The organism is Brucella cytisi (genome assembly GCF_038433355.1).
GTDB classification, from domain to species: domain Bacteria; phylum Pseudomonadota; class Alphaproteobacteria; order Rhizobiales; family Rhizobiaceae; genus Brucella; species Brucella cytisi.
The window spans coordinates 396207-452314 of record NZ_JBCAUP010000002.1 but is presented as its reverse complement, the minus strand read 5'-3'; the positions used below and the strand labels follow the sequence as shown (position 1 = coordinate 452314).

Here is a 56108-nt window from a genome sequence, read left to right as displayed (position 1 = left end):
CCTTGTCCTTGGATTTGAACCAGCAGTTATTTGCTGCCAGCGCGATGCGCTCCATGGTTGGCAGTGCCGCCTTGCTGGCGTCGACGGCGATGGGCCCCGTGGGTTTGCTGGAAGTGCAGGCTGCAAGCAATGCAATGGCCGGGAGGGCCAGAAGAGCGAAAGTCTTGGTCTTCAAGGAGGGGCTCCGATAGTGCGTGCCTTCAAAAGGCACGCATGAGAGGTGGGGGTAAACAGTGTCAGGCTAGTTGCGGCATGAAAGCTTTCAGTCCGTCATCCATCTCGTTCCAGATGCGCTCAAAAACCGGATGCTGTTTTGCCTTGGCGGCATATGCATCAAACTTCGGGAACTCGTCCAGCAAATCCGCTTTGCCCGAGAGCTTCTTCAACGGTTCCATCAGAAAACGCACCGGCAACAGCCAGCAATCTGCAAGGGTCGGTTCGTCTCCAGTGGCATAGGCTTTGTCCGAGAGACGGCTTTCGACCACTTTCAGGCCGGTATGCATCTTTTCGAACAGGCGTTCGATGCTTGCATTGTCGCGCTCGGGCTTGCTCAAAAGGATGAAAAGCTTCATCGTGGGTCCAAGCACGTCCAGTTCCGTCACTCGGGCAAGGAGGCGAATAAGTGCGCGCTCGCGCGGCGTTCCGGGCAGCACGGATATTTCGGGAAAATGATCTTCGAGATATTCGGCGATCACCGTCCCTTCGTACAGCGTTTCTCCGGAACTGGTAATCAGCACAGGAACTCGGCGGAGCGGTGTGATATTGCCGAAATCGGCTGGGAACGGGTAGGGCATGTTCATCGGCTTGAACGACAGGTCCTTCAGGTAAAGAACCCCGCGGACAAAGGCCGAGTAAGGGGAAAGAGGTCTGGAATAAAGCTGCATGAATGAAGTTCCCCTGATTCGTTATCGCTAAAATGTGCGAGGCATTTCCAGCAAAAGTGTGAACGCTCCTGCCTGGATAGCGCATGAAACAAATATGGGGCGATCCTGACGATTCCTCCTTGATCAGGACCCTCCCGAAGTCAAGCTGCCACGAAAATAGATGCTTTGCCAGTGCAGTTTTGCAGCTGAGGCGTCAGAGCAGGCGCAATAAAAAAGGCGGCTTCAATCGAGCCGCCTTTTCCGTTTATCTGTGTACCAGCTTATGCAGCGAGGCCCAGCGCGCCAGCGAAGAGCGCCCGACCGTCATCACCGCCATGCGCGGATTCGATCAGGTTTTCCGGATGCGGCATCATGCCGAGCACATTGCCGCGTGCGTTGACGATACCGGCAATGTCATTGACCGATCCGTTCGGATTGGTGCCTTCGGCATAGCGGAACACAACCTGGCCTTCGCCTTCGAGATGCTTCAGCGTTTCGGCATCGGCGAAATAATTGCCGTCATGATGCGCGACCGGGCAGCGGATGATCTGCCCCGGCTTGTAGCCGCGCGTGAACAACGTGTTGGCGTTGGTCACTTCGAGCTTTACTTCGCGGCAGACGAACTTGAGCGAAGCATTGCGCATCAATGCACCCGGCAGAAGTCCGGCTTCGACGAGAATCTGGAAACCGTTGCAGACACCCATGACCATGACGCCCTTATCGGCCTTCTCGCGAACGGCCTGCATCACCGGCATACGGGCTGCAATCGCACCGCATCGCAGATAGTCACCATAGGAAAAGCCGCCCGGAATCAGGATCAGGTCCACATCGTCGGGAATGCTCGTATCGGTCTGCCAGACGGTCACCGGTGCCTGTCCGGTGATCTTGGTGAGTGCTGCGATCATGTCGCGATCGCGATTGAGGCCGGGAAGGAGAATGACTGCGGATTTCATGAGCGTCTCTGTCCTTTGCCTGATCAGCCGATGGCGATGGAATAGTCTTCGATCACCGTGTTGGCGAGCAGCTTTTCGCACATGGCCTTCAGGTCGGCTTCGGCCTTGCTCTTGTCGGAGCCATTCAGTTCGAGGTCGAAAACCTTGCCCTGACGGGCCGAGTTGACGCCGTCAAAACCGAGGCTGCCGAGCGCGCCGACGATTGCCTTGCCCTGCGGGTCGAGAACGCCGTTTTTCAGTGTAACGGTGACGCGTGCCTTGATCACTCTGTAGTTCCTGCAATTTTAGAACGAATGAAACAGCCCGGAAGGCTTGATTTGGCATGATCCCGAAAACCGTGTCGACTTTTCGGGATCGTGCCCTTCTGGGCTGGGCGGATCATTTTACTTCACAAGTGTAGGGCCAGCCGGGCGCGGCGTGTCGTTCTCGTTCATGATGCCGAGACGGCGAGCCACTTCCTGATAGGCCTCAACCAGTCCGCCCATGTCGCGGCGGAAACGGTCCTTGTCGAGCTTGTCATTGGTGGTGATGTCCCAAAGACGCGCTGAGTCCGGAGAAATTTCGTCTGCGACGACGATGCGCATCATGTCGCCTTCCCACAAGCGACCGCATTCCATCTTGAAATCGACAAGCTGGATGCCGATGCCGAGGAACAGGCCGGTCAGGAAGTCGTTGACGCGAATGGCGAGCGCCATGATGTCGTCGATTTCCGGCGGGCTTGCCCAGCCGAAAGCGGTGATATGCTCTTCGGTGACCATCGGGTCGTCGAGCGCGTCAGCCTTGTAATAGAACTCGATGATCGAGCGCGGCAGCACGGTGCCTTCTTCAAGGCCAAGGCGCTTTGCCAGCGAACCGGCAGCGACATTGCGCACAACCACTTCAAGCGGAATGATTTCCACTTCCTTGATCAGCTGCTCACGCATGTTGAGGCGGCGGATGAAGTGAGTTGGAATGCCAATGCGGTTAAGCTGGGTGAAAATATGCTCGGAAATGCGGTTGTTCAGCACGCCTTTTCCGTCGATGACTTCATGCTTCTTTGCATTGAAAGCGGTTGCATCATCTTTGAAAAATTGGACGAGCGTACCGGGTTCAGGGCCTTCATAAAGAATCTTGGCCTTGCCCTCGTAAATACGGCGGCGACGGTTCATGGCTTTTCTCGGATTTCCATATTTATGGTGATCGGCTCTAAGCCGCTATTCTCGCGGGCTACCTATAGCAATTGTGGGCTTTTAACAATCCTGCTTTGTGCCCGTTCCCCCGTTTTCGCTGTTTCTGATGCAAGTTTATGCATGAGTCGCAAGAAAGTAGTCTTTAGCTCTTGTATAATCTTGCTCCCCTTGCCAGCTTTAGGCAAGAGAACGGATGACGATCTCTTCTAACTTGTAAGTCTGGGAGCTTTATGAATGACCACTGGCATGGATGATCGCCGCGACGCTTTTGAAAAGAAATTCGCGCTTGATGCGGAACTGCGCTTCAAGGCGGAGGCACGCCGCAACAAGCTTCTGGGACTCTGGGCCGCAGACCAGCTTGGCAAGAAGGATGCGGATGCCGAAGCCTATGCCAAGGAAGTCGTTGCCGCCGACTTTGAAGAAGCTGGCGATGAGGATGTTTTCCGCAAGGTGCGCGCCGACTTCGATGCGGCAAGTGTAAGCGTTGCAGACGAAGTTATTCGTGAGAAGATGTTTGCTTTCCTTGAAGAGGCAATCCGCCAGGTAAAGCAGGATTGATGGATGGTTCGGGGCGGAAGGATAGATAGCACTTCCGCCCTGATCCTTTTGAAATAAAGGAAATTCGAATGTCGTTGTCTTCGCGCCTTCGCGCCGGGGAAACAGTGCTTTCTGCATGGTCCTCCCTTCCCGAACCCCTGACGGTCGAAATTCTCGCCCATAGCGCCTTCGATGCCGTAACGCTGGACATGCAGCATGGCGGCCACGACGAGGCGAGTGTTCTTCGTTCTCTCGGCCTTATCCTGAACGCTGGCAAGCCGCCGGTCGTGCGCGTTCCTGTCGGACGCTTCGACATGGCAAGCCGTGCGCTGGATTTTGGTGCGCAGGCGGTCATCGCTCCGATGATCAATTCCGTCGAGGATGCCCGCAGGTTTGCAGCCGCCATGAAATATCCGCCGGTGGGCGAACGCTCATGGGGCGTATTCCGGGCCAATGCGGATTACGGCGCACCGGGTTCCAACGATTATCTGACCACCGCAAATCACGATACGCTTGCCTTCGCGATGATTGAAACGCGCGATGCCTACGATGCGCTGGATGCCATTCTGGATGTTCGCGGCATCGACGGCGTTTTCGTCGGCCCCGCGGATTTCTCCATTGCGTGGAGCAACGGGCGTGAGGCAAATCCGAATTCGGATGCGATTGTGGAACCTATCGGCAATATTGCCCGCAAAGCTGCTGCGGCAGGAAAGATCGCCGGTATTTATTCACCTTCGCCCGAGTTTGCGCGTCGCTACATTCCGCTTGGTTTCCGCTTCCTGACACTCAGCAATGATGGCGGTTATATCCGGCTCGCAGCAGAAACGCTGACCAAAGCGGTTCGCGACTAATTCCATTGCAAGATATTCAACAAGAAAAGGCGGGCTGATGCCCCGCCTTTTCTTTTGCTTACAGTGGACTCACCGGAATGTTTGGGCCCAAACAATTGCAACTGGAAGCCCGGTGAATGGGCCGATAAGTTCGCATCAACTGCTAGCTACGCAATTTCATCGCGAACGTCTTTATCTGCGCGCTTATTCGAGGGATTTGAATGTCTGAACTTGATGATCTTCTCCGTCAGAAAGCGGAAATCGAAGCACGTATCCTGGAAGCCCGGGGCCAGGAAATAGAATGGCTGAAACTGGAGTTTGCGAACCTTGCTTATAAACTGAGAGAGTTGAACGCTCTCCCTAAAGCTATCGTGGATGCTTTTACTGACAAAGCCGACACGTTCAACTCCTTCCGCGTAATGAAAGTGAAGAAAAACTAGCTCGTCGGTGTTTTCTCAATGGACCTCAAATATCTATCGCGAAATGCGGCCTTGGCGGAGCGGGCTCGTCTAAGGATATTGCGTTCCGGGTTCACGATCAGCGGGCATCGATTATGGACTGATGACGAAGACTGGGTATGTCAGTTTTTCTATCCCGATTATTTTACGATTTGCCAGGTTCTGGATACCCGGTCGAGAAAAGCAGTGCAGACACGCTGCCAAAAACTAGGGCTTGTTCCCAAGAAATTATGTTGGGGATGGTCTGCGAAACAAAAACTGCGGAAACTCTATCCAGAAGCAAGCGGGAAGAAACATGTGATGCTTTTCCCGGTGTAGACTGGTCGAAAATCCAGTCGGCAGCGCGTTATTATAATTATCGACGCAAGAAGAAGCCCTACAAGGTTACCGGCGTTCTCTCACTTGATCAGTGCAGGAGCCGCTGTTACGAAATAAACTGGATTATGCGGGATTTGGATGACGAGGCTGGTACCGGGCGATATTTTCAAACACGCGGTTATCGTTGCAACTATCCAAACTTCAAGGCAATTAGCCGGGGGTGCGAGCCTTGGGCGGGCGATTGGAAGTACGATGGGAAGAATGGTAGCGTGTCCTACCATTCTGTTTCCCTTTCTGGTCAGTGATGCTTGGGCGCCTGTAGTTGCGTCATGAACTCGGCGAACACCATCGAGCCTTCCGGCCACGGTCCATGCCCGGATTCCGAGTTGATATGCCCGGATTCGCCAGCGTCGATCAGCATTGCACCCCAGTCCTTCACGACATCTTCGGCAGCTTCAAAGCTGGAGAAGGGATCGTTGCGGCTGACCACGGTGATCGTGGGGAATGGCAGACGTTCACGCGGGTAGGGGCCGAACGTCATCAGATGCTTGGGGCGGATCTTGTCGTTGGAAACATCCGGAGGCGCCACGAAAAAGGCTCCAGCCACCTTGTGCTGAAAATGCGGCAAGGCATGAACTACAGTTGCAACGCCGAGCGAATGCGCGACGAGAACAATCGGCCTGGTTGCCGCATTGGCGGCCTTTACCACTTCACCAATCCAGTCTTCGCGAACAGGTTTGGTCCACTCGGCCTGCTCGACGCGCCGCGCCGTCGAGAGTTTGCTCTCCCAACGGGTCTGCCAGTGGTCGGGGCCGGAATTGGTATAGCCGGGGATGATGAGGATATCTGCGTCTTTGACTTTCATGGCTTCCCATTTAGAGAGGCTTTGTAACTTCTTCAAGCCGTGCTTGTTGTATGCTTGGTATAGAAGGCATGCGAATGATGAACAGCCTGTTCGCTGATCGTGATCTTGTGAAACATGTCCCAAATGGTGATGTTTAGGCAAGATTTGAAACACGGCGGAGAGACTGGCATGACAATCAGCAGACGTAATATCCTCGGCGCTGCCGGGACTGCTGCCATGGCCAACATTCTTCCTGTTCGCGCAGAAATGCCGTCGAAGGAGGGCGACATGACACAGCATTTGGGAGCAACCGCAGTCGAAACTGAACGTACGGTTGCTCCGCTTCCATTCGCAATGACCACGCCAATGCGTGTGGCTCGCGTTGGTCTGAAGGCGCGCGATGCTGAAACATTGGCTGAATATTATCACGATGTCGTCGGCTTGCGCGAGATGACGCGTCGCGGCGCGTCGATTGTGCTCGGTGCAGGTGACCGCGAACTGATGGAAATTGAACAGTTTTCGGCGGCCAGGCCGGACGACCCACGCAGCGCCGGTTTGTATCACACCGCATTCCTGCTGCCGACACGTGGCGACCTTGCGCGCTGGTCGCGCCGCGCCATCGACAAGCAATTGCCGGTCAGCGGTGCATCGGACCACAAGGTAAGCGAAGCCATCTATCTGACCGATCCCGAGGGCAACGGTATCGAAATCTATTCAGATCGTCCGAACAATGAGTGGCAATGGAATGGCGACCGTGTTGCCATGAGCACCGATCCGCTCGATGTCAGCAATTTGCTCGATGTCATCAAGCGCGAGGGCGGAGAATGGGACGGCGCACCGCAAAACACCGTGGTTGGTCACGTTCATCTGCGCGTCGGCAATGCGCATGAAGCCGAAACCTTCTGGCACAATGAACTCGGCCTCGAAACTGTTCAAACCTATGGTGACCGGGCTGTGTTCATGTCCACCGGGCGCTACCATCACCATATCGCTGCTAATGCTTGGCAGAGTGCCGGTGCTGGCAAGCGTGACGAGGATCGGACCGGCCTCGGCTGGGTTGAGCTGGAAGACACGCGTGGCGGTAATAACAGCACCTTCGTGGACCCATGGGGCAACGTGGTCAATACGATCAAGACCAAGGCGTAAACCAGCCCGTCTCCGGAATGTAAAAAGCCCCATGTTTTCATAAACATGGGGCTTTTTTCGGATTCAAATTATGAACCAATTAAAGGGGGCGCAGATTTTGGTTATGACGTGCCGAAAATCGCGACTTGCAAGAACCAGAGCGCAGCGTATCTGAGGTACGTGAGCACCGGAAGCGCAGTAAGACGCGATTTGCAGGCCGTCAGAGCCGAAATCTTAACCGAAGACGCGCTTGAAAATCGTATCTACATGCTTGGTGTGGTAGCCGAGATCGAACTTTTCGCGGATCTGGTCTTCGGAAAGCGCGGCGCGCACTTCCGTGTCGGCCAGCAGTTCCTCAAGGAAGTCGGCGTCCTGTTCCCAGACCTTCATGGCATTGCGCTGCACAAGACGATAAGCATCTTCACGCGACACACCTGCCTGAGTGAGCGCCAGAAGCACGCGCTGCGAATGCACCAGACCGCGGAACTTGTTCATGTTTTTCAGCATGTTGTCCGGGTAGATGACCAGCTTTTCGATCACGCCAGCCAGACGGTTGAGCGCGAAGTCGAGCGTGATGGTGGTGTCCGGGCCAATGGCGCGCTCGACGCTCGAATGCGAAATATCGCGTTCGTGCCAGAGAGCGACATTTTCCATGGCGGGCGTGACCGACATACGCACCAGACGGGCGAGGCCGGTCAGGTTTTCGGTCAGAACCGGATTGCGCTTGTGCGGCATGGCCGACGAACCTTTCTGGCCCGGAGAGAAGAATTCTTCCGCTTCCAGAACTTCGGTACGCTGCATGTGGCGGATTTCGATGGCGACATTTTCGATGGACGAGGCGATGACGCCGAGTGTCGCGAAGAACATGGCGTGACGGTCACGCGGGATGACCTGCGTGGAAACCGGCTCGGCTTCGAGGCCAAGCTTGGCGCAGACATATTCCTCAACGCGCGGGTCGATATTGGCGAAGGTGCCGACAGCGCCGGAAATCGCGCCGGTCGCAATCTCGGCACGCGCTGCGACGAGACGGGCGCGGTTGCGCTGCATTTCTGCATAGAAACGCGCGAAGGTCAGGCCCATTGTGGTCGGTTCGGCGTGAATGCCGTGGCTGCGGCCGATGCGAACCGTGTCCTTGTGTTCAAAAGCACGCTTCTTCAGAGCTTCCAGAACGCGGTCCATGTCGGCAAGCAGCAGATCGGCAGCGCGTACGAGCTGGACGTTGAGCGTGGTGTCGAGCACGTCCGACGAGGTCATGCCCTGATGCACAAAGCGGCTGTCCGGACCGATGAATTCGGCCAGATGGGTCAGAAATGCAATGACGTCATGCTTCGTGACGGCCTCGATCTCGTCGATACGGGCGACGTCAAACTTCGCCACGCTACCCTTTTCCCAGATGGTCTTCGCCGCTTCCTTCGGGATGACGCCGAGTTGCGCCAGCGCCTCGCAGGCATAGGCTTCGATCTCGAACCAGATGCGGAACTTCGTTTCGGGCGACCAGATGGCGACCATTTCAGGCCGGGAATAGCGCGGGATCATGAGTGCATCCTATAGAATGGAATAGACGGACGGAGTTTAGTGATTACGTGCGGCCTCGGCAGCGGCGCGGATCGCCTGGATATTGGCGCGGTAGCTCTCGACGGAGTTGCCTTTGTAGACCGCAGAACCGGCCACGAGAATGTTGGCGCCAGCGGCAACGACCGAGCCTGCGGTTTCCGGTGTAATACCGCCGTCAACTTCGATGTCGATAGGGCGGTCGCCAACCATTTCGCGGACGCGCTTGATCTTGTCGAGCATCGGCGTGATGAACTTCTGGCCGCCAAAACCGGGATTGACGGTCATGACGAGGACGAGATCGACATCATCGATGACGTTCGTCAGCGCTTCGGCGGGCGTTGCCGGGTTAAGCGCCAGACCGGCTTTCTTGCCGAGAGCGCGGATCGACTGCAGCGAACGGTGCGTGTGCGGACCGGCTTCGGCGTGAATTGTGATGAGATCGCAACCAGCATCGGCAAACGGGGCCAGATACGGGTCGCAGGGCGCAATCATCAGATGCGCATCGAAGAATGCCTTGGTGCGCGGGCGGATCGCGTTCACCACCTGCGAACCGAAAGTAATATTCGGCACAAAATGCCCGTCCATGACGTCGATATGCACCCAGTCGGCACCGGCTTCCAGCACGGCGTCGACTTCTTCGCCAAGACGGGCAAAATCGGCGGAAAGGATGGACGGGGCGATGGCGATGGGGCGCATATGTGATCTCCGTAACTTTGGCCAGCCCCTAGCACATGAGGGGCAAGAATCCTATCCCCAGCGCTTGTGGAACCACATCCACTGGCCGGGATATTCGCGCACCCATGTCTCAACGGTATCGTTCAACAGCTGTGCGGTTGCGGCAACATCGATCTCACCCTTGTCGTCGCGCGGCAATTCCATGCGCTCATAGAGTTCGAGACGATAACGCCCGCCGGGAAGGCGGATACAGCGTGCCGGATAGACGTCGCAATCATATTGCCGCGCAAGCTTGGCCAGTAGCGGATTGGTTTTCACCGGGCGATTGAAGAAGGTGGAAGGCACACCGCGGCGGAATTTCTGGTCCACCAGCATACCGACATTGCCGCCTTCATCGAGGATATGCGCAAGCGCCCAGGCGGCACCTGCCTTGGAAGGCACGAGATGGCCCATATTGGTATGGCGGGCTTTCAGAACCTTGTTGGCGATATAGGGATTGTTGGGCGGGCGAAACAGCGCGGTGACATTCAGGCCGAATGTGGCGGCGCAGATCGGCAGAAGCTCGAAATTACCGGTATGAGCGGTGAAGAAGATATGCGGCTTCTTCTCGTCGCGGAGACGTTCGAAAATCGGAATGCCTTCCACTTCGACCAGGCCCGGCGTTGTGGCATTGGGGTCGAAGTCGAAAACGGCGTCGAGGAAGATATATTCCGCGAGAAGGCGCGCCATCGATTCCCACATTTCGCGGGCGATTTCCTCGATTTCCGCGTCGCTTTTCTCAGGATAAGCCTGACACAGATTATCGGTGGCAACCTTGTGGCGCGGCGTCAGCGGCCCGACTAGACGGGCCACCTTGGCTGAAAAGCTGATTGCAGCCTTCGCCGGAAAAAGGCGCAGCAGGCCAAGCAGCAGAAAGACGGCCTGCGCCCAGAGCCAGTAGTTGAACTGCTTCAGCTTGCGGGTCCAGCGGAAGAGCAGAAGTTTCAGCTTGAACATCATGGACGTGGGCGACTCAGTCGATCTCGAGAATGATCTTGCCGAAGACGTCGCGGCCTTCCATGCGCTTCAGCGCCGTGTCGATATCGTTGAATCCGACCACGGTGTCGATGACCGGATGCACGATGCCGCGCGCCATTTTCTGCATGGCGTCGGCCATGTTTTCCATACGGCAACCGAAGGAACCCAGAATCTTGAGCTGCTGCTGGAAAAGCTGCATCAGGTTCATGTTTGTCGAGACGCCCGAGGTCGAACCGCAGGTAACGAGGCGCGCGCCGCGCTTCATGCAAAGCATCGAACCGGCCCAGGTATCCGCGCCGACATGCTCGAACACCACGTCTACACCCTTCTTCTTGGTGAGCTTGCGCACCACGCCCTCGAAGCGGTCTTCCCGGTAGTTGATGACGTGATCGGCGCCGAGCGCTTTGGCCTTCTCGATCTTGTCGTCAGAACCTACCGTGGTGATGACCGTGCAGCCCATCTTCTTGGCAAGCTGGATCGCGGCTGAACCGATGCCGGAACCGCCGGCCTGAACGAGAACGGTTTCGCCGGGCTCAAGCTTGGCATTATCGAACAGCATATGCTCGACCGTACCGAAGGTTACAGGGGCGACGGCGGCGCCGATGGCATCCAGACCGGGAGGTGCCGGAACGAGAAGACGGGCAGGCAGGTTCACTGCCTCGCAGGCAAAGCCGTCGAGATGGAAACCATGCACGCCGCCGACATGTTCGCACAGATTGTCACGGCCTTCGCGGCAGGCGCGGCAAAGACCACAGGTGCGCGCACCATAGATCGAGACGAGCTGACCGGGCAGGAGATTGGAAACGCCGGGGCCGACAGCATCCACAACGCCTGAAGCTTCCGCACCGATAACCAGCGGCATCTTGCGCTTGGCAAACGCCATGCCGCGCCAGCCCCACACGTCGATGTGGTTGAGCGCAACGGCCTTGATCTTCACGGTTACCTCGCCAATGCCGGGGGCAGGCGGCGGTGCGATATCGGTGATTTCAAGGCGGCGATCGTCGAGAAGCTGCAAGGCGCGCATGAAGTAATCCTTTTCAAGACATAATCCCGGAAACGGCGAACCGTCCGGGATCATCGGCAAATTCGTATTTGTCGGACCGATTAATTCGGATTTGCCGCCAAAACAAGGCTCGTATTTTGTCCGCCGAAACCGAACGAGTTGGAAAGCACGGCAGAAACTTCTGCCTGACGCTTCACATTCGGCACGACATCAAGCGGAACAGCCGGGTCCGGATTGTCATAATTGATGGTCGGGGGCAGGGTGCCCGTCTGGATCGTCAGCAGCGAGAAGACTGCCTCGATAGCACCCGCGGCGGTCAGCGTATGGCCGATCATCGACTTGTTGGAGGAAACCGGGATGGAGGCAAGCTTGTCACCGAATACTGTCGAAAGCGCCAGATATTCCATCTTGTCGTTTTCAGGCGTCGAGGTACCGTGGGCGTTGATATAGGAAATCTGCTCTTCGGTCAGACCGGCATCGGCCAATGCGGCGCGCACCGTGCCAATGGCAGGTGAAGCGTCTGGCTTGGAACGGGTACGGTGGAAATCATCGGCCTTTTCGCCGCAACCGGCCAGAATGCCCAGAACCTTGGCGCCGCGTGCAACAGCACTTTCGAGTGATTCCATCACCAGCGCGCCGGAACCTTCCGACATGGCAAAACCGTCACGATCCTTGGAGAAAGGCTTGGAAGCCTTTTCCGGCTTGTCGTTCTGGGTGGAAAGGGCCGAAAGCAGCGAAAAGCGGATCAGGGCTTCGGCAGAGACCGAACCATCGGTTCCGATGGAAAGTACCCGATCACTTTCGCCACGACGGATGGCTTCGACACCGAGCTGGATCGCAGTCGCACCCGAGGCACATGCGGTCGAAAGCGTGATCGGCAGGCCGCGCGTGCCAAAAGCTTCCGACAGGCGTTCAGCGATATAGCCGAACTGGGTCGTATTGAAGAGGTCATTCTGACGGGCGCGGCGACAGGCTTCCAGCAGGAGCGGATAGCTTGCCGGACCTTCATTCTTCACGGTCGCATCAAGTGCAAACCGGCTTTTCCAGTCCAGTTCGACCGGAGGAGCTGCCAGAAAAAGCGGACCGCCGAAATCGGTAGACGAAAGGCCGGACTGTGCGAGAGCTTCCTCACCTGCGAGCCGGGCCAGCGCTTCGGAGAGCGCCGATGCACCCACATCGCTTTCGGCCAGGAAATCGACAGTTCCGGAGAAGCGTGTATTGAGGTTGTCGGTTGGAAAGCGGGTGATGGCATGGATACCCGATTTTCCGCCGGTCAATGCAGCCCAGTTGTCTTCCTTGCCCTGACCGAGCGAGGAAACCACACCTGCGCCGGTGATGGCGACAATGGGACGGCCGAGATGGTCTGTATATTTCGTCATCTTATACTCTCACCAGCTTTGCTGCGCCTTCGGCACGAGTCGCTCCGACTGCGGTGACAATTGCTTCGCTGATTGGGCGACTGGCATCCTTTTCGGATGCATCCAGCGGTGCAAAAGCCTCGCCTTTCCAAACGGATATGGCCGCAAGTGCCAGCGCCAGCGGGAACTGCGCTTCGCGCAAATGACCGGTCAGGCCGGAAATGCCGCGATAAGTGGCTGACAGAGCGTCCAGGGCGGTTTTCTCTGCGCCGGTCGCTTCATGGGCGCCGGAAGCGGCGGAAACAACATAGGAGGGGTCCTTGCCGTCATTGGCTGCAAGGATGAGTTCACGGATGGTGTTCGTAAGATCGGCATTGTCGCGCCGGATCTGTGCACTTTCGATGCCAGCAACTTCGGCATAAGCGCGCGCACCGCGCTTGGCTGCGTGGTCAGCGCTTTCCAGTACAAGGAACACGCCGCCGGAACCGGAAATCATGCCGCCGCCAGCCGAACCGTCGCGCTGCCAGAGCGGTGCCCAGCCATCATGCTTGAGTAGCCCGCCAAGCTCGTGACCGAGAATCATGTCGAAATGTTCGGCATTGTAGGAACCGCCAACCAGCGCATGGGTGCTCTGACCCGTGCGAATGCGCGCGGCTGCGGTTTCGATAGCCGAAAGGCCGGAACCTTCTTCGCCCATGAAGGTACGCGAAGAACCGGTCACCTTGTGGACGATCGAAATATTGCCTGCGAGCAGGTTGGAAAGCTGCGCCAGAAACAGGGTAGGGCGCAGTTCGGTCGAGAGTTTCTCGTTCAGCATGACGCCGCGATCGTTGCGAGTGCGGCCTTCGTCCAGAATCTGCATATCGACGGTAATGTCACGTTCGCCACCACCGGCCCCCACGACCATATCCATGGTCGCGCAAAGCGCCTCGTCGTCCTTCATGCCAGCATCCTGCAGAGCAAGCCCTGCGGCATAGGTGCCAAGGCGCTGCCAGGTTTCCATCTGGCGCTGATCGCCACGCTTTGGAATCTGCAGGCTCCAGTCCACTTCACCCAATGGATGAACAGTGTAAGGCGCAAAGGCTTCCTTTTCGAGGCGCGGCTCAGTGCCAGCCTTCGAGAAAGCGTTCCAATGCACATCGACCCCTTCGCCGAGCGAGGAGATGATGCCGATACCTGTGATGACGACTTTATTGTTCTGCATGGGTCCCGTTTGTCCGTCGATGCTGAGACTGCTCTGACACGCGAAAAATTCGCGCTACCAGAAACGGAATCAGGGCGAACATTTCTGTTCACCCCTCAATACCGCCATATTATGTGCCGGATCAGCCTTTTTTGGCTGCAACCAGCTCATCGATTTTTGCGCAGAGGTTCTTGAGAACGAAATATTCTTCGGTCGGAACCTTGCCTTCGTTCACTTCCTGGGTCCACTGCTCAAGCGGAATCTTGATGCCGAAAGCCTTGTCGATGGCGAAGACGATGTCGAGGAAGTCGAGGCTGTCGATGCCCAGATCGTCGATGGTGTGGCTATCCGGCGTGATGGTGTCACGGTCGATTTCACTGGTTTCGGCGATGATGTCGGCGACTTTGTCAAAAGTAGAGGACAAGTTTCGATTCCTTTATTCATGGCGGTGCCACAGTTGGCACGTATCTGACTGTTTGCGCGTGTCTAGCGTTTTTCCGGTGATAGGGAAAGTCATATTACTTTCATAGTCACCGAGCTTTCAAAACCGCATATAAGGCGCGCAACATGCGAAGCGCAACATAAAGACAAACTCTAATTTTGGAAATATTCTCAAAACTGAGTTATTACAACTGGGCTAGGGTTCGTTTCTGACGCGTCTCACAAAATACCAAAGACCAACCGCAGCACAGGCGATCATCACAATTGCCAGTGCGTATTGCACAGGGCCATTCCCTGATGCAATTGCCACGAGGCCTGATGCCACGCTCCCCATTGTCCCCAAAGCTTCCGGGTGCTTCAAAACAGATGTGACGGCCATATCGCCCTGACGGGCCTTGGGTGAGATATCATTCGTCGGTCCTGCGGCTTGGCAGCGAGCGCCAGAGCGCGAGAACGCACCCGTTCGACATGGGCGAGCCAGCCTTTCCCGAAGGTCGAGGCTGTAGACAACCTTTCCAGCCAGGATGCGCGTGCATCGCACAAAGCATTGATGACCTCGTCGGTAGATCGCATATTGGCGGCCGCAACCGTCTGCGCTCCAATTATTCCATTTCGGATAAGCCCAGAATACCTTGCGGCATCCTTGCCGCGCGTGCGGGACCTGAATTGACCGAAAAGTCGAACAGAGCGTAGTCGAGACCCGAAGGCAGGTTGTCTCCGTCTATCTTGTTCCAGAATTGCGCCTGATAGATTTGCGTGGCAGTTGCTGGCGTCATTTCCTTTACGTCTTCGGGCGATACCTGATGTCCGTCTCACGCGGACAGGGTTGCGATGGTGATACCCATATTGGTTGCGCCGCCGGGATCAGCGGGATTGTCAGCATATCCGCCTTCTTCACTAAAAATATAAGGCATGACTTTCTGGAAATTCTATTTCATTGAAAAAGGCTCTAGTTTAGTATTTATCGATAAAAAACAGTAATTTATAGCTCAGGATACCATTGGTTCTTCAGAAAAAAATATTGTGAAAACTACTTGTTCATGCATTCAATCAAGATTGGTTCAAAATCATTATTTGATCACGATGTGTCTTGCGTACTGCACGATGATGCGGCTTCATGAGCATCTCATCGCTGCATCATTGACAGGCGGGCAAAAGTGAATTCGGAAATCTTTGGATATGCACCGGACGGGCAGGTGGTTCACCGGCTCACGATCTCCAATGGCCCGCTGACGGCCAGGATCATCAATTGGGGCGCAGCCATTCAGGATCTGCGCATGGAGGGCCATGCGGCTCCGCTGGTGATCGGCTATCGCGACTTTGCCGATTATCCGGCCCATTCACCGCATCTGGGTGCGATTGCGGGTCGTTCGGCCAATCGTATTCGCAATGCCCGGTTTGATCTGGACGGAACGACTTACGAGGTAGAGCCGAATTTTCAAGGTCGCCACAATCTGCACGGCGGCAGCAAGGGGCTCGGCAATCGCGTCTGGAAGATAACCGGAAACGGTCCGGATTTCGTGACGCTTGCGGCAGTGGCAACCGAAGGCGAGATGGGGTTTCCCGGCAACCTGAATGTCAGCTGTACCTATATGCTCACCGGGGATGGGACGCTCATCGTGCGGCTGGAAGCAGTGACCGACAAGCCGACCGTCTGCAACCTGCTGCATCACAGCTACTTCAATCTCGATGATGGCGGCGAGGGCGATATTCTCGATCATCAGCTCAAGATCGAAGCCGACGCCTTTATGCCGGTCGATGATGCTCTCATTCCGGACGGACGCGTTCTGCCGGTCAAAGGAACGCCTTTCGATTTCCGGGAGTTCCGTCCGATTCGCTTTGAGGAGAATGGCAGTCAGGTCCAGTACGACAGCAATTTCTGCCTGACCGCAGCGCGGGGACCATTGCGCCCATGCGCGTCGGTCAAGGGCGCTCGTTCCGGTATTCGTCTCGATATATCAACGACAGAACCGGGCGTTCAGTTCTATTCGGGTAACACCATGGCCAATGATTGCATCGGCCTGATGGGCAAGCCTTACGGAAAACACGCGGGTTTCTGTCTTGAGCCGCAGATATGGCCGGGATCGCTGGAATATCCGTATTTCCCGCAGGCAATATTGCGTCCGGGCGAGATTTACGCCCAGACCAGCCATTTCAGCTTTTCACGCGAAAAATAATCAATCAGAAAAAGCGGCGCGTGCGGTTTCCATCGGAGCGAGCGCGCCGCGTATCTCAACGACACGCGCTGCAACCAGATGCGCCTTGCGGGCTGCATCCACCGGCGCGAGCCCGTTCAATCGCGCAGCAAGATAAGCACCGTTGAAGCTGTCGCCAGCCCCGGTGGTGTCCACGGCTTGCGCCATAACGGCTGGTACTGACACTCTTTCATCGCCGGAGACGACCAGAGCCGGTTCGGTGCCGTCCTTGACGACGATCTCTTTCACGCCGAGTGCGGCAAGGCGATCTGCACAGGCGGTGGCATCCTTGTCGCCAAAGAGCGCTTGTTCATCGGGGAATGTGGGTAGGGCAATATCCGCAATGCGCATCGCTTCGCTGATGATCTCCTGCGCGACTTTCCGGTCGGGCCAGAGCTGGTGGCGGAAATTCGGATCGAACGCGATTCTTGAGCCGGCGGCGCGGCACTCCCGCAAGACATCGAAAAATGTGTCGCGATGCTCGGGCAGGATGATGGCGATTGAAATGCCCGAAAAATAGATGATGTCACGGCCGGTCAGGCTTCTTTCCAGAGCTTCGCGGTCGCTGGCGAGACGCCTTGCAGCGGCGTCGCTCCGCCAATAGGTGAAGGAACGCTCGGCACCGTTGAGCGTGATTGCGTAAAGACCGGGATGAAGCCCGTCAATAATGGGGCTATGGGCGATTCCAATTCCATTGGATGTCAGGAATACGCGCTGCTTCTGGGAGAAGCTGTCTTCGCCGAAAGCGGTCACATATTCGACAGGGTAGGATTTCTCCATCAGTGCCCGCATGTACCAGGCGGTGTTCAGCGTATCACCCGCAAAACCCATGCGCCATTGATCGCCTTCATTGCCTGAAAGCTCGATCATGCATTCGCCGATAGACGCAAATCCGCCCATTTCAGTCTCCTCACTTCCAATGGGGCTAACGCCTATACTAATTTGCCGCTATGTAAAATTGGTTTGTCGGTAGTCATCCAGCCTTTATCGACTTGCCACATTCATTGTGTAAGCATCCCCCGACTGCATCGCCCTCAAAATCGGGATAGCTTTTCAAAAGCACGATGCATTACCTGATATTTTGGAGTTCCGCTGACGTCGTGTAGCGAACCTCAGCCAAGGATTTGACATGCGTTATGCGATTTATTTCACGCCGCCATCCAATGATGCGCTTTTGAAGGTTGCCGCAAACTGGCTCGGGCGCAATGCGTTCAGCGGGGAGCCGGTCAAAATGCCCGCGATTCGCTCACTCGCGACCGCTGAAGTCGCCCAGCTGACCGAAGAGCCGCGCCGTTATGGTTTTCATGCGACTATGAAAGCGCCGTTCCGTCTGGATGAAGAACATACTGAAAATGACCTGCTTTCCGCGTTGATGCATTTCGCATCGTCGGCGTCACCGGTCGTCATTCCCCGTTTGAAGCTGCATGCAATTGGCCCGTTCTTCGCTCTCGTGCCGGAAGAGCCGGTTGCTGAGCTGAACCAGCTCGCCAATGATGTTGTCGTTGCCTTCGACCGGTTTCGCGCTCCGCTCACTGAGGCGGAAATTGCAAAGCGGCGACCGGAGCGTCTCAGCGAAACACAGCGGCACAACATCGAACGCTGGGGCTATCCTTATGTTTTCGAGGAGTTCCGCTTTCACATGACCCTGACCGGCCCGGTTGAGGAGAAAGATCGCGCTCGCGTGGAGCGGACGTTGGACGAATTCTTTACGCCGCTGCTGGACGACGCCGTAGAGGTTGCGAATCTCGCGCTGTTCGTGGAACCTGAGAAAGGGGCTCCCTTCGAGGTTCATTCGCTGCATCCTCTGACCGGTGGCAAGGTTGCGTCTGCTCGGGCCTCACGAGCGGTTGGGAGGCCGTAAGCAATGGGAAATGAAACGGTTCTGCGCAACGCCCGTATCGTGCTCTCCGACGATGTCGTTCTCGGTTCGCTGAAGCTCGTCGACGGCAAGATCGCCGATATCTCTACTGGCAACTCCAGTATTGGCGAGGATATGGAAGGCGACTTCCTGACGCCGGGATTGGTGGAGCTTCACACAGATCATCTCGAAGGACACTATGCTCCGCGCCCAAAGGTGCGCTGGAACCCTATTGCCGCCGTGCAGGCGCATGATGCCCAGATTGCCGCCTCAGGGATTACCACCGTCTTCGACGCATTGCGCATTGGCTTTGATGACGACGCCGATACGGGTATCGACGATATGCGCAAGCTATCGTCGGCGATTGCCGAAGGCCGCGACGCGGGCCGTCTGCGCGCCGACCATTTCCTGCATTTGCGTTGCGAGGTTTCCGCACCCGACTGCCTTCCTGCCTTCGAACAGTTTGGCAATCAGGCGCTGGTCAGGCTGGTATCGCTGATGGATCACGCGCCGGGGCAGCGTCAGTTTACGGATATCGAAACCTACAAGACATATTTTATTCGCAAGCTGAAATTCTCGGAAGAAGAGTTCCGGCTTTATTGCGAACGGCGCATCGGGCAGTCCCAGCAATATTCCGCGCCGACACGCAAGGCGATTGCCGAATTGTGCCACCAGCGCGGGGTTATTCTGGCGAGCCACGATGACGCGACGACAGAGCATGTCGCGGAAGCACAGGCACAGGGAATACGCGTCGCGGAATTTCCCACGACACATACAGCTGCGAAAGCGTCAAAAGATTCCGGAATGTCGGTGCTTATGGGGGCGCCGAATGTCGTACGCGGCGGTTCGCATTCGGGAAATGTGTCTGCGCGCGAGCTGGTCGAAGCCGGGCATCTCGATATCATATCGTCGGATTATATTCCGGCCAGCATGATGCAGTCGGCGTTTTTTCTCGCTGATGTCGTCGAAAATATCTCGCTTCCTCAAGCCATTCGTCTGGTTTCCGCCAACCCCGCCAAAGCGGTAGGGCTGGATGATCGCGGCGAGATCGTTGCCGGCAAGCGGGCAGATCTGGTTCGTGTACAGATTGCCGATCACGTTCCGATCATCCGCACCGTCTGGCGAGAGGGACGGCGGGTTATCTAACCTACCGGGATTGGCGTGGTCGGTTCCAGCGCCAGTCTGCCATCATCCAGAATATCGAGCTGCAGAGAGCGATAGCTTTCAATGCTCAGATGGGATGTCTTTGGGGAGTGCGGATGCGTTGCGGTGACCACGACAACGCTTGCACCGGCAGTTTCTCCGGCAACGATACCGGCTGGCGCATCCTCGAATACAAGGCAATTGTGCGGATCGAAACCAAGTCGTTTCGCGCCAAGCTGGAAACATTCGGGGCTCGGCTTGCCACGCTCTACATCTTCGGCGGAAACGATGGTCTTTGGCATCGGCAGTCCTGCTGCGGCGACGCGGCGGGTAGCAAGTTCAAGTGGCGCCGAGGTCACGATTGCCCAACGGTCTTGCGGCAATGAACTGAGAAAGTCATACGCGCCGTCGATAGGTGCGATACCGTCTAGATCCGCCATTTCGGCCTGAAACAATATCTCCGCCTCGCGGATCGGGTCCACGCCCGGCAGAGCGAGGCGACGGACGGTTTCGACTGCCCGGACACCGTGGATCGTCGGCAGGAATGTGACCGGATCGATGCCATGACGTATCGCCCATTCGCTCCACACACGTTCGGTCGCTTCAATGGAACTCAATATCGTGCCGTCCATGTCGAAAAGAAACGCATCGAATGATTTGCCGAAAGGGGAAAAGGAGGTCACGCTGAATGTCCTTTAGCTACGCAGATGAGAATCGGGAGAATGCTTCTGTGATTGATCATAATGTTTATTGGGTGAGAAGACAGTCTTTGGAGCAGCCAGAGTCCCCACATCGGGTATGAAAATTCGCTTCGGCTCACTATATTGAGGAGCGACTGCAATATTGGTGAAACTTGATCATTTCGATCAATTGTGGCTTTTGGCATCCTTCCGAATTCAAATAAATGCCGAAAGCGTCGACTGCGACTGAATCGCATTCTCAGGATTGTTGTATAAATGACTGAAATAAAATCAAAAAAACGCAACTATCCGGATGTGCGCTTTGCTGTTGCGCCCATGATCGCCTGGTCGGACAGACATTGCCGCTACTTTCACAGGCTCTTTTCCAGGCACGCATTGCTCTACACTGAAATGGTCGTGGCGGATGCCATCATTCACGGCCCGCGTGACCGATTGTTGGGTTTCGATGCTGCCGAACATCCTGTGGCACTGCAGCTCGGCGGTTCCGATCCGGTGAAGCTGAAAGAGGCTGCGAAGATCGGTGCCGATTACGGCTATGATGAAATCAATCTCAATGTCGGTTGCCCGTCGGATCGTGTGCAGTCCGGTACATTCGGAGCCTGTCTCATGCAGACCCCGGATGTGGTGGCGCGTTGCGTTTCAGCCATGAAAGAGGCCGTTTCCGTTCCCGTTACGGTCAAATGCCGTATTGGCGTTGACGATCAGGATGTGGAAGTTGCGCTCGACACTTTGACCGATCTGACGCTTGACGCGGGCGCTGATGCGCTTTGGGTCCATGCCCGCAAGGCCTGGCTGAAAGGATTGTCGCCCAAGGAGAACCGCGAGATTCCACCACTCGATTATGATCGCGTCTATCGCCTCAAGGCGCGGCTTGGTGATGTTTTCGTAGGCATCAACGGGGGGATCAATACACTGCACGAAGCAGAGCAGCACTTGCAGACGGTCGATGCGGTGATGCTCGGTCGTGCCGCTTACCATAACCCCGAGATTTTGGCGGAGGTGGATGCGCGCCTTTATGGCGGCGATCAGGCAGATACCTCGATCGCTGATATCATCGATGAAATGTGCGCTTACACTGATCGCCATATCGCGACAGGCGGCAGGCTTTCGCATGTGAGCCGCCATATGGTCGGGCTTTTTACCGGACAGCCGGGCGCGCGGCGCTGGCGGCAAATCCTTTCGACAGACGCCACCAGGCCGGGCGCAAACAGCGACGTGCTGCGTCAGGCCTATGCCGTCGTGACTGAAGCGGCAGCAGAAGCTGCTTAGAATACGTTTCGATCTGATTGGATCAGATCGGCGCTCTCAGTATTTGTTTTAACGCGCATCTTATCCGAAAACCGTTTCACACTTTTCGGGATGCACTCTAATTAATCAGAATAAGCTGGTCGCCGCGGACAGTGAACCCGCCGAGGGTTTGCAGGAAGTTCATGCCAAGTAGGCTGCCGGTCATCAGGCCTTCCTTCGTCACCATTGCGCGCACATTCTGGCGTTCGATATCGCCAATTTGCAATGTAGCAATATTGATGACTGCTGCACTTGCCGTGCCATTGGCCGTCATGATCGGAACGGAATAGTTGAGCGAGGCGGTGTCTATGCCTGCGCGCTCTGCATCTTGCTGGGACAGGACGACCGAAGATGCGCCGGTATCGACCAGAAAGTGAACGCGTTCGCCGTTTACGCGCCCGTTGACCTCGAAATGACCGTTTGCAGCCTTTGCAAGCGTGACAGTCAGGGCACCATCGGCATTGCGGCCCGAAATAGGACTGCCGGGGATTAGCCCGGCCGTGACCCGACTCGCGACGTCCTGCAGCTCATAACGATACTGGTAGCCAGCGACGAGACCGAGGATAATTACGGCCCACATGGCCATATTGCGCGCAAAGTCGGTCAGCTTGATGCCGGAGCCGAGCAAGCCAGCGGCAAGCACGACGCCCCAAATGCCCAGATAGGCTGCGCGGGCAAACACGTCATTGTCCATGCCAAGCGTTGAGCCGCCGTCATTGTTGGACATCAGCAGCAGGACAACAATCGCGACTGCCGCAATAATGAGCCAGAAAAAGCGCCCCATCAGCCAATTCTCTTTTCTACAATAATCTCATGCCTGTCGGCGAGAAGCGCCCAGACGGCCATTCGCTCTTCTGCACTCATACTGGACCAGCGTGCGAGTTCATCCAGCGTCCGGGCACAGCCGAGACAGAAGCCGGTTTCCGTATCTATCGTGCAAACCAATATGCACGGGGATTCGATGGTTGTCGTGTCCATGAATGCAATGTGGTTGCATCAAAGGGCCATGACAAGCCCGGCGAGGACGGCAACCGAACCGATCTGCTGCGCCGCGCCTAGCGTGTCGCCCGTCTGTCCGCCGATTTTTGCGATGCAAAGTCTGGCAAAGCCGAAAAGCAGACCTGTCGCCAGCACAAGCGCATTGATGAGCGAGAGAAATCCACCCACTGGAATGAACGTGAAGACAAGAAAGACCAGCCCAATCCCGAAACCGCAAACAACGGTCTCCCATTGTGGCTGGCCAACACTGTCGGACAGTCCACCGGGACGCGCGGAAGGAAGGGCGTGCCAGAATGCCAGCATGCCTGATCGGCTTGCCGCCTCGCAGCCGACCAGCGCAAGCGCTGCGTATCCCGCGCCTGCGCGGTTGATGATCGCCATCAGTAGAGCCGCTTTCAAACCGACGAAGACAATCAGCGTCAGCGCGGCGAAAGTCCCGATGCGGGAATCTTTCATGATATCCAGCCGACGATCAGGCGAAGAAGCACCGAAGAAACCGTCAGCAGTATCGCCCAGACCGTCTTCATGGAGCGCGCCGGTCATAGCCGCTAGGGCACCAATCGCGAGCAGCGCGCAGGCAAGGGGTGGCAGGTTCACTTTATAGGCGATGAAAAGCACAGCGCCTGCCAGCAGGCCCAGAACTGCTCCCGCGAGAGGAAAGGCACGGGCATTGCGCGGCAACGAATCATCGCCGTTCTCGAACCATCTCTGTGGAAGCGGCAGGCGGCTTAGAAAGCCCAGACTCCGGATCGTGTCGCCAATGAGACTATTTCGCTGCAAGTGACTGTTCCACTTTGTTTCCCGAAACGGATTTCCGCGATAATTCGCCTCAATGTTGCTTCAACTCAAAGAGGTGATTTGAAAATTCGCGTCAGTGCTTATAGGACGGGCCCAACGAATTTACACCTCCCATCATTGATTGGACTGAACTTATGAGCGCCAGCGGTCTACCTTTTGACGATTTCCGAGAATTGATCCGAAATCTGCCGGGGCCTGATCTCGGAGCGGAAAGGGCTGTTCGCGAGCGTGAGGCTACACTGACCAAGCCCGCAGGTTCGCTCGGACGCATGGAAGACATCGTGGCATGGCTTGCCGCATGGACCGGCAAGCGCACACCGCAGATCAATCGCCCGCTGGTGGCGGTGTTTGCAGGCAATCACGGGGTTACGGCCAAGAACATCACGCCATTTCCGCCAAGCGTCACGGCACAGATGGTCGAGAATTTCGCCGCCGGTGGCGCAGCCATCAACCAGATCTGCATTGCCAACGATCTTGGGCTGAAGGTTTTCGATCTGGCGCTGGAGCATCCAACCGGTGACATTACCGAAGAACCGGCCATGGATGAGCGCACCTGCGCCGCGACCATGGCTTTCGGCATGGAAGCGATTGCCGGTGGAACCGATCTCCTATGCATCGGCGAAATGGGTATCGGTAATACCACGATTGCCGCAGCGATCGCGCTGGCGCTCTTCGGTGGTACGGCGGAAGACTGGGTAGGGCCGGGCACGGGCTCAACGGGTGAACTGCTGCAGCGGAAACTCGCCGCCGTTCGTCAGGCCGTAGCCCTCCATCAGGCACACCTGCAGGACCCGCTGGAAGTGCTGAGCCGTCTCGGCGGTCGTGAAATCGCAGCCATGGCCGGTGCAATTCTGGCGGCACGCATGGAGAAAATTCCGGTCATCGTCGACGGTTTTGTGGCAAGCGCTGCCGCAGCTATTCTCTATGCCGCCAATCCGGAAGCCATCGACCATTGCCTGTTCGGCCATGTTTCTGCCGAGCCGGGCCATCGCAAGCTTCTGGAGAAGATGGGCAAGCAGCCGCTTCTTGATATGGGAATGCGCCTTGGTGAAGGAACTGGTGCGGCGCTCGCAGCCAGTATTGTCAAGGCGGCAGCGCTGTGCCACAGCGGCATGGCCACGTTCGAACAGGCTGGAATATCCGGTTCGAAATAACGGTCACCGCATCGTCAAAAAAGCCCGCCATTCGGCGGGCTTTTCTTTTAAATCAATAGCTTAAAAACATCAGTTGTTGTCTTTGTCGAGCACCATGTAGTCGAGCGGCAATTCGGTGGTGTACTTGATCTGCTCCATGGCGAAGGACGAAGACACGTCGCGAATTTCGATCTTGCTGATGAGGCGCTTGTAGAAAGCGTCATAAGCGCCGATGTCCGGCACGGCTACACGAAGCAAATAATCCACATCACCGCTCATGCGGTAGAATTCGATGACTTCAGGGAATTCCTGAACCACTTCGGAAAAGCGCTTCAGCCATTCATGGCTGTGGGAGCTTGTGCGCACCGATACGAACACCGTCACCCGCGCATTGACGCGGATCGGATCGAGAATGGCGACACGGCGCTTGATGACGCCATCTTCTTCAAGTTTCTGGATGCGGCGCCAGCATGGCGTCGTGGAAAGGCCAACTTTCTTGGCAACGTCTGCCACCGCAAGTGTCGCGTCTTCCTGCAATAAGCGCAGTATCTTCCTGTCGAGCCTGTCCATGCGTTTCCGTTCCCGGTTTTAGAAATCGTTTCCCGAACTGTGCGAATAGGTGAAACGTCATACCTTATGGTTCGCAATGATCCGAAGTTACAGGAAAAATATTCTGATGAAAACGAATGGAGTAAAAATTATTTATCGTCTTGGATGAGGTCTCGCACTTTTGCCTGAAGAACGGGCACAACTTCAGCATCGAACCATGGATTTCGCTTGAGCCAGCCGCTGTTGCGCCAGGATGGATGCGGCAAGGGCAGGGCGATTCGACCCGCCGGATTGGGTGTTTCCAAGAAATACCGCCAGTTCCTGACGGTTTCAGTCAGATTGCGGCCCCGATAGTCGGGCAGATGATAGGCAAGAGCGTATTGTCCTACGACCAGAATGAATTCCAGCTGCGGCATTGCCGCGAAAACACGGTCATGCCAGGTCTGGCGGCATTCGCGGCGCGGCGGGAGATCACCGCCATGCTTGTCATAACCGGGAAAGCAGAAGCCCATCGGGACGATGGCAAAGCGTGACGGATCATAAAACTCCTCACGTGAGACGCCGAGCCATTGCCGCAGGCGATCGCCAGACGGGTCGTTGAACGGCAGGGAGGTGTTATGCACGCGAATGCCGGGAGCCTGACCGCAAATGGCAATTCTCGCTGTATCCGAGACGATGCAGACGGGATTGGGCTCGTGCGGTAGGGGCGGCGGAAACTGCGGTGTGTCGCGACAGATGCGGCAAGCCCGGATCGAGTAACTGAGTTCGTCCAGTTTTTCCATGAATACTATCAGTTTCGGGGCAGGATCATTTCGATGAAGGTTCGAATATGTTCCCTAATATAGGTAAAGCCATCGCCGATTACAGCCAGCAACGGTTCGCGGCCGGACGGCTGTTCAATTTCAAGATCGCGATGGTCCTTGCGCCATAGGGACGGTTGCTCAAACTGACCGGCCCAGATGCCAAGCCGGTTGCGGCGGGCGTCGCGTTCCTCCCGCTGATAATCGCCGTAGGAGACGGCCCAGCCCTGTTCAACCATCCAGCGGTTGAGGTCGGTTTCCCCAAGATAACAGCGCGCCAGATCGCGATTATACTGATCTCGTCCCTCTTTCTCGCACCGAATCGAGGACTTCCCGATTCTGGCCCGCAAGATGTTGCGGGCTTCCTTGCCGCAATCGTAAGGGGTTCCTGCCCGAACACACTGCTGTTGCATCTCCGGTGCGTCGATACCCTTGAGACGTATATGTTTCTTGCTGAGAACGACAGTATCGCCATCAATCACATAGACCGGCCCGTTCAATGCCTCTTTAGGCGCCGATTGGATTGGCAGATAGGCGATAAGCACGGCTAAAAAAGAAAATAGTAATATAGTCAATAAGATACTGCGAAAGCTTATGCTGTTGCTTTTGCGAGCCGGACGATAGGGACGTCTGTAAGGGCGACGGTATTTGCTCATAGATAGCTTCGCGACTCCCCGGCATCCTTCATTTTGCGCAGACTGCGAGCTCCTGTCGCTGACGTCAACAAGAGCAGATTGTTGATCGGAACAACAGTCAGTTTGTTGTCAATTAGCAACAGTCTTTACCGTTGCTTTAGGTTAGAAAGAGCTGAGGCACATTTTGCCCATTTCCCGCCACAAACTGGCGTCACCGATCATGGAAAGGCAGAAGCCACCAAAGTATTGAGAGCTGTCAGGCTCCAGCAGGATAGGCAGGAATGACGAAGGGCGCGTTGTTGCACAGCAAACGGATTGGGAACAGGATCACCCCTGTTCGCGCACCCCTTATTCTTTCCAATGATGGTAAGGCTTTTTTCGGCCAAGATCGGGTCTCAGTCTTGACGAAAACAGCGTGCATTCTGTCCTCTATGAATGTTTCCTCTGAATGTGAAAGACCAGCGTTGTGATGCGTATCCGCAGTTTTTCATATAGCGCCCTTGCTATGGCTCTCGGCTTGGCCATTGCCTGTAACAGCGCCTTTGCTTTCGACCTTAATGACGATTCCGAAAAGTCGAGAAGCCCGTTTGAACTCTTCAAGTTCGGCTTTTCCGCATACAAGAATGGTCACAAGGACGAAGCGATCAAGGCATTGCGTTATGCTGCGGATCGCGGCCATCAGGGTGCGAAGTGGAAACTGGCCCGCATGTATGCCGATGGCGACGGCGTGCCGGAAAATGACTATGAAGCCTATAAGATTTTCGAAAAGATCGTTCGCGAAGGTTCGGAACCGGGTTCGGAAAACGACTCTTATGTGGCTGACGCTCTCGTGGCGCTTGCAGGTTATGTGAAGCGCGGCATTCCGGGCTCGCCGGTCAATGCCAATCCGGGTATGGCACGCAATCTCTATGTGCAGGCCGCCTCGAATTTTGGTGATTCCGCTGCCCAGTTCGAGCTTGGTAAAATGCTGCTCGACGGCGACGGCGGAGAACGCAATTCCATTCAGGCCGCACGTTGGTTCCAGCTTGCCGCCAAGAAGGGTAATGCCGGTGCGCAAGCCATGCTCGGCAACATGCTGTTTCAAGCAGGCAAGACCGTTCGTGGCCTCGCTATGATGACCGCAGCTTTCGAACGCTGCCCGACCGAAGATTGCCCATGGATACGCGATATGCAGGAGCAGGCATTCTCGATTGCCGGCGAAGCGGACCGTCGCAATGCGATTGCGCTCTCCAGTGACTACGTCACCAAAGGCGACTTCTGATTTAGCTGGAAACGCTATGGTCTTGATTTAGCGTCAGTTCTCAGACCGAAAGCGTTATTGTCACCGGCACATGGTCGGATGGCTTCTCCCACGCACGGACGTGCTTTTCCACATCACTCGATATGAAACGATTGGCCGCCTCCGGCGACAGCATCAGATGGTCGATACGGATGCCGTTGTTTTTTTGCCAGGCACCAGCCTGATAATCCCAGAACGAGTAAATCCCGCGATCGTCGGCTGATGCACGGATTGCATCGGTAAAGCCCAGATTTTCAAGCCTGCGGAATGCCTGACGCGATTGTGGCTTGAAGAGCGCGTCGCCCACCCACTGTTCGGGATTCTTGGCATCGTCCGGCTCGGGAATGACGTTATAGTCACCGGCAAGCACCAAAGGTTCTTCAAGAGCAAGGCGATCTTTCGCCCACAGCTCAAGCCGCTGCATCCACGAAAGCTTGTATGGAAATTTCTCCGTGTCCACGGGATTGCCGTTCGGCAAGTAAAGTGAAACGACGCGGACAACGCCCTTGTCTGTTGAGTAGACACCTTCGATAAAGCGCGCCTGCTCATCGCCATCGTCGCCGGGAAGACCGCGATTGACCTCATCCGGTGATTTCTTGGACAGAAGCGCGACGCCGTTGAAGCCCTTTTGGCCGTGTGTTTCCACATGATAGCCGAGCGCTTCAATCTCCAGGCGCGGAAACTGCTCATCGACCGACTTGATTTCCTGCAGGCAGGCAATATCGGGCGAGGACTCCTTCAGCCAGTGTTGGAGGTTCTCGATACGGGCTTTGACGCCGTTGATGTTCCAGGTCGCGATTTTCATATCGCTATGATTATGCGCTTGGGGAGGTGAGGGCAAGCAGGGCGCAATCGCGCGTCACAGCTTTTCATCGGCCACAATTTCGATATCCGGGGAAAAATCGGCTCAAGACTATTTGTATTGGCGGTTTTGCATTCCTATTTGCTCTGGACAGGAGCCAAACAGGAGATATTCGAATGTTCGACGCCAAGAAACTTCTCGAGCAGTTTCTGGGATCACAAGTACCCGGTACGTCGGGAAGTGTCCGCGACAAGGCCGGGCAGGTGACAGACCTGGCAAAGAAGAACCCGCTTGCAACGGGAGCCATTGCCGCCGCCATTCTTGGCACGAAGACCGGGCGCAAGCTCGCGGGCAATGTGGCGACCGTCGGCGGCATCGCTGCCATCGCCGGATTGGGATATCTTGCCTACAAAAATTACAAGTCCGGTCAGGCACCGCAGACGGCCGAACAGCCGGTCGCGAAGGAGCCCGAGCTTCTTCCTCCGCCCCCGGCCGATTCTCCGTTTCACCCGCAATCTCCCGCTATGAGCAACAGTTTTGCGCTGACACTCGTGCAGGCGATGATTGCCGCCGCGAAAGCCGACGGTCATATTGATGATGCCGAGCGGGCTCGCATCATGGAGAAGGTGAAGATTTCCGGTCTTGATGACGAGGCGGAAGCCTTCCTTGAGAAGGAGCTTGCCGATCCCGTTGATCTCAATGTTCTGGTTTCAGCCGCGCAGACTGAGGAGCAGAAGGTCGAGCTTTATACGGCTTCGCGTCTTGCAATAGACCCCGATAACAGGGCTGAACGTGGATATCTGGATATGCTGGCTGGTCGTCTCGGCCTGCCGGATGCCCTGGTGGATCACATCGAAGCGACGGTCGCTTCGGTAAAGGTTTGAGGCCGGTTGTGTTCCGGCAGCCATGAAAAAACCGGCCGCCACATGGCAGCCGGTTTTAAATCTTCTATTCGCGTATTCGCGCGCCCGTCAGATGGCGAAGCTGGTTCCGCAGCCGCAGGCCGAAGTGGCGTTCGGATTGCGGATCTGGAACGACTGTCCCATCAGATCGTCGACGAAATCGATTTCCGAACCATCCATATAGGGAACTGAAATGGAATCGATCAGCACCTTGGCGCCGAGCTTCTCGATGACGATGTCGTCGTCGGTCTGCTCATTAACCAGATCGTATTTATAGGAGAAACCGGAACACCCGCCGCCCTCGACAGAAACGCGAAGGGCAGTCTTTCCCGGTTCCGATCCGAGAATCTTGGCGATCCGCTTTGCTGCGGAATCTGAAACGGTAATGCCTGTCATCTGCCTTGTTCCGTTTGCAATTGCGAATATCGAACCGGGTGATTTCTCCAGATTTCCGATAGCCGCATACTTGCCTTCATGATTAGCTGATAGCTATGAACGCGAACTGCGGAAGTCAATATTCGCGCCAGTTTTGTGTAATCATATTACAGTGAAGGATGCATCGCAATGTCGCTGGAAGGAATAGGCTTCGGTTATCGCGAACGCGCGCCCTATGCCTGTGATCCTGCACGGAGCCGTGGTCGTCTGGTGCCAGAGCCGGAAAGCCCGACCCGCACACCATTCCAGCGCGATCGCGACCGTATCATCCATTCCACAGCGTTTCGTCGTCTGAAACATAAGACGCAGGTTTTCATCGCTCATGAAGGTGATCATTACCGCACGCGGCTTACGCATACGATAGAGGTCGCCCAGATTGCGCGTGCGTTGGCGCGCGCATTGCGGCTCGATGAAGATCTGGCCGAGGCGGTAGCGCTTGTCCACGATTTTGGCCACACACCCTTTGGCCATACGGGCGAGGAAGCGCTCAACGATCGCATGAAGGCGTTCGGCGGGTTCGACCATAATGCACAGTCGCTCCGGATCGTGACCAAGCTCGAACATCGATATGCCGATTTCGACGGGCTTAATCTCTCGTGGGAAACGCTGGAAGGGCTAGTCAAGCACAACGGGCCGCTGTTGGGCGCTCATGCAGCACATCCGGATGCCGCTGTTCCGTTGCCGATCCTCGACTTCAATGAACGCTATGATCTGGAGCTCACTCGGTTCGCCAGTCTCGAAGCGCAATGCGCGGCCATTGCCGACGATATTGCCTATAACGCTCATGACATCGATGACGGCTTGCGGGCAGGGCTTTTGAGCCTTGATGCACTTGACGAAGTGCCGTTGACGAAACGCCTGCTCGATCTCGTGCGGGCGCGTTATCCCGGTCTCGATCCCGTGCGAACCGGACATGAGCTGGTGCGCAGGCAAATCACCATCATGGTGGAAGATGTGATCGAGGAGGCCCAGCGCCGTCTGGCAGTGGCAAAACCGCAGAGCGTTGAAGATGTGCATGGCCAGTCGCACGCACTGGTGGCGTTTTCCGATACCATGCGCACCGACGAAAAAGTGCTGAAGCGGTTTCTGTTCAAGAATCTCTATTTCCACGACAGCGTCGTGGTGCGCAGACATGCCGCCGACAAGATATTGCAGGATCTTTTTGATACCTGTTTCACCAATCCGTCGATCATGCCGTCAGAGTGGCAATCGGGCTGCGAGACGCTGGATGAGGCGGCGCGGGCGCGGCGGGTCGCTGACTATCTTGCCGGGATGACTGACAATTATGCCGTGCGAGAACACCGACGATTGTTTGACCACACACCCGATTTAGCTTAATCGGGGGCCAAACGAAGCGGCATCTATCGGCAGTTTGACCGGATTCCGTACAGGATTAGAGCATTTCCAGCAAAAGTGCGAAGCGGTTTTGCGTCGGACAATGCGACAAAACAAAGCCCGGCGTAAGCCTGACAGGACAGACCATGAATATCTTTGCAGATTTCGACGCACGTATCAAAAAGACGTTGCAAGATATTGATCTGAAACCGAAAGACGGTGGCGATTTAGACCTTTCGCGCATCGGTGTCGAGCCGCCGCGAGATGCTTCCCATGGTGATATCGCAACCAATGCTGCGATGGTGCTCTCCAAGGCCGTCGGTCAGAACCCGCGTGAACTTGCCGGTCGCATCGCCAAGGCTCTTGCCTCGGATACCGACGTCGAGACGGTTGATGTCGCCGGTCCGGGCTTCATCAATCTGCGTCTGAAGGCCACTTACTGGCAACGCGAACTCTCGGCGATGCTGAATGAAGGTAAGGATTTCGGTCGCTCCAAGCTTGGTGCAGGATCGAAGGTCAATGTCGAATATGTTTCGGCAAACCCGACGGGCCCGATGCATGTGGGCCATTGCCGTGGCGCAGTCGTGGGTGATGTTCTGGCCAATCTGCTGAAATTTGCAGGCTATGATGTGGTCAAGGAATACTACATCAACGATGCCGGTGCGCAGATCGATGTGTTGGCGCGGTCCGTCATGCTGCGCTACCGTGAAGCACTCGGTGAAAATATCGGTGAAATTCCGTCTGGTCTTTATCCCGGCGACTATCTCGTTCCTGTCGGGCAGGAGCTTGCCAAGGAATTTGGTTCGAAGCTTCTGGAAATGCCGGAAGCCGAAGCGCTTGTTCTCGTAAAGGATCGCACGATCGATGCCATGATGGCGATGATCCGCGCCGATCTCGATGCGCTCAACGTGCACCATGACGTGTTCTTCTCCGAGCGCAAGCTGCATGTTGATCACGCACGGGCGATTCGCAATGCAATCAACGATCTGACGCTCAAGGGCCATGTCTACAAGGGCAAGCTGCCGCCCCCGAAGGGTCAGCTTCCGGAAGACTGGGAAGATCGCGAGCAGACATTATTCCGTTCGACGGAAGTGGGTGACGATATCGACCGTCCTCTGATGAAGTCCGATGGCGCTTTCACCTACTTTGCAGGCGATGTGGCCTATTTCAAGGACAAGTACGACCGCGGCTTCAACGAGATGATCTATGTGCTGGGTGCCGATCATGGCGGCTACGTCAAGCGTCTGGAAGCGGTCGCAAGGGCTGTTTCCGACGGCAAGGCGAAGCTGACGGTGTTGCTCTGCCAGCTGGTCAAGCTGTTCCGTGATGGCGAGCCTGTGCGCATGTCGAAGCGGTCAGGCGAATTCATCACGCTGCGCGACGTCGTAGATGAAGTCGGCCGCGATCCGGTTCGTTTCATGATGCTTTACCGGAAGAACGATGCGCCGCTGGATTTCGATTTTGCCAAGGTGACGGAACAGTCGAAGGATAATCCGGTCTTCTACGTGCAATATGCTTCCGCACGTTGCCATTCGGTTTTCCGTCAGGCTGCCGATCAGCTTGGCCTCGCCGATCTCGACCGAGTCGGTATGGCTGCGCATTTCGACAAGCTGACCGATGAGAGCGAAATTGCACTCGTTCGCAAGCTTGCCGAATATCCGCGTCTGATCGAGGCTGCGGCCATTCATCAGGAGCCGCATCGGCTTGCTTTTTACCTCTATGATCTCGCCAGCGCGTTCCATTCACAGTGGAATAGAGGCACAGAGAACCCGGACTTACGTTTTATTAAGGTTAACGATCCAGACTTGTCATTAGCCAGGCTAGGGCTGGTACAGGTTGTTTCCGATGTGCTGACTTCCGGATTGACGATAATCGGTGCGGACGCTCCAACGGAAATGCGCTAGAGTATAGTTCGAAGGTGAAAGCCTTTTGAGATGGATTATACTCGAAGAATGGTCTCCGCAGCTCACGGGCCGCACTATGTGGTTCGAGATGACTTCAGAGGTCAGGCGACTGTCACGAAGCTTTTCAGGTCGAAAGACTGATTGAAGGCAAAAGTTGGCAAGTCGAACAGGTGGAAGGCCATAATGAACGCAAGTCATTGGTCTTCCTTCTGGCGCAGGAAACTTCCGTCAACTTTTGCCCACATTGCCTCGCTACAAAGCAATGTATGGAGACGTCTTGCGACGTCCAGGGTTTGAGTTAGGAACACGCTATGACGGACAGCAGTGCAAATCCCCGTAATTACGGCGAGCGTCCGTTGCACGAAGACGATCCACTGATGGAACTGTCGCGGATCATGGACTTCGGCACGCCTGCTGATGACAACGTCGCTTGGAATGAGCGCCGACCTAGTTACTTTGAAGATAACCGGACAGAGCCGGGCTTCGATCCATCGCTGGATCTGGAGCGCGAATTGCTCGGTGACTTCAATGATTATTCTCAGCCTACGGACCAGTCCCAGTTCGCAGCGACCCCTGCACAAGATGATTCTCATCTGTTGGATGAGCCTCTGATTCATGAGGAAGAACTTGCTTCGGCTCTGGAAGACGAGCTTGATCTTCAAATGGATGAAGATGAGCAGGCGCCGGAATTGGAAACGCCCTCATTCGAAGCACTTGAGTTCGAAGAAGCTGACCGCACTGAACCTGTGCCGCAATTCGACTACAGTGATTATTCGGCTGCGCGCGATTCGAACGAAGAGACCTATGCTGCATCGTCGTCGGTCTACGCTCGCCGGGAAACTGTCGAGCCGCTTCATGTCGATCAGACCGATTACGATCCGACCATCTATCAGCCAGCCATAGAGCCGCATCAAGAGGCTTATCAGCCTGCGCGCGATCATGAATGGAACGTTCAGGCTGTTGAGCCTGCCGAACAGTCCTATGCCACCGCTGCGCCGGTTTCACTTGAGGACGAGCTGGAAAATCTCCTTCTCGGCGATGAGCCGCAACCAGTGTCTCACGACGAGACCCGGTTTTCCCATGTCGCGCCTGCAGAGGAGCCCTACGTCCACCACGACGTGGTGCCGGTGCAGAATGTTGGATATCAAGACGAGACCGAGCTTGCAGATTTGCATTTCGATGATCTGCAGCTCGATGAGCCGGCTTATGATGCCGCACCACAGACGGCTGCACCCGTTGAAACCTATGCGCCTCAGCCTCAGGTCGTGCCTGCAGGATATCCGTACTATACGCGGAGCAATTTCTCCTCGGGCATCGCTGGGCAGGACGCAGTGGCGGCAGCCCCGCAGGCTGACTATGCGCCGGTTACAGAAACAGCGCCTTCGCTCGCTGACGACGACGATTTCTCTTTCGACGACGATTTTTCGTTCGATGTTGAGGAAACAGCAGCTGCAATCGCTGCTGAAGGAACCGAAGACGACCTTTCGGAGCTGGATGAAATCAGCCTTTCGGAAGATGATTTCGGTTTCGAAACGTCCGGCGATGTTTCCAGCATTCAGGATGAGAACGCTTTCAGCGAAGATGATTTCTTCATGGAAGATGATCTCGATCTGAGCTCGGAACCTGAAGAAGAAGCCACCGCCTACGCACATGCGGTGCGTTCGGACGACGATTACCGTTCTTCATCGACTTCGTTCCAGCAGTTCGGCGGTGCTCATACGGTTGCGGTCAGCGCCCCGGCGCCCGAAGTCGAAACCTTGAGCGTGGCCGAAGAAAAGGTCGAGCAGACGCATTCCCTCGATTTGCCGGAAATCAACTACGGCGAAGAAGAAACCAACGCCGGTTTGACTGATCTCGAAGCCGAATTCGCCGAGGTCTTCAACACGGTTGGTGTGGATGAATCGGCAAAAACAGACGCACAGAGCGAAGCTGACAGGGCTTTTGAGGACATATTCCGCGAAAGCGCTTCGAGCTATCTGCCAAACTCCGGCGCCGGCCTTGGTGCTGCTGTCGGTGCTGCAGCAGTGGGCGTTGGCGCTGCCGCAGCTGCGGGAGCGTATGGCCGCTCACAGGCAACAGCCCAGGCGCCAGCACAGCCAAAAGCCTCCAATCCGTTGGGCAATGAAGACGACTTCTATAACCATTGGGCAGCCCAGGGTGCACAGACCCTTGAAGGAGGCGACTTTGGCGAACGCGCTGCGATGCAGGCGGAGGATGATCTTGGCAGCGCTGCCGAAGCTTATCGTAATCGCCCGGTTCGTGGCCGTCGTGGTCTTATTCTGGCCAGCGTGGCCGGTGCGGCGGTGCTTCTTGGCGGGATCGGCTATCACTTCCTCGGAGGTAGCGGGTCCGGTGAGCCGGTCGTGATTCGTGCCGACAATCAGCCGATCAAAATGCAGCCGGAAAATCCGGGCGGTGCCACGGTACCGAACCAGGACAAGGCAGTTTATGACCGCGTTGCCGGTACGCTGCCGAACAATCCGGAACAAAAGTCTCTGATTACTTCCGGTGAAGAGCCAGTGGACATTTCCGGCACGGATGACAGCGAGAACATGGCGGACAATACGCCTGACGAGCCGCCAGTGACGAATAATGCTTCGGCCGAGAATCAGAACGCGAACCACAATGCGCCGTTGGTCCAGCCGCGCGAAGTGGAAACCATGATTGTTCGTCCAGACGGCTCTATTGTCCAACCTTCTCCGGCTCCGCAGGAAACAGCCTCGCAGCTGCCACCAGCAAACACTGCTCAGCCGGCGGCTCCCGCCGGTGGTGATGAAATTGCTGCGCTGGCCGCTGGCAATGCACCGACAGAACCGGCTGCGCAAACACCTGCACCGGCTCCTGTGGCACAACAGCCTGAGCCGGCTGCGGAAGCGCCGCGTCTTCCTGTCCGTGCTCCGGTGGTGCCATCACGGCCTGCTGAACAACCGGTCAACATCGTCGGCAATGTTCCGCAGCGCACGCAGGCCCCCGCTGCAACCAATCCTGCTCCGGCAGCGCCGCAGGTTGCATCGGCAGCAGGTGCAGGCGGTTATTTCATCCAGATTGCTTCGCAGCCATCTGCCGAGCTGGCACAGAAGTCCTATGCCAATATGGCCCAAAAGTATGGCAGCGTAATCGGTGGCCGCAGCGTCGACATCAAGCGTGCCGACATTCCGGGCAAGGGCACCTACTATCGTGTCCGTGTTCAGGGTGGTTCCAAGGAAGATGCATCCGCACTTTGCGGACGTCTCAAGTCTGCCGGTGGTAGCTGTCTGGTAACGCGATAATTTATTGGGCTATAAGTTTGAAAGGGCGGCCTCGGTCGCCCTTTTTCTTGGTCCACTACCAAGCCCTGATTTTTTCGGTTAAACCGGGGCAGGGTTGTTTGAGTACAGCATTTCCAGACAATTTTGGGGAAGAGCGCATGAAAGAGTGCAAGGCATGGATTGCCGGTGTGTCGGGAACGAAACTGACCGAGGACGAAATCGCGTTTTTCCGTGATGAAAGACCTTGGGGCTTTATTCTTTTTGCGCGCAATGTCGAAAGTCTGGAACAGGTTTCCGAGCTGACGGCGCACATGCGCGACCTGACGGGCCGGCACCAGACGCCGGTTTTCATCGATCAGGAAGGTGGACGCGTGCAGCGCCTTCGCCCGCCGCTCGTTCCAAACTATCCTTCGGCCTCGGAAGTTGGTGCGATCTATGCACGTGATCGCGAAGCAGGTCTGCGAGCTGCATGGCTTCATGCCCGCCTGCATGCATTCGATTTGCTGAAGGTTGGCGTCAATGTGGACTGCCTGCCGGTTCTGGACGTGCCCGTCGAAGGCGCACATGATGTTATCGGCGCGCGAGCCTATTCCAAGAACCCGCAGGCGGTTGCAGAAATGGGGCGAGCTGCTGCTGAAGGCTTGCTTGCCGGTGGTTTGCTGCCTGTGGTCAAGCATATGCCGGGGCACGGCCGTGCGTTTGCCGACACCCACAAGGAGCTGGCGCGTGTCACGGTTCCCCTGAATGAGCTGGTTGCGCATGATTTCGTGCCGTTCAAGGCGCTCAATGACCTGCCAATGGCAATGACGGCGCATGTCGTATTCGATTGCATCGATCCGCAGCGCCCTTCGACATTGTCACCGACTGTCATCAACACGATCATTCGCGATGTCATCCAGTTCGACGGTCTTGTCATGAGCGACGACATTTCCATGAAGGCGCTTTCAGGCGGACTCGGTGACATTGCGGACGGTATCATCGGTGCCGGTTGCGATATGGTTCTCTATTGCGCAGGTGTGATGGAAGAACTGAAGCAGGTTGCAGCGCGTGTGCCGGTTCTTGAAGGCAAGGCGAAGCGTCGTGCCGATCTGGCCGAAGTTTATGCAGGCGATCCCGATCTTTCCGATGAGGACGAACTGCGTGCAGAATTCAACGCCATGTTCGAACTGATAGCGTAATCGTCAAAACTTGGTAAACTGACTTCACCGGCGGACTGATCCGCCGGTGGATCTTATCAGCAGGGAAACGGGTTTGGCGGCATCGGGAACAGACACAGACGGCAAAGACGGCACGCTCGTTCCGATGGATGCGCTGTGGCAGGGCGATTCCGAGCGTAGCGAAAGTGAACCGTCGCTTCTCATCGATGTGCAGGGGTTTGAAGGCCCGCTTGATTTGCTGCTCCACCTTGCGCGGAGCCAGCGCGTCGATCTCGCCCGTATTTCCGTTCTTGCGCTTGCAGAGCAGTATCTGGTGTTCGTGGAACAGGCACGCGCCTTGCGCCTCGAACTTGCGGCTGACTATCTCGTCATGGCTGCATGGCTTGCCTATCTCAAATCGAAGCTGCTGATCCCGAAGCAACAGGGCGATGATGGAGCGACCGGCGAAGAACTGGCTGCTTCGTTGCATTACCGTTTGAAGAGACTGGAAGCCATGCGCGATGCGGCGGCGAAACTCGTCAACCGCAACCGGCTGGGGCGGGATGTTTTTGCGCGCGGTATGCCGGAAATGGTCATGGTGGACAGGACCAGCCAGTTTTCTGGAACGCTGTACGATCTTCTTACCGCCTATGCTTCGCAGCGCCAGCGACAGGCCGTGTCGCAGGTGCAGATTGCCAAGCGCGCAGTCTGGTCATTGAAGGAAGCTCGTGTGGCGCTCGTGCGTTTGATGGGATCGGTGGGCGACTGGATTTCTCTCGACCGCTTCCTGATCGATTATGCGCTTTCGCCCCGAGAAAGAGCTTCGGCGCTCGCGAGTTCCTTCGCCGCCAGTCTTGAGCTTGTGCGTGAAGGCAAACTGGAAGTCAGGCAAAACGCTCCTTTCGAGCCGATCTATATCCGGGCGACAGGAGATATCAGCGAATTAGATGAGGACGAGGATGTCTGAGGCGGAACATCGAAATCTGGCTGAAATCGATAGTGACGACGATCAGATCGAAACGGAAGTTTCTGTCTTGACGCAGGGGCTTGCTGATCTTGCGCGCATTGTCGAGGCCATTGTTTTTGCCTCCTCTGAACCGGTTTCCGAACGCGCATTGGCTGAACGTCTGCCTGCCAATGTTGACGTCGCGCCAGTTTTGAAACATTTGCAGAAAATATATGAAACGCGCGGCGTGCACCTTGTCCAGGTTGGCAGTGCGTGGGCGTTCCGTACGGCACCCGATCTCGCCTTTCTTATGAGCCGCGAAGCTGTGCAGCAGCGCAAGCTGTCCCGCGCCGCGATGGAAGTGCTTGCCATCATCGCCTATCACCAGCCGGTCACGCGCGCCGAGCTGGAAGATATCCGTGGTGTGGAGACCTCAAAGGGCACACTGGATGTCCTCATGGAGACCGGCTGGATCAAATTGCGCGGACGCCGCCGTACGCCCGGTCGTCCGGTCACCTATGGCACGACCGACTCGTTTCTCGACCATTTCGGCCTTCCGGAAATCCGCGATTTGCCGGGACTGGAAGAGCTGCGCGGGGCAGGGCTGCTCTCGGCACGTATGCCATCGAGCTTTGCCGTTCCGGTGCCGAATATCGACCCGGATGAGCTGACAGAAGACGAAGAGCCGCTCGAAGATATCGATCTGGAGAGCCTTGGCTTGCTCGCCCCGCGCGGTGAATAGTCTCAGTATGGCCTTTGGAGCCAATTTTATTTGTCGCAACGCCGTTCACCGTCACACTTCTGTTTGAAAGATTTGTTGAAAGCGCTTAAATCGTAACTGGCATTGCAGGAACATGCCGCGCGTTCGCGGCAATGAGAGGAATAAAATGGGTAGCTTTTCCATCTGGCACTGGCTGATCGTCCTGGCGGTTGTCCTTCTTCTGTTTGGCCGCGGCAAGATTCCCGAGCTGATGGGTGATGTTGCCAAGGGCATCAAGAACTTCAAGCAGGGTATGTCCGACGAAGACGCCAAGGATGACGCGCGGGATTCGGGTCGTACGATCGACGCCAAGGCTGACGAAACCGTCAACGACGTCAAGAAAACCACCAAGTCCTGATCTAACGGATAAAGCATGCTGCGCACGTGCAAGCGCGCGCAGCATATTTTGCCATTTACAAGTGCGGTTTTCCGCCGAAAGACGGGACGCGCGCGCGAATTGCGCGGGGTAACAAGAATATGTTCGACATCGGTTGGTCTGAACTTCTGATTATTGCGATCGTGATGATCGTGGTGGTCGGTCCCAAGGATTTGCCGAAAATGCTGCGTGCATTCGGCAAGGCGACAGCGCGCATGCGTGCCACCGCCAATGAGTTCAAGCAGCAGTTCGATGAAGCCTTGAAAGAGGCTGAGCTTGACGACGTCAAGAACATCATCGACGAGACCCGCAAGCTCGACCCGCGCTCGAAGATCACGCAGGTATTCGATCCGATTCGAAGTGCGGGCGAGGATCTGCGCTCGGGCCTTCAGTCCACGTCTTCCATGTCTCCGGCGACACCCGAAAAAGTCGCTGAAGTGACGACACCGGTTGATGCCGGTGGCGCACCGGTTCCGCCTGCTGTGGAAAAAGCCGCAGCGCCCAAGAAGGCGACCCGAAAGACTGCACCGAAGGCAGAGAATAAAGCGACCGAAGTCACTGTATCCAAAACGAAGGCTGCGCCGAAGGCGGCTTCCGTTGCAAAGCCTGCTCCCCGAAAGCTCGCAGCGGCGAAAGCGGAAACGGCAAAGGCTGGAACGGTCAAGGCTGCTGCCGCCACAACTGCCAAGAAGACCACGAAGAAGACAGGAACCAAAGCGTGACACGCGACGAGGACGAAATCGAACAGAGCGCAGCGCCTCTGCTTGAGCACCTGATCGAGCTGCGCCGCCGCCTGATCTGGGCAATTCTGGCATTTTTCGTGGCGTTTATTTTCTGTTTCGCTTTTGCCAAACAGCTCTTCAACCTGCTTGTCGTGCCTTATCAATGGGCGCTCGACTGGGCGGGCATGGATCGCTCGAAAGCGGAACTGATCTATACCGCGCCGCAGGAATTCTTTTTCACACAGGTGAAGGTGGCCATGTTCGGCGGCATCGTGCTGGCATTTCCGATCATTGCAGCACAGATTTACAAGTTCGTGGCGCCCGGCCTCTACAAGCACGAGCGCATGGCGTTTCTGCCGTTCCTGATTGCATCGCCGATCCTGTTTTTGACAGGCGGCGCGCTCGTCTACTTCTTCTTCACGCCGATGGTGATGTGGTTCTTCCTCGCAATGCAGCAGACTGGCGGCGCCGGTGAAGTGCAGATTTCTCTCCTGCCGAAGGTATCGGAATATCTGAGCCTCATCATGACGCTCATCTTTGCGTTCGGTCTGGTCTTCCAGCTGCCGGTGGTAACGAGCCTGATGGCCCGTGTCGGACTGGTGACGTCGGCTGGCCTGAAGGACAAGCGCAAATATGCAATTGTCATTGCTTTCGTCGTTGCAGCGGTCCTGACCCCGCCCGATCCGGCGAGCCAGATCGGCCTTGCCTTGCCAACAATCCTTCTCTACGAGATTTCAATCATCGTGGCTCGCATGATCGAGAAGAAGCGGGATGAGGCGCAGGAAGCTTCCGACGCTGAAAACAACGCTTCATCGTCCTGATTCGTCACTATGATTCTGTGAGGTCGCAGGTTGTGCGGCCTCGCTTCTGTTCAATTTCACGAAACGGCTTTTCCCATGCTCGACATCAAATGGATTCGCGAAAACCCTGAAACCCTCGACAAAGCGCTCGCCAAGCGTGGGGCTCAGTCGCTGTCGTCCGAATTGATGACGCTGGACGAAAAACGCCGCGAATATGTCGGCAAGGTTCAGGCTGCGCAGGAGCGCCGCAATGCCGCTTCGAAGGAAATCGGCAAGGCCATGGCTGCGAAGGACGCGGCGACGGCTGACAAGCTGAAGGCCGAAGTTGCCGAGTTGAAGGATTTTCTTGCGCAGGCTGAGGACGAAGAGCGTCGCCTGACCAAGGAACTGAACGACGCTCTGTCGACCATTCCCAATATTCCGCTCGAAGACGTGCCACTCGGCAAGGACGAAAGCGACAATGTCGAAGTTCGTCGCGTCGGCAACCAGCGAAACTTTGCCTTTCAGCCGAAGGAGCATTTCGAGCTGGGCGAGGCGCTCGGTTACATGGATTTTGAGCGCGCCGCAAAGCTTGCAGGTTCGCGCTTTACCGTGTTGAAGGGACCGCTTGCGCGTCTCGAACGTGCGCTTGGCCAGTTCATGCTCGACCTGCACACCATGGAACACGGCTATACCGAAACGATGCCGCCGCTGATGGTGCGCGATGAAGCTGTCTATGGCACCGGCCAGTTGCCGAAATTTTCGGAAGATCTGTTCCGCACGACGGATGGTCGCTGGCTGATTCCAACCGCCGAAGTTCCGCTGACCAATCTGGTTGCAGATGAAATCGTCGATACCAAGTCGCTTCCCCAGCGCTACACGGCGCTGACCCCATGCTTCCGTTCGGAAGCAGGTTCTGCCGGTCGCGACACGCGTGGCATGCTGCGCCAGCACCAGTTCCTGAAAGTGGAAATGGTGTCGATCACCGATGCCGACAGCTCGGTTGACGAGCATGAGCGCATGACCGCCTGTGCAGAAGAAGTGCTGAAGCGCCTTGGCCTGCCGTTCCGCACCGTCGTGCTTTGCACGGGCGATATGGGCTTCGGCGCACAGAAGACCTACGATATTGAAGTATGGCTGCCCGGCCAGAACACCTACCGCGAAATTTCCAGCTGCTCGGTCTGCGGTGATTTCCAGGGCCGTCGCATGAACGCCCGCTATCGTCCGGAAGGCGAGAAGTCGACCCGTTTTGTGCATACGCTGAACGGTTCGGGTGTCGCCGTCGGACGCGCGCTGATCGCCGTCATGGAAAATTATCAGGAAGAAGATGGCAGCATTCATATTCCTGAAGCATTGCAGCCATACATGGGCGGCCTCACGCGGATAGAGAAAGCTGCGTGAATCACATTTATTGATAAATGAAGGAGTGACGACGTGCGAATTCTGCTGACGAACGATGATGGTATCCACGCTGAAGGCCTCGCAGTTCTGGAGCGGATCGCACGCAAGCTCTCCGATGACGTCTGGGTTGTCGCTCCGGAAACCGACCAAAGCGGCCTCGCGCATTCGCTGACGCTGTCGGAACCGCTTCGCCTTCGCCAGATCGATGATCGTCATTTCGCATTGCGCGGCACGCCGACCGATTGCGTCATCATGGGTGTGCGCCACGTTCTGCCGGATGCGCCTGATCTCATTCTTTCGGGCGTGAACTCTGGCGCGAATATTGCCGACGATGTCACCTATTCGGGTACGGTTGCCGGCGCCATGGAGGGCACGTTGCTCGGCGTGCGGTCTATCGCGCTGTCGCAGGAATATGAATATGAAGGCGATCGCCGCATCGTGCCGTGGGAAACGGCGGAAACGCACGCGCCTGACCTTATAAAAAAGCTGATGGAGGCAGGATGGCCGGAAGGCGTCCTGTTGAATCTCAACTTCCCGAACTGCGGTGCGGATGAAGTCAAGGGAACGCGCGTCACAGCTCAAGGCAAGCTCAGCCATGATGCCCGCCTGGATGAACGTCGCGACGGGCGTGGCTTCCCGTATTTCTGGTTGCATTTTGGTCGTGGCAAGGCGCCGGTTGCGGATGACAGCGACATCGCAGCCATTCGTTCCGATTGCATTTCTGTAACCCCGTTGCACCTCGATCTGACCGCGCATAAGGTTCGGGCAGAATTGAGCGCAGCACTTGGGGTTGAAGCATGAGGCAGGCAGCGTCTGAGCGCCCACGGCTTTCGGACAGAGAAGGATTCGCATCCTTCGTTATGCGAATGCGCGGATACGGGATTGACGATCCGCGCCTTTTTGCAGCCATCGAGTCCACACCACGCCAGAGCTTTCTCGCGTCGTCATGGTCTCATCTTTCCTACAGCTCCCGTACTGCGCCGCTCGACTGCGGCGAGTATATGGAGGGCATTGATGATCAGGCTCGCGCCATCGCCGCGCTCAAGCTGGAACCCGGCCATCGTGTGCTGGAGATCGGAACCGGCTCCGGTTTCACGGCTGCTGTTATGTCTTCGCTCGCCGGTCGTGTCACAACGGTCGAACGTTATCGCAAGCTCTGCGACCACGCCTTGCAGCAATTCGTGTCGCTTAAGCGCGAAAACATCATGGTCAAACATGCCGATGGTCGCCATGGAATGCCGGGTGGCCCCTTTGATCGCATCCTGATCTGGCTTGCCTTCGACGAAGTGCCGCGTCATTTCGTTGATCTTCTGGCAACGCATGGCGTGCTGATCGCTCCGATCGGTCCAGGAGATGGTCGACAGATCATGACACGTATCGCCAAGGTCGGCAGCCGATTCGAGCAGGAGGACCTGATGGTGGTCCGCTATCAGCCTTTCATCGAGGGCGTTTCGTCCGTTCTGTGAACGGAGCGCGTATCGATTCATCAAAATGATGGCCATCAGGCTCCCTTTGGCAGTGCCAAGGAGGGCTTTCGGTCGCTTTGTGCGCTTATGGTATTTAATTGGTGAATCTTTTTTCGAAGATTTGCCGTTCTTAACCAGAGAGTAACATTAACGCGTTTTAATCACCTTACTGAGTTTCGAGTATGGGCGAGTTGAACATGCGTTTACAAATTTTGCAGCACACGTCTGAACGTCTTCTGCGGAATGTCGCGATCGTTCTGATTGCCGGTTTTGGTGCCGGGTGCAGTGCCGATACGATGCGCTTCACTGATGGTATCAGTACGGGCTCTACGTCCAGTCAGCGTGTCGCACAGCAGCCGGCGGGCGATCTTTATGCATCTGCGGCTCCCGTGGCTCCCGCATCGAGCGGTTCCGTTCAGCGCAATTCATTGCCTCCGGTGTCTTCGGCGCCGATGGCAGCACCGGTCGCGGCGGCAAGGCAGTCGGTTCAGGCTCCGGTCGCAGCGGCATCCAATAACATTCAGAATCAGGTCGGGCAGGCGCAGGACATGGCCGCAAACCGTGTGAACAACACGGTCAATGCAGCAGAAACCAAAGTCGCCAGCGCAGCAACATCTACGCGCAACACCATAAACGGTGCGCAGGAAAAGGTTCTCGGGCAGCTTCCGACGAACCCAGCCATGCCCCGGCCAACGGATAATAATATCGCGGTTGTCCCGCAGGCGCCCGCCGTCAACGGCAAAAAGCCTTCGGCGAACGATATGGCTTCAGCAGGCGCAAATGCTACGACGCCGCCGGCGCCGAACGGTACTTACACGGTTAAGAGTGGTGATTCGCTCTTTTCCATCGCGCAGAAGCACAATGTTCCTGTCGAGCAGTTGAAGAAGGCAAACGGTCTATCGAACGGCGCTATCCGCGTCGGACAGGCGCTCGTCATTCCTTCTGCTGCAGCGGGCAATGCAACGCAGGTCGCAGCGGTTTCACAGCCTCCGGAAAACCCGGCCAAGGCTGCCGCACCAGCCGCCAACGCCGATGTGAAGCCTTACACGCCGCCACAGGCGAGCAACAAGGTGATCGAAGATGCCGAAAAGGATCAGGCGGCAGCGCCTTCTTCCACCGGTATTTCACAGATGCGCTGGCCGGTACGCGGTCGTATTCTCGCAAGCTTTGGCCAGCGCGACGGTACATCGGTAAGCGACGGTATCGACATCATGGTTCCGGAAGGCACATCGGTGAAAGCTGCTGAGAACGGCGTTGTCATCTATGCCGGTGACGGTCTCAAGGAGTTCGGACAGACCGTTCTGATCCGCCACGACAATGGCCTCGTCACCGTTTACGGTCACAACAGCCAGATACTGGTCCAGCGCGGACAGAAGGTTCGCCGCGGCGAGGAAGTTGCAAAATCGGGCATGAGCGGCAACGCGAAATCCCCGAAGCTGCATTTCGAAGTGCGCAAAAATTCGGCCCCGGTCAATCCTTCCAAGTATCTGGAAACGTGATCAAAATTTAATAATGAAAGAAGGCGGGCCAAAAGCCCGCCTTTCTTTTTTGGTTGGTTCCGTCTTCTTTACATTGCAATCCCGAGGCGACCTGCCAGATCCTGGATATATTGCCAGGCAACGCGCCCCGAACGGTTTCCGCGCGTGGTGGACCATTCCAGCGCTTCGGCATGCATCTTGGCCGGATCGTAAGCCAGCTTAAAATAGGCCGCATAGCCATCGACCATCGCGAGATAATCGTCCTGGCTGCATTTGTGGAAGCCGAGCCAGAGGCCGAAACGGTCCGACAGGGATACCTTTTCCTCAATCGCTTCCGAAGGATTGATCGCCGTCGAGCGCTCGTTGTCGATCATGTCGCGCGGCATCAGATGGCGCCGGTTCGAGGTCGCATAAAAGATCACATTGCCGGGACGACCTTCTACGCCGCCTTCAAGCGCGGCCTTGAGCGATTTATAGGACGTATCGTCATGATCGAAGGAAAGGTCGTCGCAAAACAGGATGAAGCGATAGTCCGTATCCTTGATGAGGTTCATCAATGTCGGAAGACTATCGATATCCTCGCGATGAATTTCGATCAGCTTGAGCGGAGCGCGATCCGCCATTTCAGCGTTCACACTTGCCTGTGCAGCCTTGACGAGCGAGGATTTGCCCATGCCGCGCGCACCCCAGAGCAGAACATTGTTTGCCGGAAATCCTTTTGCGAAGCGCCGGGTATTGTCCACGAGCTGATCACGTACCAAATCTACGCCACGGATCAGTGCGATATCCACGCGGTTGACGCGCTTGACCGGATCCAGGGTCAGTCGTTCGGGAGCCCAGACAAAGCAGTCTGCGGCATCAAGATCTGGTGTTTTGGCTTCCGGCGGCGCAATGCGTTCCAGAGCGGCGATCAAACGGTCCAGTTTCTGGCTGAGTATGTCTTCGGTCGTCATTTCATGCCCCTGATGATAGGGCTAACGGCTTAACATGTCACAGCGGAGGCGAAAAGTGTGCGACCTTGGCGCAGGCGGGATCATCGCCGGTTGCATTTGGCGCGCTAACCATTGTAATGCCGATAATAATTTGTCTTCGAGACTTCAGAGGAGTTCCTAATGTTCGTAACACCGGCTTTCGCTCAGGCATCCGGCGGCGCTGTTGGACCAGATATGCTCATGAGCATTCTGCCGTTCATCCTGATCTTCGTGATCATGTACTTCCTTATCATCCGCCCCCAGCGGACCCAGATGAAGAAGCGTCAGGAAATGCTGACCCAGGTTCGTCGCGGCGATACCGTCGTGACCGGCGGCGGCATTGTCGGCAAGGTTCAGAAGGTTGTTGATGACAACGAACTTGAAGTCGAAATCGCTGAAGGCGTGCGCATCCGCGTTATGCGCAGCACGCTGATGGATGTTCGCGTCAAGGGCGAGCCCGTCGCCGACAACAAGAACAAGTAATTCTTTTTACAACACGCAGGCCCCGGTAAGATTTCCATAACCGGGGCCTGCGCATTATTCGGTAAGCGCTAACATACGATGCGCATGCCACGACGCCGGAGAGCGGTTCGCAACAAGTGAACTCCGGCATGCTCTATCCAAGCTGATACGGAATTGCTGCTCTATGCTCTATTTTTCACGCTGGAAATCTGCCCTGATCTGGCTCGCGGTTCTCGTGAGTTTCATCATCGCATCCCCTAACTTTTTCTCGCGTGAAACGTTGGCAAAACTGCCAAATTTCCTGCCGAAGCAGCAGATCGCGCTTGGACTCGATCTCTCCGGCGGCTCACGTCTGGTCCTGCAGGTGCAGAATCCCGGACGAGGGGAGCTCGAGCGCACCGCAAATATCATGCGGCAGCGTCTGGAGGAGCTTGGTTATGGCAAACCTCTTGTCGAAGAGGAAAACCGCAATCAGATTCGGGTTGAAGTTCCCGGTGTCTATGACGCGCAGCTTCTCAAAGACATTCTCAGCGTTCGCGGCAATTTCTCTTTCCGCGCTGTCGACAGCACCATGTCACCGGATGATGCCATTCGCGGCACGCCGCCCGCTGACAGTGAAATCATCTATTCCTATGACGATCCGCCTGTCGGCTATCTCGTCAAGAAGCAACCGATCCTGACTGGTGCCAATGTGACGGATGCCAAGGCGACGCTGTCGGATGACGATAGTGAACCTGTCATCACGCTGACATTGGACGATGCAGGCCGCAAAAATCTTGCCGAAGCAACATCGCATCTGGTTGGTGGTAGCTTTGCTATCGTCGTCGACAATCAGATCGTTTCCGCGCCTGCCGTCGATGAGAAGCTCGATACGAATGAGCTGCAGATTTCAGGCGCTTTCGATCTTCAGGCAGCCAACAATATGGCCGTTGTGCTGCGTTCCGGCGCGCTGCCGCAAGATGTAACGGTTCTGGAAGAACGCACGATTGCGTCGGCTTTGGGCGAGGACTATGCCAGCGCGGCCGCACTGGCAGCCTTGCTTGCGGCACTGCTCGTCGGCCTGTTCATGATCTTGTCCTACGGTATCCTCGGTGTGATCGCCATGGTCGCACTGGCCGTTAACATTATCATTTTGACAGCGATACTCTCGCTGATCGGCGCTTCGATCAGTCTCGCCAGTATTGCCGGTCTGGTACTGACCATAGGTTTGGCCGTTGACGCCCACATCCTGATTTACGAACGTGTGCGCGAAGATCGCCGCAAGGGCTATTCCGTTGTCCAGGCGATGGAATCCGGCTTCTATCGCGCACTCTCGACCATCATCGACGCAAACCTCACCACACTTATTGCAGCGCTCGTTCTGTTCCTGCTCGGGTCCGGAACGGTTCATGGCTTCGCGCTGACGGTCGCGGTCGGCATCGGCACCACGCTCTTCACGACGCTCACCTTCACCCGCTTGCTGATCGCGCAGTGGGTGCGCACAGCCAAACCGAAGGAAGTGCCGAAACGTCGTCTGAAACTGGTTCCGACTGTAACGCACATTCCGTTCATGCGTCTGCAGTTCGTGACGCTTGGCATCTCGGTGCTGGCCTGCGCTATCGTGGTCGCGCTGTTCGTCAATATCGGCTTCAACTACGGCATTGATTTCCGTGGCGGTTCGATGGTTGAACTGCAGGCCCGCAGCGGTGACGCCAATATTGAAGACATCACCGAACGTCTTACCGAACTCAATATCGACAGCGCCCGCGTTCTGCCGGCAAAGTCTCCGCGCTCTGCTCTTGTCATTATCGGCAGTCAGGAAGTCGGCGACGATGCCGAACAAACCGTCGCGGTGAAACTGCGCGGAGAGTTCGAGCAGGACTACTCATTCCAGCGCGTTGAAGTCGTCGGGCCGACCGTTTCGGAACAGCTTTCGCGTGCCGGAGTTCTGGCGGTCATTCTGTCGCTGATCGGTATCTTCATTTACGTATGGGTCCGGTTCCGCTGGCAGCTCGCGCTTGGTGCGGTGCTTTCAACCTTGCACGACGTCATCATCCTCGCGGGCATGTTCATTGTCTTCCGCATGGAGTTCAATCTTTGGAGCGTTGCAGCAATTCTGACGATCATCGGCTATTCGCTGAACGATACGGTGGTGATTTACGACCGCGTGCGTGAGAACCTGCGCGTCTATAAAAGCGCGCCACTGCCTGCCATCATTGATGCCTCAATCAACCAGACGCTGTCGCGTACCTTGCTGACGTCCTTTGTGACCTTTCTCGCGCATATTCCGCTCTATGCCTTCGGTGGCGCGGATATCCGCAGCTTTGCACTGGCACTGAGCGTCGGGATCATTGTTGCGAGCTATTCATCGATCTTCATCGCCGCTCCATTGTTGGTTCAGTTCGGCCTCAAGCCGCGTGGGCCGGATGAATCCAGCGATCAAATGGATGATGAACTGGCACAATCGCTGAATTTGGAAAGCTGAAAATGGCCAAAGGGATAGAGATACGCGAGGCCCATTTTCCGGGCCGTGCTCCCATTGACGCCTATGGCGACGGTGGATTCCGCTTTGCCGAAATGTCGCATCGCGGTTCCATTCTTTGCCTGCCTTCCGGCATTCATGGCTGGGAACCTGCGACGCCGCCGATACTGGCGAAAGCCGATCTCAAGATGATCCTTGAGCAGGCATCCGATATTGAAATTCTGCTGGTGGGGACGGGCATGGATCTGCGCCGTATTCCCGAAGACGTGCGCGCTATCCTGCGCGAACACCGCATTTCTTCCGATCCCATGAGCACAGGTGCCGCCGTTCGCACCTATAATGTGCTTTTGGCCGAAGATCGTGCGGTCGCGGCAGCGTTGATTGCTGTAGACTGACATCATGAACGAGAATGAGGCACATTGCCTGGCATTGCTTCGCCAAGCTGACCGGGACCGCTATCTGTCAGTGCTTTATGCGCCGGAGGATCGTCGTGGCGGTCTGGCTGCGTTGTATGCGTTTAATGCCGAAGTTGCGCGTATCCGTGATCTAGTCCACGAACCGCTGCCGGGCGAAGTCCGGCTGCAATGGTGGCGCGATCTCATCAATGGCGAGGCGAGGGGCAGTGCTGAAGCACATCCCGTTGCCGCAGCGCTGATCAACACCATTGAAAAATATGAGCTGCCGCGAACTGCTTTCGACAATTATTGCGAAGCGCGCATCTTCGATCTTTATGACGATCCGATGCCCAGCCGTAATGATCTGGAAGGTTATTGCGGGGAAACCGCATCGGCAATCATCCAGTTAGCCGGCTTTATATTGGACAGGGATGCCGCGCAGGCACAGACGGAAATAACCGGCCATGCTGGCGTGGCACAGGCCGTAACCGGCTTGCTTCGCCTTATGCCTATTCATCGGCGGCGTGGGCAGCTCTATGTTCCCGCTGATATGCTGCAGGCAGTCGGTGTGACACGCGAGGCTTTTATTGCTGGCGAAGACAAGGCTGCTGTCGAGCGCGCGATCAGCATCATGCTGGCTTTCGCGCGTGAACATCTGGCGATTTTCGAGAAGAACAAGTCACAGCTGCCGAAGAGCCTTGTTCCGGTGTTTCTGCCTTTGGCGCTTGTTCCGGCCTATCTGCGAGCTATCGAGCGCCTGAGCGCACAGGCTGCGGAAACGGTGGCGGACATTTCAGCCATCCGGAAGCAATGGCTCATGTTCAGAGCCAACTTCTGAGTAGCCGGAACCGATGGGCTTCAGTTCAATCGAACCGAAGCCCATCGCAATATCACTCAGCCGGTCCTAGCCCTGAGCCCAGCCCTAAGCCCAGCCATTGACGGCAGTCAGCCAGAGCACGTGCGGAAAGCGCGCGTTTCTTGGCAACAGTCTTTTCCTTGCCGCGCAGACGCCTGCCTTCCGGTTTCAGAACATCGACGGGCGGGAAAAGGCCGAAATTCACATTCATCGGCTGGAACGAACGCTTGCCCGGTTCGTCGTCGGCAACGATGTGCCCACCCGTTATATGACCGAGCAGGGCACCGAACGCGGTTGTTTCGGGAGGCGGCGTCAACGTCTGCCCCAGCTTTTCTGCCGCAGTGAAACGACCTGCCAGCAATCCAATGGCTGACGATTCGACATAGCCTTCACAACCCGTCACCTGACCGGCAAAGCGCAGTGTTTCGCGTGATTTCAGGCGAAGCGTACCATCGAGCAGCAGGGGAGAATTCAGATAGGTGTTGCGGTGAAGGCCGCCGAGGCGGGCGAATTCCGCATTTTCGAGACCCGGAATCATCTTGAAGATGCCGGTCTGCGAGCCGTATTTCAGCTTCGTCTGGAAACCGACCATGTTGTAGAGCGTGCCGAGCGCATTGTCCTGACGGAGCTGTACGACGGCATAAGCCTTCACAGTCGGATTATGGGCATTGGTAAGGCCCATCGGCTTCATCGGCCCATGACGCAAGGTTTCCGGCCCGCGTTCGGCCATCACCTCGATCGGCAGACAACCGTCGAAATAGGGAGTGCCTTCCCATTCCTTGAAGTCGGTCTTGTCGCCTTCGACCAACGCGGCCACGAAGGTCTCATACTGCTCCTTGTCCATGGGGCAGTTGATGTAGTCTTTTCCGGTGCCGCCGGGGCCAACCTTGTCATAGCGCGACTGGAACCAGCAGACATCCATATTGATCGAATCAAAATGGATAATCGGAGCAATGGCATCGAAGAAGGCCAAAGCATCCGCTCCTGTTTGCGCCTGAATGGCCTCAGCCAGTGAAGGCGCGGTCAGGGGGCCGGTGGCAACAATGGTCGTTCCCCATTCCTCTGGCGGCAGGCCGGTGACTTCTTCCCGAACGATTGTAATCAGCGGATGGGCATCAAGCTTGGCAGTGACGGCCTGCGAAAAGCCTTCGCGGTCGACGGCTAGCGCACCACCTGCGGGAACTTGATGTGCATCGGCGCATGCCATGATGAGCGATCCGGCAAGGCGCATTTCAGCATGAAGAACGCCGACGGCATTGGTTTCGGCATCATCTGAGCGGAAAGAGTTGGAACAGACAAGCTCGGCCAGTTGCTCGGTCTTGTGGGCGTCGGTGCCGCGTACGGGGCGCATTTCGTGCAGTATGACGGGCACGCCCGCCTGCGCGAGCTGCCATGCAGCTTCAGAACCGGCAAGACCGCCGCCGACGACGTGAACGGGAGAAAGATCGGATGTGTTTGACATGGGCCATTCCCTTATCGCCTTTGCTGAACGCCTTCAATGGAGAAGGCTTGCTAAGGATGGGAATCGAGCCGCAAAAAGAAATGGCATCCGTCGCGGGAGGAGGAGCGACGGATGCCATTATGGTAAGACCGGCATTGGGAGGAGGAGGACCGGTCTTGTTATCGCAAAGCCTGGGAGGAGGATGGTTCTGCGATGAACCAAGTCTGGTGGGAGGAGGATCCAGGCTTGGAGAAACCCCTATCGGGAGAAACTGTGAGGCTCGTTAATTAACGGGCCTTGGTCTGGCGAGCCACGAACGGAATGTCCGCGCGGGAGATGCCAAGATCGTTCAGCTCACGGGTGGAGAGCTGGCTGAGTTCATTGACGGTGTCGCGGTAACGGCGCCAGTTGTTGTAAGAGCGGAGGAGGTTCATCGTGCTATTCCTTCATCGTTGAGGAACTGGAGTTCTGTTCAATTCATCTCGTTTGTTGCCTATGATATAAGCTATTGTTTTCGCAGGTTGCAGACCCGAGTTTGCATAGCTGCTCTGCGGGTTCTGCACGACACGTTAAATCGATTAGACTGGTATGGCACAAAATTGCCGCAAAGCGATTTGATCCACTCTTTGCCGGCAGCGCAGTTTCCTATATGTTCTCAAACGCTTACGGTTGCGACAGCAACAACTGACAGAATGACCAGGAGCTAATTTGTCATTTTCCATTTCTGTTGAACGCCTGATCGAGAGATGGCAGCGGGACGGTCTGATCGATGCGGAAACAGCATCGAAACTGAATGCCGACCTTGAAAAGCGCGCTTCGGTCTTCAGCCTTGGTTCCGTTCTGGCCACGCTTGGCGGGCTGCTTCTCGGCGCAGCCGTTATCATGCTGGTTGCCGCGAACTGGCAGGAAATGCCGCGCCTCATGCGCATCGGCCTCATATTCGTTCTTATTTGGGTGAGTTATCTCGGTGGAGCCTGGCGGCAGTCTCGTGGTGACAAGCTGTTTCCGGCTACGCTCTATATTGTGGGGGCTGCATCGTTCGGGGCAGGGCTGGCGCTTGTGGGGCAAATGTATCATTTGTCCGGCGACATCCATTCCGCCGCAATCTATTGGTCCGTAGGCGTTCTGGTTTCGGCTTTTCTTCTACGCGCGCCGGTACTGGCGGCTTTCGGCGCCGGTGTTGCCTGCTTTTATCTTTCGACCTACGTTTTTGATACGTCGTCCTATGATGACGTGACCTATCGCTGGATCGGACCGCTGCTATTGCTGTTTGGCGCTGCAGCGGCCTTGTTCACGCGCTCGCGACATGCAGCCCATCTGTGGGCAATGTTCTCCATTGGCTGGGCTTTGCTCGTCTATGCGGAGCATGAGAGCAATACGGTGCTGGTGCTTATGCTGGTCGTGGGAATCGGTCTGATACTTGCTGACGGTTTTGCCCATGATACGGTGCAGAGACTGACCCGCTTCGCTCATCCGCTCGCGGTATACGGGCTGGCTCTCGCGCTGTTGGCGCTTGTCACGCTTCAGATCAATCAGATGTTCTCCTATTCCAGCGTTACCGCAAATCTGGATAGGGACATATTATATAGCATCTTCATACTGGCGCTCGCGATCGGGGCGATTGCTGTTGCCGGTCGAAATAATGGCGGCCTGCGTTCCATCGCCTATGCCGCATTTTCGATCCAGGTTCTCTATCTGGCTTTCGAGACGGTTGGCACCATGATCGGAACATCCGGCTTCTTCCTGACTGCGGGCATTCTCGTGTTGCTGCTGGCTGCTTTTGTGCGACGCATGGAGAACCGGTTCGGAAGGAAAAGCAGCGTGGAGGCCCGCCTATGACTATTCGGCTCAAATGGCTCTATGTCGGGGCGACCATCACCGCATTGCTGCAAACCGGCATTCTTTATGCAGGCATAGAAAAGCGCGCCTCTGTCCTGCGTTCGGGTGCGGAAGTGACGCTGCAGACGGAGCCTTTCGACCCGCGCGATCTGATGCGCGGCGACTATGTCGTTCTGGGGTACGAGATTTCCAGTCTGTCCCGAAAGGATATTCAGGGCGAGCGTCCAGCCGGTTCGCGAACTGTCTATGTGGCCGTGAAGCCCGATACAAACGGGATAGCGCGGTTTTCACGCGCGTCATTCGTTCCGCTTTCAGACCTTACCTCCGGTGAGGAGCAGATTCGGGGCGAGGCTGCTTATTCCATATCCGATGATGCGGAATCGAATATTCGTCTCAATTTTGGCATTGAACGGTATTATGTACCCGAGGGGCAGGGACGTGCGATTGAAGACAGCCAGCGCGAGCGGCGGATTACTGCCGTTGTGGCGGTCGATCCGAACGGAACGCCGGTCATCAAAGCCCTGCAGGAAGACGGCCGGCAGCTTTATCAGGAGCCTCTTTATTGATCCTGTCATCACGCCCTGTTTCAAAAGGGTTGGCTGATGAGACAGGATCGCTATATAGAGACGGAAAGGGTAGGAAGAGCTCAGCCTGATCGAACCTTGTAAATCTATGCAAGGAAGGCGGCTTTTTTCCTTTGAACCGGGAAAATTGGATGATATAGAGACGCGCGCTTTCGAGGGGCGGTTCAATATCTGAGACGAATAATGGCGCGTTCTGAGGAATGTGTTTCGGTTCAGAAGCGGATGTGGCGAAATTGGTAGACGCACCAGATTTAGGTTCTGGCGGGAGACCGTGGGGGTTCGAGTCCCTCCATCCGCACCAACTGCCATAAGGCAAAAGAATTTCTCTCCCGCGACAAGGCAAACAAGCCGGTGACGGCGGGACAATGACAAGAAGTGAAGGTTTGAACATGCAGGTTACCGAAACGCTCAATGAAGGGCTGAAGCGCGAGATCAAAGTCGTGGTTCCGGCCAAGGACCTCGAAGCCAAGCTCGCAGAGCGGCTGGAAACTGCGCGTGACCGCGCCAAGATCAACGGCTTCCGTCCGGGCAAGGTGCCTGCGGCTCACCTCCGCAAGATGTACGGCAAGTCCTTCATGGCGGAAATCGTCAACGAAATCCTCAACGACTCGTCGCGTTCGCTTCTCGCTGAACGTAACGAAAAGTCGGCTACTCAGCCTGAAGTCATCATGTCGGAAGACGAAAAAGAGGCCGAACAGGTTCTCGACGGCAAGGCTGATTTCGTTTTCTCGCTGAACTACGAAGTTCTGCCGGCAATTGAAGTCAAGGACTTCTCGAAGATCGCCGTTACCCGTGAAGTCGTCGATATTTCTGATGAGGAAGTTGACGATCAGGTCAAGCGCGTCGCTTCGTCGACCCGCGCCTTCGAAACCAAGAAGGGCAAGGCCGAAAACGAAGATCGCGTCACGATCGACTATCTGGGCAAGCTCGACGGCGAGCCGTTCGAAGGCGGCGCGGACAACGATGCGCAGCTCGTTCTCGGTTCGGGCCAGTTCATTCCGGGCTTCGAAGAGCAGCTCGTTGGTGTCAAGGCTGGCGACGAGAAAGTCATCACCGTGACGTTCCCAGCAGAATACGGCGCTGCCCATTTGGCTGGCAAGGAAGCTACCTTCGACATTACCGTCAAGGAAGTTGCCAAGCCGAACGAACTCGTTCTCGATGATGAAACTGCAAAGAAGCTCGGCATCGAATCGCTTGAGCGTCTGCGTCAGGTTGTTCGCGAACAGATCGAAAGCCAGTACGGCCAGATCACCCGCCAGAAGGTAAAGCGTCAGATTCTCGACGCTCTGGACGGCGACTACCAGTTCGCAACGCCGCAGAAGCTTGTTGACGCTGAATTCAACAACATCTGGCAGCAGATCAACTTCGACCTGCAGCAGGCTGGCCGCACGTTCGAAGACGAAGAAACCACCGAAGAAGCTGCTCGCGAAGAATATCGCAAGCTCGCTGAGCGTCGCGTACGCCTCGGTCTGGTTCTGTCGGAAATCGGCGAAAAGGCTGGCGTTGAAGTTTCTGAAGAAGAACTGCAGCGCGCTGTTTACGATCAGGTTCGTCGCTATCCGGGCCAGGAAAAGGAAATCTACGAATTCCTGCGCAAGACGCCGGATGCCGTTGCCAACCTTCGCGCCCCGATCTTTGAAGAAAAGGTCGTTGACCATCTGCTCGCTAACATCAACGTGACCGACAAGAAGGTCTCGAAGGAAG

General features: G+C 56.3%; 58 protein-coding genes, 1 tRNA gene and 1 pseudogene (2 of these 60 cut by a window edge). 33 read left to right on the top strand and 27 right to left on the bottom strand.

What is annotated here, in order from left to right:
• The 5 genes from AAE521_RS04480 to purC all read right to left on the bottom strand — a co-directional run.
• Window positions 1–175, bottom strand: the 5' portion of a protein-coding gene (locus AAE521_RS04480) for a hypothetical protein (protein WP_342060579.1). 227 nt of this gene lie to the left of the window's left edge; 175 of the gene's 402 nt are visible here — the first part of the coding sequence; its start codon is at window positions 173–175; its stop codon lies beyond the left edge, outside the window.
• Between the two features lie 61 nt (window positions 176–236).
• Window positions 237–884 carry a glutathione S-transferase family protein gene (locus AAE521_RS04475; protein ID WP_342060578.1) on the bottom strand — a complete coding sequence of 216 codons (648 nt, stop codon included), beginning with the start codon at window positions 882–884 and terminating at the stop codon, window positions 237–239.
• A gap of 260 nt (window positions 885–1144) precedes the next feature.
• Window positions 1145–1816: a phosphoribosylformylglycinamidine synthase subunit PurQ gene (gene purQ, locus AAE521_RS04470; RefSeq protein ID WP_342060577.1), complete on the bottom strand. Its 672-nt coding sequence runs from the start codon at window positions 1814–1816 to the stop codon at window positions 1145–1147.
• Between the two features lie 23 nt (window positions 1817–1839).
• Complete coding sequence (gene purS, locus AAE521_RS04465; protein WP_010661208.1) at window positions 1840–2082, bottom strand: phosphoribosylformylglycinamidine synthase subunit PurS; 243 nt, start codon at window positions 2080–2082, stop codon at window positions 1840–1842.
• Window positions 2083–2199: 117 nt separating this feature from the next.
• Window positions 2200–2964 (bottom strand): phosphoribosylaminoimidazolesuccinocarboxamide synthase, encoded by a 765-nt coding sequence (purC, locus tag AAE521_RS04460; RefSeq protein WP_010661209.1) that lies wholly within the window; start codon window positions 2962–2964, stop codon window positions 2200–2202.
• A gap of 255 nt (window positions 2965–3219) precedes the next feature.
• Between purC and AAE521_RS04455 the strand changes: the two genes are divergently transcribed.
• The 4 genes from AAE521_RS04455 (at window position 3220) to AAE521_RS04440 (ending at window position 5433) form a co-directional block, all read left to right on the top strand.
• On the top strand, window positions 3220–3543 hold the full coding sequence (locus AAE521_RS04455; RefSeq protein ID WP_010661210.1) for a DUF1476 domain-containing protein: 324 nt from the start codon (window positions 3220–3222) through the stop codon (window positions 3541–3543).
• A 62-nt stretch (window positions 3544–3605) separates the two neighbouring features.
• Window positions 3606–4373: an HpcH/HpaI aldolase family protein gene (locus AAE521_RS04450; protein WP_029376246.1), complete on the top strand. Its 768-nt coding sequence runs from the start codon at window positions 3606–3608 to the stop codon at window positions 4371–4373.
• A gap of 200 nt (window positions 4374–4573) precedes the next feature.
• A complete protein-coding gene (locus tag AAE521_RS04445; protein ID WP_342060576.1) occupies window positions 4574–4792 on the top strand; it encodes a hypothetical protein in 219 nt (72 codons plus the stop codon).
• A gap of 137 nt (window positions 4793–4929) precedes the next feature.
• A complete protein-coding gene (locus AAE521_RS04440) occupies window positions 4930–5433 on the top strand; it encodes a hypothetical protein (RefSeq protein ID WP_342060575.1) in 504 nt (167 codons plus the stop codon).
• On the opposite strand, the gene AAE521_RS04435 is transcribed toward AAE521_RS04440, so the two are convergent.
• A complete protein-coding gene (locus AAE521_RS04435) occupies window positions 5427–5993 on the bottom strand; it encodes an alpha/beta hydrolase (protein ID WP_342060574.1) in 567 nt (188 codons plus the stop codon). The two genes, AAE521_RS04440 and AAE521_RS04435, sit on opposite strands and share 7 nt — an antisense overlap.
• A gap of 168 nt (window positions 5994–6161) precedes the next feature.
• Between AAE521_RS04435 and AAE521_RS04430 the strand changes: the two genes are divergently transcribed.
• Window positions 6162–7118: a VOC family protein gene (locus AAE521_RS04430; RefSeq protein ID WP_374864437.1), complete on the top strand. Its 957-nt coding sequence runs from the start codon at window positions 6162–6164 to the stop codon at window positions 7116–7118.
• A gap of 213 nt (window positions 7119–7331) precedes the next feature.
• Here AAE521_RS04430 and purB read toward each other — a convergent pair whose 3' ends face one another.
• From purB to AAE521_RS04390, 8 genes and pseudogenes are all read right to left on the bottom strand, one after another.
• Complete coding sequence (gene purB / locus AAE521_RS04425; RefSeq protein WP_342060573.1) at window positions 7332–8633, bottom strand: adenylosuccinate lyase; 1302 nt, start codon at window positions 8631–8633, stop codon at window positions 7332–7334.
• Between the two features lie 36 nt (window positions 8634–8669).
• Window positions 8670–9347 carry a ribulose-phosphate 3-epimerase gene (rpe, locus tag AAE521_RS04420; protein ID WP_071631728.1) on the bottom strand — a complete coding sequence of 226 codons (678 nt, stop codon included), beginning with the start codon at window positions 9345–9347 and terminating at the stop codon, window positions 8670–8672.
• A gap of 51 nt (window positions 9348–9398) precedes the next feature.
• Complete coding sequence (locus tag AAE521_RS04415; protein WP_071631727.1) at window positions 9399–10325, bottom strand: lipid A biosynthesis lauroyl acyltransferase; 927 nt, start codon at window positions 10323–10325, stop codon at window positions 9399–9401.
• 13 nt (window positions 10326–10338) lie between these two features.
• Window positions 10339–11367 (bottom strand): zinc-binding dehydrogenase, encoded by a 1029-nt coding sequence (locus AAE521_RS04410; protein ID WP_071631726.1) that lies wholly within the window; start codon window positions 11365–11367, stop codon window positions 10339–10341.
• 80 nt (window positions 11368–11447) lie between these two features.
• Entirely contained in the window at window positions 11448–12725 is a 1278-nt protein-coding gene (locus tag AAE521_RS04405) for a beta-ketoacyl-ACP synthase (protein WP_071631725.1), read from the bottom strand.
• Between the two features lies 1 nt (window position 12726).
• A complete protein-coding gene (locus AAE521_RS04400; protein WP_071631724.1) occupies window positions 12727–13908 on the bottom strand; it encodes a beta-ketoacyl-ACP synthase in 1182 nt (393 codons plus the stop codon).
• 121 nt (window positions 13909–14029) lie between these two features.
• Window positions 14030–14311: an acyl carrier protein gene (locus tag AAE521_RS04395; RefSeq protein WP_006466638.1), complete on the bottom strand. Its 282-nt coding sequence runs from the start codon at window positions 14309–14311 to the stop codon at window positions 14030–14032.
• A gap of 213 nt (window positions 14312–14524) precedes the next feature.
• A pseudogene (locus AAE521_RS04390) lies at window positions 14525–15242 on the bottom strand (glycoside hydrolase family 108 protein).
• 243 nt (window positions 15243–15485) lie between these two features.
• Between AAE521_RS04390 and AAE521_RS04385 the strand changes: the two are divergent.
• Window positions 15486–16505, top strand: coding sequence for an aldose epimerase family protein (locus tag AAE521_RS04385; protein ID WP_342060572.1), 1020 nt, complete (start codon window positions 15486–15488; stop codon window positions 16503–16505).
• Here AAE521_RS04385 and AAE521_RS04380 read toward each other — a convergent pair whose 3' ends face one another.
• Complete coding sequence (locus AAE521_RS04380; RefSeq protein ID WP_342060571.1) at window positions 16506–17423, bottom strand: sugar kinase; 918 nt, start codon at window positions 17421–17423, stop codon at window positions 16506–16508. It abuts the gene before it with no gap.
• Window positions 17424–17652: 229 nt separating this feature from the next.
• On the opposite strand from AAE521_RS04380, the gene AAE521_RS04375 reads away from it, so the two are divergent.
• Together AAE521_RS04375 and AAE521_RS04370 are read left to right on the top strand one after the other, a co-directional pair.
• Window positions 17653–18384, top strand: a complete 732-nt coding sequence (locus AAE521_RS04375; protein WP_342060570.1) for a DUF1045 domain-containing protein — start codon at window positions 17653–17655, stop codon at window positions 18382–18384.
• A gap of 3 nt (window positions 18385–18387) precedes the next feature.
• Window positions 18388–19527 carry an alpha-D-ribose 1-methylphosphonate 5-triphosphate diphosphatase gene (locus tag AAE521_RS04370; RefSeq protein ID WP_342060569.1) on the top strand — a complete coding sequence of 380 codons (1140 nt, stop codon included), beginning with the start codon at window positions 18388–18390 and terminating at the stop codon, window positions 19525–19527.
• Here the strand turns inward: AAE521_RS04370 and AAE521_RS04365 are convergent.
• Window positions 19524–20207 carry an HAD family hydrolase gene (locus AAE521_RS04365; RefSeq protein ID WP_043062161.1) on the bottom strand — a complete coding sequence of 228 codons (684 nt, stop codon included), beginning with the start codon at window positions 20205–20207 and terminating at the stop codon, window positions 19524–19526. The genes AAE521_RS04370 and AAE521_RS04365 overlap by 4 nt on opposite strands.
• Window positions 20208–20480: 273 nt before the next feature.
• On the opposite strand from AAE521_RS04365, the gene dusA reads away from it, so the two are divergent.
• Window positions 20481–21494: a tRNA dihydrouridine(20/20a) synthase DusA gene (gene dusA / locus AAE521_RS04360; protein ID WP_342060568.1), complete on the top strand. Its 1014-nt coding sequence runs from the start codon at window positions 20481–20483 to the stop codon at window positions 21492–21494.
• 97 nt (window positions 21495–21591) lie between these two features.
• Here dusA and AAE521_RS04355 read toward each other — a convergent pair whose 3' ends face one another.
• From AAE521_RS04355 to AAE521_RS04345, 3 genes are read right to left on the bottom strand one after another with little or no spacing between them, the layout of a single operon-like run.
• Complete coding sequence (locus AAE521_RS04355) at window positions 21592–22296, bottom strand: TIGR02281 family clan AA aspartic protease (protein WP_342060567.1); 705 nt, start codon at window positions 22294–22296, stop codon at window positions 21592–21594.
• Entirely contained in the window at window positions 22296–22490 is a 195-nt protein-coding gene (locus AAE521_RS04350; protein WP_342060566.1) for a DUF1289 domain-containing protein, read from the bottom strand. The genes AAE521_RS04355 and AAE521_RS04350 overlap by 1 nt, the downstream gene beginning before the upstream one ends.
• 18 nt (window positions 22491–22508) lie before the next feature.
• A complete protein-coding gene (locus AAE521_RS04345) occupies window positions 22509–23291 on the bottom strand; it encodes an adenosylcobinamide-GDP ribazoletransferase (RefSeq protein WP_342060565.1) in 783 nt (260 codons plus the stop codon).
• 152 nt (window positions 23292–23443) lie between these two features.
• Between AAE521_RS04345 and cobT the strand changes: the two genes are divergently transcribed.
• Window positions 23444–24463, top strand: a complete 1020-nt coding sequence (gene cobT / locus AAE521_RS04340) for a nicotinate-nucleotide--dimethylbenzimidazole phosphoribosyltransferase (RefSeq protein WP_029924973.1) — start codon at window positions 23444–23446, stop codon at window positions 24461–24463.
• Between the two features lie 69 nt (window positions 24464–24532).
• Here the strand turns inward: cobT and AAE521_RS04335 are convergent, their stop codons facing one another.
• The 3 genes from AAE521_RS04335 to AAE521_RS04325 form a co-directional block, all read right to left on the bottom strand.
• Complete coding sequence (locus AAE521_RS04335; protein ID WP_010661230.1) at window positions 24533–25012, bottom strand: Lrp/AsnC family transcriptional regulator; 480 nt, start codon at window positions 25010–25012, stop codon at window positions 24533–24535.
• Window positions 25013–25140: 128 nt separating this feature from the next.
• Window positions 25141–25782, bottom strand: coding sequence for a uracil-DNA glycosylase family protein (locus tag AAE521_RS04330; protein ID WP_342060593.1), 642 nt, complete (start codon window positions 25780–25782; stop codon window positions 25141–25143).
• Window positions 25782–26447, bottom strand: coding sequence for a thermonuclease family protein (locus tag AAE521_RS04325; protein WP_036586828.1), 666 nt, complete (start codon window positions 26445–26447; stop codon window positions 25782–25784). Before AAE521_RS04325 ends, AAE521_RS04330 begins: the two co-directional genes overlap by 1 nt.
• 448 nt (window positions 26448–26895) lie before the next feature.
• Between AAE521_RS04325 and AAE521_RS04320 the strand changes: the two genes are divergently transcribed.
• Window positions 26896–27687: a tetratricopeptide repeat protein gene (locus AAE521_RS04320; RefSeq protein ID WP_010661233.1), complete on the top strand. Its 792-nt coding sequence runs from the start codon at window positions 26896–26898 to the stop codon at window positions 27685–27687.
• A 40-nt stretch (window positions 27688–27727) separates the two neighbouring features.
• Here the strand turns inward: AAE521_RS04320 and xth are convergent, their stop codons facing one another.
• On the bottom strand, window positions 27728–28510 hold the full coding sequence (xth, locus tag AAE521_RS04315; protein WP_071633083.1) for an exodeoxyribonuclease III: 783 nt from the start codon (window positions 28508–28510) through the stop codon (window positions 27728–27730).
• 173 nt (window positions 28511–28683) lie between these two features.
• Here xth and AAE521_RS04310 point away from each other — a divergent pair, with 173 nt between their 5' ends.
• Window positions 28684–29391 (top strand): tellurite resistance TerB family protein, encoded by a 708-nt coding sequence (locus tag AAE521_RS04310; protein WP_010661235.1) that lies wholly within the window; start codon window positions 28684–28686, stop codon window positions 29389–29391.
• 87 nt (window positions 29392–29478) lie between these two features.
• Here AAE521_RS04310 and erpA read toward each other — a convergent pair whose 3' ends face one another.
• Window positions 29479–29805, bottom strand: coding sequence for an iron-sulfur cluster insertion protein ErpA (gene erpA, locus AAE521_RS04305; protein ID WP_071633081.1), 327 nt, complete (start codon window positions 29803–29805; stop codon window positions 29479–29481).
• A gap of 168 nt (window positions 29806–29973) precedes the next feature.
• Between erpA and AAE521_RS04300 the strand changes: the two genes are divergently transcribed.
• The 13 genes from AAE521_RS04300 to dipM all read left to right on the top strand — a co-directional run bounded on the left by AAE521_RS04300 (window position 29974) and on the right by dipM (window position 45416).
• A complete protein-coding gene (locus tag AAE521_RS04300; protein WP_071633080.1) occupies window positions 29974–31182 on the top strand; it encodes a deoxyguanosinetriphosphate triphosphohydrolase in 1209 nt (402 codons plus the stop codon).
• Window positions 31183–31325: 143 nt separating this feature from the next.
• Window positions 31326–33083 carry an arginine--tRNA ligase gene (gene argS, locus AAE521_RS04295; RefSeq protein ID WP_342060564.1) on the top strand — a complete coding sequence of 586 codons (1758 nt, stop codon included), beginning with the start codon at window positions 31326–31328 and terminating at the stop codon, window positions 33081–33083.
• A 311-nt stretch (window positions 33084–33394) separates the two neighbouring features.
• On the top strand, window positions 33395–36352 hold the full coding sequence (locus AAE521_RS04290; RefSeq protein WP_342060563.1) for an SPOR domain-containing protein: 2958 nt from the start codon (window positions 33395–33397) through the stop codon (window positions 36350–36352).
• A 137-nt stretch (window positions 36353–36489) separates the two neighbouring features.
• On the top strand, window positions 36490–37509 hold the full coding sequence (nagZ, locus tag AAE521_RS04285; protein WP_122241812.1) for a beta-N-acetylhexosaminidase: 1020 nt from the start codon (window positions 36490–36492) through the stop codon (window positions 37507–37509).
• Between the two features lie 73 nt (window positions 37510–37582).
• Entirely contained in the window at window positions 37583–38434 is an 852-nt protein-coding gene (locus AAE521_RS04280; protein ID WP_342060562.1) for a segregation and condensation protein A, read from the top strand.
• Window positions 38427–39155, top strand: coding sequence for an SMC-Scp complex subunit ScpB (scpB, locus tag AAE521_RS04275; RefSeq protein ID WP_342060561.1), 729 nt, complete (start codon window positions 38427–38429; stop codon window positions 39153–39155). The genes AAE521_RS04280 and scpB overlap by 8 nt, the downstream gene beginning before the upstream one ends.
• Before the next feature lie 145 nt (window positions 39156–39300).
• Window positions 39301–39531: a twin-arginine translocase TatA/TatE family subunit gene (locus tag AAE521_RS04270; protein WP_010661242.1), complete on the top strand. Its 231-nt coding sequence runs from the start codon at window positions 39301–39303 to the stop codon at window positions 39529–39531.
• Window positions 39532–39650: 119 nt separating this feature from the next.
• Entirely contained in the window at window positions 39651–40271 is a 621-nt protein-coding gene (tatB, locus tag AAE521_RS04265; RefSeq protein WP_342060560.1) for a Sec-independent protein translocase protein TatB, read from the top strand.
• Complete coding sequence (gene tatC / locus AAE521_RS04260; RefSeq protein ID WP_012092212.1) at window positions 40268–41092, top strand: twin-arginine translocase subunit TatC; 825 nt, start codon at window positions 40268–40270, stop codon at window positions 41090–41092. The genes tatB and tatC overlap by 4 nt, the downstream gene beginning before the upstream one ends.
• Window positions 41093–41167: 75 nt before the next feature.
• Window positions 41168–42451, top strand: coding sequence for a serine--tRNA ligase (serS, locus tag AAE521_RS04255; protein WP_342060559.1), 1284 nt, complete (start codon window positions 41168–41170; stop codon window positions 42449–42451).
• A gap of 33 nt (window positions 42452–42484) precedes the next feature.
• Window positions 42485–43252, top strand: coding sequence for a 5'/3'-nucleotidase SurE (surE, locus tag AAE521_RS04250; RefSeq protein WP_342060558.1), 768 nt, complete (start codon window positions 42485–42487; stop codon window positions 43250–43252).
• On the top strand, window positions 43249–43917 hold the full coding sequence (locus AAE521_RS04245; protein WP_012092209.1) for a protein-L-isoaspartate(D-aspartate) O-methyltransferase: 669 nt from the start codon (window positions 43249–43251) through the stop codon (window positions 43915–43917). Before surE ends, AAE521_RS04245 begins: the two co-directional genes overlap by 4 nt.
• A gap of 182 nt (window positions 43918–44099) precedes the next feature.
• A complete protein-coding gene (gene dipM / locus AAE521_RS04240) occupies window positions 44100–45416 on the top strand; it encodes a cell division endopeptidase DipM (protein WP_342060557.1) in 1317 nt (438 codons plus the stop codon).
• A gap of 68 nt (window positions 45417–45484) precedes the next feature.
• On the opposite strand, the gene AAE521_RS04235 is transcribed toward dipM, so the two are convergent.
• On the bottom strand, window positions 45485–46348 hold the full coding sequence (locus AAE521_RS04235; protein WP_094513704.1) for an ATP-binding protein: 864 nt from the start codon (window positions 46346–46348) through the stop codon (window positions 45485–45487).
• Between the two features lie 159 nt (window positions 46349–46507).
• Between AAE521_RS04235 and yajC the strand changes: the two genes are divergently transcribed.
• The 4 genes from yajC to AAE521_RS04215 all read left to right on the top strand — a co-directional run bounded on the left by yajC (window position 46508) and on the right by AAE521_RS04215 (window position 50522).
• A complete protein-coding gene (yajC, locus tag AAE521_RS04230; RefSeq protein ID WP_010661250.1) occupies window positions 46508–46849 on the top strand; it encodes a preprotein translocase subunit YajC in 342 nt (113 codons plus the stop codon).
• 163 nt (window positions 46850–47012) lie between these two features.
• Window positions 47013–49292, top strand: coding sequence for a protein translocase subunit SecDF (gene secDF, locus AAE521_RS04225; protein ID WP_342060556.1), 2280 nt, complete (start codon window positions 47013–47015; stop codon window positions 49290–49292).
• A 2-nt stretch (window positions 49293–49294) separates the two neighbouring features.
• On the top strand, window positions 49295–49684 hold the full coding sequence (locus tag AAE521_RS04220; protein ID WP_010661252.1) for an Mth938-like domain-containing protein: 390 nt from the start codon (window positions 49295–49297) through the stop codon (window positions 49682–49684).
• 4 nt (window positions 49685–49688) lie between these two features.
• Window positions 49689–50522, top strand: coding sequence for a phytoene/squalene synthase family protein (locus tag AAE521_RS04215; protein ID WP_342060555.1), 834 nt, complete (start codon window positions 49689–49691; stop codon window positions 50520–50522).
• 52 nt (window positions 50523–50574) lie between these two features.
• On the opposite strand, the gene trmFO is transcribed toward AAE521_RS04215, so the two are convergent.
• Together trmFO and AAE521_RS04205 are read right to left on the bottom strand one after the other, a co-directional pair.
• Window positions 50575–52002 (bottom strand): methylenetetrahydrofolate--tRNA-(uracil(54)-C(5))-methyltransferase (FADH(2)-oxidizing) TrmFO, encoded by a 1428-nt coding sequence (trmFO, locus tag AAE521_RS04210; RefSeq protein WP_342060554.1) that lies wholly within the window; start codon window positions 52000–52002, stop codon window positions 50575–50577.
• Between the two features lie 266 nt (window positions 52003–52268).
• Window positions 52269–52415 carry a DUF1127 domain-containing protein gene (locus AAE521_RS04205; RefSeq protein ID WP_006466676.1) on the bottom strand — a complete coding sequence of 49 codons (147 nt, stop codon included), beginning with the start codon at window positions 52413–52415 and terminating at the stop codon, window positions 52269–52271.
• Window positions 52416–52689: 274 nt separating this feature from the next.
• Between AAE521_RS04205 and AAE521_RS04200 the strand changes: the two genes are divergently transcribed.
• The 4 genes from AAE521_RS04200 to tig form a co-directional block, all read left to right on the top strand.
• Window positions 52690–53820, top strand: coding sequence for a DUF2157 domain-containing protein (locus AAE521_RS04200; RefSeq protein ID WP_342060553.1), 1131 nt, complete (start codon window positions 52690–52692; stop codon window positions 53818–53820).
• A complete protein-coding gene (locus tag AAE521_RS04195; RefSeq protein ID WP_010661256.1) occupies window positions 53817–54386 on the top strand; it encodes a GDYXXLXY domain-containing protein in 570 nt (189 codons plus the stop codon). Before AAE521_RS04200 ends, AAE521_RS04195 begins: the two co-directional genes overlap by 4 nt.
• A gap of 236 nt (window positions 54387–54622) precedes the next feature.
• A tRNA-Leu gene (locus tag AAE521_RS04190) sits at window positions 54623–54705 on the top strand.
• A gap of 88 nt (window positions 54706–54793) precedes the next feature.
• Window positions 54794–56108, top strand: partial view of a trigger factor gene (gene tig / locus AAE521_RS04185; protein ID WP_268875488.1) — the 5' portion only. It continues 119 nt past the right edge of the window; 1315 of the gene's 1434 nt are visible here — the first part of the coding sequence; it begins with the start codon at window positions 54794–54796; its stop codon lies beyond the right edge, outside the window.

What these genes read in the sequence shown, in the direction of transcription:
- AAE521_RS04475 (WP_342060578.1), bottom strand. Translation starts at nt 884, where the DNA reads ATGCAGCTTTATTCCAGACCTCTTTCCCCTTACTCGGCCTTTGTCCGC.
- purQ (WP_342060577.1), bottom strand. Translation starts at nt 1,816, where the DNA reads ATGAAATCCGCAGTCATTCTCCTTCCCGGCCTCAATCGCGATCGCGAC.
- purC (WP_010661209.1), bottom strand. Translation starts at nt 2,964, where the DNA reads ATGAACCGTCGCCGCCGTATTTACGAGGGCAAGGCCAAGATTCTTTAT.
- AAE521_RS04455 (WP_010661210.1), top strand. Translation starts at nt 3,220, where the DNA reads ATGACCACTGGCATGGATGATCGCCGCGACGCTTTTGAAAAGAAATTC.
- AAE521_RS04445 (WP_342060576.1), top strand. Translation starts at nt 4,574, where the DNA reads ATGTCTGAACTTGATGATCTTCTCCGTCAGAAAGCGGAAATCGAAGCA.
- AAE521_RS04440 (WP_342060575.1), top strand. Translation starts at nt 4,930, where the DNA reads ATGTCAGTTTTTCTATCCCGATTATTTTACGATTTGCCAGGTTCTGGA.
- AAE521_RS04435 (WP_342060574.1), bottom strand. Translation starts at nt 5,993, where the DNA reads ATGAAAGTCAAAGACGCAGATATCCTCATCATCCCCGGCTATACCAAT.
- AAE521_RS04430 (WP_374864437.1), top strand. Translation starts at nt 6,162, where the DNA reads ATGACAATCAGCAGACGTAATATCCTCGGCGCTGCCGGGACTGCTGCC.
- purB (WP_342060573.1), bottom strand. Translation starts at nt 8,633, where the DNA reads ATGATCCCGCGCTATTCCCGGCCTGAAATGGTCGCCATCTGGTCGCCC.
- rpe (WP_071631728.1), bottom strand. Translation starts at nt 9,347, where the DNA reads ATGCGCCCCATCGCCATCGCCCCGTCCATCCTTTCCGCCGATTTTGCC.
- AAE521_RS04415 (WP_071631727.1), bottom strand. Translation starts at nt 10,325, where the DNA reads ATGATGTTCAAGCTGAAACTTCTGCTCTTCCGCTGGACCCGCAAGCTG.
- AAE521_RS04410 (WP_071631726.1), bottom strand. Translation starts at nt 11,367, where the DNA reads ATGCGCGCCTTGCAGCTTCTCGACGATCGCCGCCTTGAAATCACCGAT.
- AAE521_RS04405 (WP_071631725.1), bottom strand. Translation starts at nt 12,725, where the DNA reads ATGACGAAATATACAGACCATCTCGGCCGTCCCATTGTCGCCATCACC.
- AAE521_RS04400 (WP_071631724.1), bottom strand. Translation starts at nt 13,908, where the DNA reads ATGCAGAACAATAAAGTCGTCATCACAGGTATCGGCATCATCTCCTCG.
- AAE521_RS04380 (WP_342060571.1), bottom strand. Translation starts at nt 17,423, where the DNA reads ATGGGCGGATTTGCGTCTATCGGCGAATGCATGATCGAGCTTTCAGGC.
- AAE521_RS04375 (WP_342060570.1), top strand. Translation starts at nt 17,653, where the DNA reads ATGCGTTATGCGATTTATTTCACGCCGCCATCCAATGATGCGCTTTTG.
- AAE521_RS04370 (WP_342060569.1), top strand. Translation starts at nt 18,388, where the DNA reads ATGGGAAATGAAACGGTTCTGCGCAACGCCCGTATCGTGCTCTCCGAC.
- dusA (WP_342060568.1), top strand. Translation starts at nt 20,481, where the DNA reads ATGACTGAAATAAAATCAAAAAAACGCAACTATCCGGATGTGCGCTTT.
- AAE521_RS04355 (WP_342060567.1), bottom strand. Translation starts at nt 22,296, where the DNA reads ATGGGGCGCTTTTTCTGGCTCATTATTGCGGCAGTCGCGATTGTTGTC.
- AAE521_RS04350 (WP_342060566.1), bottom strand. Translation starts at nt 22,490, where the DNA reads ATGGACACGACAACCATCGAATCCCCGTGCATATTGGTTTGCACGATA.
- cobT (WP_029924973.1), top strand. Translation starts at nt 23,444, where the DNA reads ATGAGCGCCAGCGGTCTACCTTTTGACGATTTCCGAGAATTGATCCGA.
- AAE521_RS04335 (WP_010661230.1), bottom strand. Translation starts at nt 25,012, where the DNA reads ATGGACAGGCTCGACAGGAAGATACTGCGCTTATTGCAGGAAGACGCG.
- AAE521_RS04325 (WP_036586828.1), bottom strand. Translation starts at nt 26,447, where the DNA reads ATGAGCAAATACCGTCGCCCTTACAGACGTCCCTATCGTCCGGCTCGC.
- AAE521_RS04320 (WP_010661233.1), top strand. Translation starts at nt 26,896, where the DNA reads ATGCGTATCCGCAGTTTTTCATATAGCGCCCTTGCTATGGCTCTCGGC.
- xth (WP_071633083.1), bottom strand. Translation starts at nt 28,510, where the DNA reads ATGAAAATCGCGACCTGGAACATCAACGGCGTCAAAGCCCGTATCGAG.
- AAE521_RS04310 (WP_010661235.1), top strand. Translation starts at nt 28,684, where the DNA reads ATGTTCGACGCCAAGAAACTTCTCGAGCAGTTTCTGGGATCACAAGTA.
- erpA (WP_071633081.1), bottom strand. Translation starts at nt 29,805, where the DNA reads ATGACAGGCATTACCGTTTCAGATTCCGCAGCAAAGCGGATCGCCAAG.
- AAE521_RS04300 (WP_071633080.1), top strand. Translation starts at nt 29,974, where the DNA reads ATGTCGCTGGAAGGAATAGGCTTCGGTTATCGCGAACGCGCGCCCTAT.
- argS (WP_342060564.1), top strand. Translation starts at nt 31,326, where the DNA reads ATGAATATCTTTGCAGATTTCGACGCACGTATCAAAAAGACGTTGCAA.
- AAE521_RS04290 (WP_342060563.1), top strand. Translation starts at nt 33,395, where the DNA reads ATGACGGACAGCAGTGCAAATCCCCGTAATTACGGCGAGCGTCCGTTG.
- nagZ (WP_122241812.1), top strand. Translation starts at nt 36,490, where the DNA reads ATGAAAGAGTGCAAGGCATGGATTGCCGGTGTGTCGGGAACGAAACTG.
- scpB (WP_342060561.1), top strand. Translation starts at nt 38,427, where the DNA reads ATGTCTGAGGCGGAACATCGAAATCTGGCTGAAATCGATAGTGACGAC.
- AAE521_RS04270 (WP_010661242.1), top strand. Translation starts at nt 39,301, where the DNA reads ATGGGTAGCTTTTCCATCTGGCACTGGCTGATCGTCCTGGCGGTTGTC.
- tatB (WP_342060560.1), top strand. Translation starts at nt 39,651, where the DNA reads ATGTTCGACATCGGTTGGTCTGAACTTCTGATTATTGCGATCGTGATG.
- serS (WP_342060559.1), top strand. Translation starts at nt 41,168, where the DNA reads ATGCTCGACATCAAATGGATTCGCGAAAACCCTGAAACCCTCGACAAA.
- AAE521_RS04245 (WP_012092209.1), top strand. Translation starts at nt 43,249, where the DNA reads ATGAGGCAGGCAGCGTCTGAGCGCCCACGGCTTTCGGACAGAGAAGGA.
- dipM (WP_342060557.1), top strand. Translation starts at nt 44,100, where the DNA reads ATGGGCGAGTTGAACATGCGTTTACAAATTTTGCAGCACACGTCTGAA.
- AAE521_RS04235 (WP_094513704.1), bottom strand. Translation starts at nt 46,348, where the DNA reads ATGACGACCGAAGACATACTCAGCCAGAAACTGGACCGTTTGATCGCC.
- yajC (WP_010661250.1), top strand. Translation starts at nt 46,508, where the DNA reads ATGTTCGTAACACCGGCTTTCGCTCAGGCATCCGGCGGCGCTGTTGGA.
- secDF (WP_342060556.1), top strand. Translation starts at nt 47,013, where the DNA reads ATGCTCTATTTTTCACGCTGGAAATCTGCCCTGATCTGGCTCGCGGTT.
- AAE521_RS04220 (WP_010661252.1), top strand. Translation starts at nt 49,295, where the DNA reads ATGGCCAAAGGGATAGAGATACGCGAGGCCCATTTTCCGGGCCGTGCT.
- AAE521_RS04215 (WP_342060555.1), top strand. Translation starts at nt 49,689, where the DNA reads ATGAACGAGAATGAGGCACATTGCCTGGCATTGCTTCGCCAAGCTGAC.
- trmFO (WP_342060554.1), bottom strand. Translation starts at nt 52,002, where the DNA reads ATGTCAAACACATCCGATCTTTCTCCCGTTCACGTCGTCGGCGGCGGT.
- AAE521_RS04205 (WP_006466676.1), bottom strand. Translation starts at nt 52,415, where the DNA reads ATGAACCTCCTCCGCTCTTACAACAACTGGCGCCGTTACCGCGACACC.
- AAE521_RS04195 (WP_010661256.1), top strand. Translation starts at nt 53,817, where the DNA reads ATGACTATTCGGCTCAAATGGCTCTATGTCGGGGCGACCATCACCGCA.